This is a genomic window from Amycolatopsis sp. NPDC104819 (assembly GCF_055583145.1).
This window is the reverse complement of the sequence record NZ_JBVJON010000024.1, coordinates 1-57,480: the sequence shown is the minus strand read 5'-3', so window position 1 is coordinate 57,480 and position 57,480 is coordinate 1. Positions and strand designations below refer to the sequence as shown.

The 57,480-nt window shown below is 71.3% G+C and carries 51 protein-coding genes, 2 pseudogenes and 1 riboswitch (1 of these 54 only partly in view); of the genes and pseudogenes, 33 read left to right on the top strand and 20 right to left on the bottom strand.

What is annotated here, in order from left to right; genetic code table 11:
* Both ACZ63E_RS44345 and ACZ63E_RS44340 read right to left on the bottom strand, forming a co-directional pair.
* Positions 1–1,697 carry the 5' end (the start) of a hypothetical protein gene (locus ACZ63E_RS44345; protein ID WP_465342329.1) on the bottom strand. The gene continues 2,125 nt to the left of window position 1, outside the view, so the window shows 1,697 of its 3,822 coding nt (coding positions 1–1,697); the start codon lies at positions 1,695–1,697; the stop codon falls past the left edge of the window.
* A gap of 34 nt (positions 1,698–1,731) precedes the next feature.
* On the bottom strand, positions 1,732–2,811 hold the full coding sequence (locus ACZ63E_RS44340; protein ID WP_465342328.1) for a hypothetical protein: 1,080 nt from the start codon (positions 2,809–2,811) through the stop codon (positions 1,732–1,734).
* A 199-nt stretch (positions 2,812–3,010) separates the two neighbouring features.
* Here ACZ63E_RS44340 and ACZ63E_RS44335 point away from each other — a divergent pair, with 199 nt between their 5' ends.
* The 4 genes from ACZ63E_RS44335 to ACZ63E_RS44320 are packed head-to-tail and all read left to right on the top strand — an operon-like array spanning position 3,011 to position 7,900.
* Positions 3,011–3,616: a hypothetical protein gene (locus tag ACZ63E_RS44335; protein WP_465342327.1), complete on the top strand. Its 606-nt coding sequence runs from the start codon at positions 3,011–3,013 to the stop codon at positions 3,614–3,616.
* On the top strand, positions 3,613–5,115 hold the full coding sequence (locus ACZ63E_RS44330) for a hypothetical protein (RefSeq protein ID WP_465342326.1): 1,503 nt from the start codon (positions 3,613–3,615) through the stop codon (positions 5,113–5,115). Before ACZ63E_RS44335 ends, ACZ63E_RS44330 begins: the two co-directional genes overlap by 4 nt.
* A complete protein-coding gene (locus ACZ63E_RS44325; RefSeq protein ID WP_465342325.1) occupies positions 5,112–6,032 on the top strand; it encodes a polyprenyl synthetase family protein in 921 nt (306 codons plus the stop codon). Before ACZ63E_RS44330 ends, ACZ63E_RS44325 begins: the two co-directional genes overlap by 4 nt.
* The gene (locus ACZ63E_RS44320; RefSeq protein WP_465342324.1) at positions 6,029–7,900 is read left to right on the top strand and encodes a hypothetical protein; all 1,872 of its coding nucleotides are present in this window, start codon (positions 6,029–6,031) and stop codon (positions 7,898–7,900) included. The genes ACZ63E_RS44325 and ACZ63E_RS44320 overlap by 4 nt, the downstream gene beginning before the upstream one ends.
* A gap of 142 nt (positions 7,901–8,042) precedes the next feature.
* Here the strand turns inward: ACZ63E_RS44320 and ACZ63E_RS44315 are convergent, their stop codons facing one another.
* A complete protein-coding gene (locus tag ACZ63E_RS44315) occupies positions 8,043–9,473 on the bottom strand; it encodes a DUF6801 domain-containing protein (protein ID WP_465342323.1) in 1,431 nt (476 codons plus the stop codon).
* A gap of 89 nt (positions 9,474–9,562) precedes the next feature.
* Entirely contained in the window at positions 9,563–10,183 is a 621-nt protein-coding gene (locus ACZ63E_RS44310) for a DUF6801 domain-containing protein (protein ID WP_465342322.1), read from the bottom strand.
* Between the two features lie 413 nt (positions 10,184–10,596).
* On the opposite strand from ACZ63E_RS44310, the gene ACZ63E_RS44305 reads away from it, so the two are divergent.
* A complete protein-coding gene (locus tag ACZ63E_RS44305) occupies positions 10,597–11,493 on the top strand; it encodes an RCC1 domain-containing protein (RefSeq protein WP_465342360.1) in 897 nt (298 codons plus the stop codon).
* Positions 11,494–11,548: 55 nt separating this feature from the next.
* Here ACZ63E_RS44305 and ACZ63E_RS44300 read toward each other — a convergent pair whose 3' ends face one another.
* The 11 genes from ACZ63E_RS44300 to ACZ63E_RS44250 are packed head-to-tail and all read right to left on the bottom strand — an operon-like array spanning position 11,549 to position 21,535.
* Positions 11,549–12,217 carry a hypothetical protein gene (locus ACZ63E_RS44300; protein WP_465342321.1) on the bottom strand — a complete coding sequence of 223 codons (669 nt, stop codon included), beginning with the start codon at positions 12,215–12,217 and terminating at the stop codon, positions 11,549–11,551.
* Positions 12,218–12,259: 42 nt separating this feature from the next.
* Positions 12,260–12,829 (bottom strand): hypothetical protein, encoded by a 570-nt coding sequence (locus ACZ63E_RS44295; protein WP_465342320.1) that lies wholly within the window; start codon positions 12,827–12,829, stop codon positions 12,260–12,262.
* Positions 12,826–13,341: a hypothetical protein gene (locus ACZ63E_RS44290; RefSeq protein WP_465342319.1), complete on the bottom strand. Its 516-nt coding sequence runs from the start codon at positions 13,339–13,341 to the stop codon at positions 12,826–12,828. The genes ACZ63E_RS44295 and ACZ63E_RS44290 overlap by 4 nt, the downstream gene beginning before the upstream one ends.
* Entirely contained in the window at positions 13,326–14,531 is a 1,206-nt protein-coding gene (locus tag ACZ63E_RS44285) for an MCE family protein (RefSeq protein ID WP_465342318.1), read from the bottom strand. Before ACZ63E_RS44285 ends, ACZ63E_RS44290 begins: the two co-directional genes overlap by 16 nt.
* A complete protein-coding gene (locus ACZ63E_RS44280) occupies positions 14,531–15,619 on the bottom strand; it encodes an MCE family protein (RefSeq protein ID WP_465342317.1) in 1,089 nt (362 codons plus the stop codon). Before ACZ63E_RS44280 ends, ACZ63E_RS44285 begins: the two co-directional genes overlap by 1 nt.
* On the bottom strand, positions 15,616–16,623 hold the full coding sequence (locus ACZ63E_RS44275; protein ID WP_465342316.1) for an MCE family protein: 1,008 nt from the start codon (positions 16,621–16,623) through the stop codon (positions 15,616–15,618). The genes ACZ63E_RS44280 and ACZ63E_RS44275 overlap by 4 nt, the downstream gene beginning before the upstream one ends.
* Positions 16,620–17,612 (bottom strand): MCE family protein, encoded by a 993-nt coding sequence (locus tag ACZ63E_RS44270; protein ID WP_465342315.1) that lies wholly within the window; start codon positions 17,610–17,612, stop codon positions 16,620–16,622. Before ACZ63E_RS44270 ends, ACZ63E_RS44275 begins: the two co-directional genes overlap by 4 nt.
* The gene (locus tag ACZ63E_RS44265) at positions 17,609–18,616 is read right to left on the bottom strand and encodes an MCE family protein (RefSeq protein WP_465342314.1); all 1,008 of its coding nucleotides are present in this window, start codon (positions 18,614–18,616) and stop codon (positions 17,609–17,611) included. The genes ACZ63E_RS44270 and ACZ63E_RS44265 overlap by 4 nt, the downstream gene beginning before the upstream one ends.
* Positions 18,613–19,890 (bottom strand): MCE family protein, encoded by a 1,278-nt coding sequence (locus ACZ63E_RS44260; RefSeq protein ID WP_465342313.1) that lies wholly within the window; start codon positions 19,888–19,890, stop codon positions 18,613–18,615. The genes ACZ63E_RS44265 and ACZ63E_RS44260 overlap by 4 nt, the downstream gene beginning before the upstream one ends.
* On the bottom strand, positions 19,887–20,738 hold the full coding sequence (locus tag ACZ63E_RS44255) for an MlaE family ABC transporter permease (RefSeq protein WP_465342312.1): 852 nt from the start codon (positions 20,736–20,738) through the stop codon (positions 19,887–19,889). Before ACZ63E_RS44255 ends, ACZ63E_RS44260 begins: the two co-directional genes overlap by 4 nt.
* A gap of 2 nt (positions 20,739–20,740) precedes the next feature.
* Complete coding sequence (locus tag ACZ63E_RS44250; RefSeq protein ID WP_465342311.1) at positions 20,741–21,535, bottom strand: MlaE family ABC transporter permease; 795 nt, start codon at positions 21,533–21,535, stop codon at positions 20,741–20,743.
* Between the two features lie 395 nt (positions 21,536–21,930).
* On the opposite strand from ACZ63E_RS44250, the gene ACZ63E_RS44245 reads away from it, so the two are divergent.
* Both ACZ63E_RS44245 and ACZ63E_RS44240 read left to right on the top strand, forming a co-directional pair.
* Positions 21,931–22,218 (top strand): transposase, encoded by a 288-nt coding sequence (locus ACZ63E_RS44245; protein ID WP_465342310.1) that lies wholly within the window; start codon positions 21,931–21,933, stop codon positions 22,216–22,218.
* Complete coding sequence (locus ACZ63E_RS44240; protein WP_465342309.1) at positions 22,215–23,099, top strand: IS3 family transposase; 885 nt, start codon at positions 22,215–22,217, stop codon at positions 23,097–23,099. The genes ACZ63E_RS44245 and ACZ63E_RS44240 overlap by 4 nt, the downstream gene beginning before the upstream one ends.
* 163 nt (positions 23,100–23,262) lie before the next feature.
* On the opposite strand, the gene ACZ63E_RS44235 is transcribed toward ACZ63E_RS44240, so the two are convergent.
* Positions 23,263–24,258 (bottom strand): LLM class flavin-dependent oxidoreductase, encoded by a 996-nt coding sequence (locus ACZ63E_RS44235; RefSeq protein ID WP_465310461.1) that lies wholly within the window; start codon positions 24,256–24,258, stop codon positions 23,263–23,265.
* Between the two features lie 143 nt (positions 24,259–24,401).
* Here ACZ63E_RS44235 and ACZ63E_RS44230 point away from each other — a divergent pair, with 143 nt between their 5' ends.
* A complete protein-coding gene (locus tag ACZ63E_RS44230; protein ID WP_465342308.1) occupies positions 24,402–28,193 on the top strand; it encodes an nSTAND1 domain-containing NTPase in 3,792 nt (1,263 codons plus the stop codon).
* A 557-nt stretch (positions 28,194–28,750) separates the two neighbouring features.
* Here the strand turns inward: ACZ63E_RS44230 and ACZ63E_RS44225 are convergent.
* The gene (locus ACZ63E_RS44225; protein WP_465342307.1) at positions 28,751–30,862 is read right to left on the bottom strand and encodes a HelD family protein; all 2,112 of its coding nucleotides are present in this window, start codon (positions 30,860–30,862) and stop codon (positions 28,751–28,753) included.
* 124 nt (positions 30,863–30,986) lie between these two features.
* Here ACZ63E_RS44225 and rsmD point away from each other — a divergent pair, with 124 nt between their 5' ends.
* The 12 genes and pseudogenes from rsmD to ACZ63E_RS44165 all read left to right on the top strand — a co-directional run bounded on the left by rsmD (position 30,987) and on the right by ACZ63E_RS44165 (position 40,535).
* On the top strand, positions 30,987–31,547 hold the full coding sequence (rsmD, locus tag ACZ63E_RS44220) for a 16S rRNA (guanine(966)-N(2))-methyltransferase RsmD (RefSeq protein WP_465342306.1): 561 nt from the start codon (positions 30,987–30,989) through the stop codon (positions 31,545–31,547).
* Between the two features lie 53 nt (positions 31,548–31,600).
* The gene (coaD, locus tag ACZ63E_RS44215) at positions 31,601–32,086 is read left to right on the top strand and encodes a pantetheine-phosphate adenylyltransferase (RefSeq protein WP_465310465.1); all 486 of its coding nucleotides are present in this window, start codon (positions 31,601–31,603) and stop codon (positions 32,084–32,086) included.
* 94 nt (positions 32,087–32,180) lie between these two features.
* Positions 32,181–32,876: a ribonuclease domain-containing protein gene (locus ACZ63E_RS44210; RefSeq protein WP_465342305.1), complete on the top strand. Its 696-nt coding sequence runs from the start codon at positions 32,181–32,183 to the stop codon at positions 32,874–32,876.
* A 95-nt stretch (positions 32,877–32,971) separates the two neighbouring features.
* The gene (locus ACZ63E_RS44205) at positions 32,972–33,700 is read left to right on the top strand and encodes a DivIVA domain-containing protein (protein WP_465310467.1); all 729 of its coding nucleotides are present in this window, start codon (positions 32,972–32,974) and stop codon (positions 33,698–33,700) included.
* Between the two features lie 561 nt (positions 33,701–34,261).
* The gene (locus ACZ63E_RS44200; protein WP_465310468.1) at positions 34,262–34,864 is read left to right on the top strand and encodes a YceD family protein; all 603 of its coding nucleotides are present in this window, start codon (positions 34,262–34,264) and stop codon (positions 34,862–34,864) included.
* 71 nt (positions 34,865–34,935) lie between these two features.
* Positions 34,936–35,118: a 50S ribosomal protein L32 gene (gene rpmF / locus ACZ63E_RS44195; protein ID WP_013223689.1), complete on the top strand. Its 183-nt coding sequence runs from the start codon at positions 34,936–34,938 to the stop codon at positions 35,116–35,118.
* 13 nt (positions 35,119–35,131) lie between these two features.
* Positions 35,132–35,899: a ribonuclease III gene (rnc, locus tag ACZ63E_RS44190; RefSeq protein WP_465342304.1), complete on the top strand. Its 768-nt coding sequence runs from the start codon at positions 35,132–35,134 to the stop codon at positions 35,897–35,899.
* Between the two features lie 89 nt (positions 35,900–35,988).
* Positions 35,989–37,246: pseudogene (locus ACZ63E_RS44185) on the top strand (polysaccharide lyase 6 family protein).
* Positions 37,247–37,291: 45 nt separating this feature from the next.
* Positions 37,292–38,161, top strand: a complete 870-nt coding sequence (gene mutM, locus ACZ63E_RS44180; RefSeq protein ID WP_465310470.1) for a bifunctional DNA-formamidopyrimidine glycosylase/DNA-(apurinic or apyrimidinic site) lyase — start codon at positions 37,292–37,294, stop codon at positions 38,159–38,161.
* Positions 38,162–38,219: 58 nt separating this feature from the next.
* Positions 38,220–38,645, top strand: a complete 426-nt coding sequence (locus tag ACZ63E_RS44175) for a helix-turn-helix domain-containing protein (RefSeq protein ID WP_465342303.1) — start codon at positions 38,220–38,222, stop codon at positions 38,643–38,645.
* Between the two features lie 178 nt (positions 38,646–38,823).
* Entirely contained in the window at positions 38,824–39,354 is a 531-nt protein-coding gene (locus tag ACZ63E_RS44170; protein WP_465342358.1) for a hypothetical protein, read from the top strand.
* On the top strand, positions 39,351–40,535 hold the full coding sequence (locus ACZ63E_RS44165; RefSeq protein ID WP_465342302.1) for an MAB_1171c family putative transporter: 1,185 nt from the start codon (positions 39,351–39,353) through the stop codon (positions 40,533–40,535). The genes ACZ63E_RS44170 and ACZ63E_RS44165 overlap by 4 nt, the downstream gene beginning before the upstream one ends.
* A gap of 233 nt (positions 40,536–40,768) precedes the next feature.
* Here the strand turns inward: ACZ63E_RS44165 and ACZ63E_RS44160 are convergent, their stop codons facing one another.
* On the bottom strand, positions 40,769–41,674 hold the full coding sequence (locus tag ACZ63E_RS44160; RefSeq protein ID WP_465342301.1) for an SMP-30/gluconolactonase/LRE family protein: 906 nt from the start codon (positions 41,672–41,674) through the stop codon (positions 40,769–40,771).
* Positions 41,675–41,787: 113 nt separating this feature from the next.
* Here ACZ63E_RS44160 and ACZ63E_RS44155 point away from each other — a divergent pair, with 113 nt between their 5' ends.
* The 3 genes from ACZ63E_RS44155 to ACZ63E_RS44145 all read left to right on the top strand — a co-directional run bounded on the left by ACZ63E_RS44155 (position 41,788) and on the right by ACZ63E_RS44145 (position 44,468).
* Complete coding sequence (locus tag ACZ63E_RS44155; RefSeq protein WP_465310474.1) at positions 41,788–42,111, top strand: PadR family transcriptional regulator; 324 nt, start codon at positions 41,788–41,790, stop codon at positions 42,109–42,111.
* A complete protein-coding gene (locus ACZ63E_RS44150) occupies positions 42,108–43,343 on the top strand; it encodes a DUF1700 domain-containing protein (RefSeq protein WP_465342300.1) in 1,236 nt (411 codons plus the stop codon). The genes ACZ63E_RS44155 and ACZ63E_RS44150 overlap by 4 nt, the downstream gene beginning before the upstream one ends.
* 219 nt (positions 43,344–43,562) lie before the next feature.
* Entirely contained in the window at positions 43,563–44,468 is a 906-nt protein-coding gene (locus tag ACZ63E_RS44145; protein ID WP_465342356.1) for an alpha/beta fold hydrolase, read from the top strand.
* Between the two features lie 263 nt (positions 44,469–44,731).
* Here the strand turns inward: ACZ63E_RS44145 and ACZ63E_RS44140 are convergent, their stop codons facing one another.
* Entirely contained in the window at positions 44,732–45,253 is a 522-nt protein-coding gene (locus ACZ63E_RS44140; protein ID WP_465342299.1) for a YflT domain-containing protein, read from the bottom strand.
* A 212-nt stretch (positions 45,254–45,465) separates the two neighbouring features.
* Between ACZ63E_RS44140 and ACZ63E_RS44135 the strand changes: the two genes are divergently transcribed.
* From ACZ63E_RS44135 to ACZ63E_RS44120, 4 genes are read left to right on the top strand one after another with little or no spacing between them, the layout of a single operon-like run.
* Entirely contained in the window at positions 45,466–46,830 is a 1,365-nt protein-coding gene (locus ACZ63E_RS44135) for a glutamine synthetase family protein (RefSeq protein ID WP_465342298.1), read from the top strand.
* Complete coding sequence (locus ACZ63E_RS44130) at positions 46,811–47,521, top strand: gamma-glutamyl-gamma-aminobutyrate hydrolase family protein (protein WP_465342297.1); 711 nt, start codon at positions 46,811–46,813, stop codon at positions 47,519–47,521. Before ACZ63E_RS44135 ends, ACZ63E_RS44130 begins: the two co-directional genes overlap by 20 nt.
* Positions 47,518–48,882 (top strand): aldehyde dehydrogenase family protein, encoded by a 1,365-nt coding sequence (locus ACZ63E_RS44125; RefSeq protein WP_465342296.1) that lies wholly within the window; start codon positions 47,518–47,520, stop codon positions 48,880–48,882. Before ACZ63E_RS44130 ends, ACZ63E_RS44125 begins: the two co-directional genes overlap by 4 nt.
* Positions 48,882–49,649 (top strand): 3-oxoacyl-ACP reductase, encoded by a 768-nt coding sequence (locus tag ACZ63E_RS44120; RefSeq protein WP_465310480.1) that lies wholly within the window; start codon positions 48,882–48,884, stop codon positions 49,647–49,649. Before ACZ63E_RS44125 ends, ACZ63E_RS44120 begins: the two co-directional genes overlap by 1 nt.
* Here ACZ63E_RS44120 and ACZ63E_RS44115 read toward each other — a convergent pair.
* Positions 49,646–49,843 carry a hypothetical protein gene (locus tag ACZ63E_RS44115; protein ID WP_285454732.1) on the bottom strand — a complete coding sequence of 66 codons (198 nt, stop codon included), beginning with the start codon at positions 49,841–49,843 and terminating at the stop codon, positions 49,646–49,648. The two genes, ACZ63E_RS44120 and ACZ63E_RS44115, sit on opposite strands and share 4 nt — an antisense overlap.
* Positions 49,844–49,915: 72 nt before the next feature.
* On the opposite strand from ACZ63E_RS44115, the gene ACZ63E_RS44110 reads away from it, so the two are divergent.
* The 6 genes and pseudogenes from ACZ63E_RS44110 to ACZ63E_RS44085 form a co-directional block, all read left to right on the top strand.
* Positions 49,916–51,208, top strand: a complete 1,293-nt coding sequence (locus ACZ63E_RS44110; RefSeq protein WP_465342295.1) for a helix-turn-helix domain-containing protein — start codon at positions 49,916–49,918, stop codon at positions 51,206–51,208.
* Positions 51,209–51,286: 78 nt separating this feature from the next.
* Positions 51,287–51,380, top strand: a riboswitch (glycine riboswitch).
* Positions 51,381–51,515: 135 nt separating this feature from the next.
* Complete coding sequence (gene gcvP, locus ACZ63E_RS44105) at positions 51,516–54,347, top strand: aminomethyl-transferring glycine dehydrogenase (protein WP_465342355.1); 2,832 nt, start codon at positions 51,516–51,518, stop codon at positions 54,345–54,347.
* Between the two features lie 7 nt (positions 54,348–54,354).
* The gene (gcvT, locus tag ACZ63E_RS44100) at positions 54,355–55,446 is read left to right on the top strand and encodes a glycine cleavage system aminomethyltransferase GcvT (RefSeq protein ID WP_465342294.1); all 1,092 of its coding nucleotides are present in this window, start codon (positions 54,355–54,357) and stop codon (positions 55,444–55,446) included.
* A 15-nt stretch (positions 55,447–55,461) separates the two neighbouring features.
* Complete coding sequence (gcvH, locus tag ACZ63E_RS44095) at positions 55,462–55,839, top strand: glycine cleavage system protein GcvH (protein ID WP_465310483.1); 378 nt, start codon at positions 55,462–55,464, stop codon at positions 55,837–55,839.
* On the top strand, positions 55,839–57,113 hold the full coding sequence (glyA, locus tag ACZ63E_RS44090) for a serine hydroxymethyltransferase (protein WP_465342293.1): 1,275 nt from the start codon (positions 55,839–55,841) through the stop codon (positions 57,111–57,113). The genes gcvH and glyA overlap by 1 nt, the downstream gene beginning before the upstream one ends.
* Positions 57,110–57,480 (top strand): annotated as a pseudogene (locus ACZ63E_RS44085) (lipoyl synthase); the annotation flags it as partial. The gene glyA and the pseudogene ACZ63E_RS44085, both read left to right, overlap by 4 nt.

The window sequence follows — 57,480 nt, the reverse complement described above, 5'->3', positions numbered from 1 at the left end:
GCGGCGTTCCCGGCCCGCTCGGCGGCCCACGCCCGGTCGCGCGCGGTCGTGGCCTTGCCCTCCTCCAGCCGGGCGGTCGACTCACACCCGGCGGCGATGTCCTCCTGCGCGCGAGCCCGCGCCAGGGCGGCGGCCGCTTCCCGCTTCTTCGCTTCGGCCTCGCCGCGGGCCCGGCTCGCGTCGGCCGCGGCTCGGTCGGCCTCCGCGCGGTAGCGAGCCGCCTCGTCACGCTGGCGTTCGGCCTCCAGCCGCGCCGTGCTCGCGTTCCCCGCCTGCCGCTGAGCTTCGCGGAGAGCGTCATAACTGCGTTGCATGCCTTCCCAGGCCGCGTCGCGGGCGGCCTCGGCGTCCAGCCGGGCCCGCTGCGCCCGGTCGGACGCGTCCTTCGCCGCCTGGGCCTGGTCCGCGGCCGCCGCGGCCAGCGATGCGGCCTGGCGGGCGTGCTCGTCGGCGTGCAGACGCCACTGCCGCGCCTCCTCCGCCCGGGCCGCCGCCTCGTTCTGGTGCCCGATCGCCGCGTCGGTGGCCATTGTCGCGTCGAGCGCGTGCTGGGCCGTCTGGATCGCCGACACCGCCGCCTGTGCCGCGGCTGCCATGCCCCGGGCCAGCTTCGCCCAGTCGGCGCCGTAGGGCAGGCCCACCTCGACCAGGATGTTCGCTTCGGCCGTCGATGCCGCCGAGGCGTTCTGGGCTTCCGTCGCCGCCTGGCCGGCGAGATCCAGCTGCCGCTGGGCCTCCTGACGGACCAGGCTGAACGTCTCGGGGGAGTGGTGGCCGCCCGCGGTGTTCGCCGCCAGGATCTGCGCCGCCTGGCGGGCCGCCGTGCCCGCCGAGACCATCGCGTTCGCCGCGCGCTGCAGGGCGCGGACGCCCCGGCCGTTGGCGACCAGGAGGTTCTGCCGGGCGTGGGACGCGCGAGCCGCGCGCTGGGCCAGGTCGCTCGCCGCCTCGGCGGCCTTGTTCCGCTCTTCGAGGTCCTTCAGGTACTGCTCGCGCGCGGCGGCGTCGCGCTGCGCGGCCGCGACGTAGCCGCCGTTGAAGAACGCCACGATCGCCGCGTCCCCGGCCGCGAGCGCCTGCTGCGCGGCGAGCTTGACCTCCGGCCCGGCGGAGCCGGCCAGCGCCGTCACCCGCGCCCGCAGCTCGTCGGCGCGCGCCTGCGTGTTGCGCCGGGCGCGCTCGTCCCGCTCGGTCGCGATGCCCCGGCCGTAGTCCAGGAACGCGGCCCGGTCGGCGTCCGAACCGGCCAGCACCCGCTCGACCTCGGCGTTGAAGATCGGGCCGCCGGTGCCGCGCAGGTCCAGGACGGCCTCGCGGTTCAGCCGGGCGGTGTTGTCGCGACGCGCCTGGGCCCGTTGCTGCGCCTCGACCTCGCCGTTGTCGAGGAAATCCCAGATCGCGTCCTCGGTGCCGGCGTCCAGTGCCGCCTGCGCCGCCTCCCGGACCTCGGGTTCTTCGGACAGCTGGGCGATGTCGGCGACGAGCTTCCACAGCCGCGGGTCGATCGGCTCGCCCATCCCGCTTTCGCCGTCCCAGCCCGGGTACTCGGTGTGCGGGATCGGCCTCGGGGTGCCGGCCGGCGGGTCTTCGACCGCCACGGCCGTGGGCGCGGGCGTGATCGCACCGGCGTCGGTCGTGGCGAAGACGGTGAACGCCAGCACCAGGGCGAGCAGCTTCGTGACGATTCCGTGCGGCATTTACCTCGTCCTGTCGAAAGAGAAGGGAAAGCGCTTACCGAGCCGCCGTGAATTGCGGACTCCGCATCCGGGTTTCCCCGTCGACGGCTTGGGCGAGCAGGTCGGTCCAGAAGCCGGCCTGCCCGGCCGCCCAGTCCTGTTCGGCCGCCCAGGCGGCCCGGGTGGGGTCGGCCGCGTCGCGCACGGCCTGCCAGTTCGGCCCGGTCGCGGTCTGCGCGGCGGCGGCGATCGCGGCCCAGTTCGCGGCCTGGTCCCGGGCGACCTGCCCGGCGTCCGCCCACGCGGTGCGGGGCGGCCCGGTCTGCTCGCCGACCCGCTGCCACGCCCGCGCGGCGGCGTCCCGCAGCTGGGCCTCGACCTCGTCCGCGGCGTCGAGAGCGGCACGTTCGGCTTCCTGCGCGTCGACGACCAGCCGCCGGACGGTGGCCAGCCAGCGGGCCTCCTGCTCGGCGTCACGCAGGCGGTGCGCCTCCAGGTCGAGCTCCGCGCCGGTGGCCCAGCCGTAGGCGAAGAACTCGACGACGTCGGCGTCGGTGGCGTCCGGCCGGGTCGCCCACGCGGCGGCGGCGCGCACCTGGGCGCCGGGGTCGTGCCCGGCGAGCGTGCGGACGTACTGCCGATCGGCTTCGGCGAGCGCCTCCTGCTGGCTCCCGTCCGCCTCGCGCGCGGCCCGGTCACGCTGCTCGGCGGCCGCGAAACCACTGCGCACGAACAACTCCCGGTCCGAGTCGGCGCCGAGCAAGGCGCGTTGCGCGGCGGCGTTCACCTCGGGCGCGTAGGCCGCGGTGTAGGTCAGGAGCACGCGCCGGCAGAAGTCCGAGTTGACCGACGCGGTCTCGGCGGCGCGCTGTTCGGCGGCGGCGAGCCCGAAGTCGAGGAACTCGTAGACGACGTCGTCGTTCTCGTCGGCCCAGGCCACCCAGGCATCGGCCCGCACGGCGGCGCGAGGGTCCTTTCCGGCCAGCCGGCGGACGAGTTTCCGCGCGGTGGCCGCGGGATCGGCGGCGACCACTGACAAGTCCGATGCGGCCGCCGACGTGGCCGGAACTTCGATGGCTCCGGTGATCGCCGCGGCGGCGAGCGCACCGCACAACAGGACGCGAAGCCGCGCCATCATGGCCTCCCCCCATGGCGACCGGGCGGGCAAAACGCCCGATCCGGCTCAACGTAACATTGCGGTGGAGCGATGATCAATCGGCCGTTCGGCCCCACCGGATTTTTTGTCGTGATCCGATGAAAGGGGAGTTTTTCCTTGTCTGCTCTCCAATTCTTTGGTTAGCCTCCGAAAAGGACGATTCCGAGGGGGAGTCACGGTGGAACCTGCCTTCACAAGACGGTCTGCGCTGCGCGGGGCGACGGTGCTCGCCGCGAACGCGGCTGTGCCGATCGGCATCGCGGCCGCCGACGAGTTCCCGGAGCTGACCTGGCGGGCCACCGGGCCCGGGGCGAGCCCGCCGCCGTTCCGGATGCGGATCATCTCCGGGATCCCGGCCGTCGTCGGCTACGGGACTCCGGTGACCCTCGGCCCGGTGATCGTGCAGGCGATCAGCGATCGTGTCTTCCCGCTGATGGTCCGCAACGGCGGATACAGCTCGGTGTCCGCGACGGTCACCGGCGCGGTGGTGATAACCGACGCCCGCGGCCTCTCCGGGCGCGTGCCGGTGACGATCTACTTCCCGCGCGTCACGATGCCGACCGTCGCGATCGAAACGGTTCTGACCGGAACCGCGACCCTGACCGGGTCACCGCAGCTGCCCGCGGTCCGCAATGCCGGGATGATGACGCTCAAGGTCGAGCCCGGCGCCAAGGGTGCCGTAACCGTGTTCAAGGACAGCGGCGCCAGCAACTCCTTCACCAGCACGATCACCCTTGCCGGCCCCTATCCCGTTCCTCCGGTCGCAACGATAGAGGTGCGTTGACCGTGCTCATGGACGCGAAGACAGCGGCCGCGCTCGACGAAGCGAAGACTCGGCTGGCCGACGAACACCTCACCGACCCGAACGTCGTGGGCGTTGCGAAGGGCTTCCGCACCCGCGGTGGTGAGCTCACCGAAGAGCCGGTTGTCATCGCGCTGGTCCGCAAGAAGCGCCGCGCCGCCCTGATTTCCCGGCGCCGGCTCTTACCCGGCACCGTCGGCGGGCACGGCGTCGATGTCGTGGAGACGGGCGAGTTCCGGTTCTCCGGCGCCACCAAAGCGGCCGCGGCCACGCCGATCGCCGAGCGCTTCCGACCGCCGCTGCAGGGCGGCAGCCTCGGCTCGCTCGCCGACGGCACCCTGGGCACCCTCGGCTGCTTGGTCCGCGACCGCACCGACGGCTCGATCTGCGTGCTCTCGGCCAACCACGTCCTGGCGAACTTCGGCACGACCGCGCCGGGCGCCGCGGTCGTGCAGCCCGCGCCGCTCGACGGCGGTGCCACCGAAGCGAACACCGTCGCCCGGTTCAAGCGGGCCATTCCGCTCGTCAAGGGCATCCCGAACACCGCCGACGCCGCCATCGCCCAGCTGGAGCCGGGCATCGACGTCAGCTCCACGGTGGCCCGCAACCTGATGGCGCCGATCTCCCCGACCCACCGGGCGATCGGGCTGGCGTTCCTCGCCAGCGTCCACGGCGGCACCTTCATGGCCAAGATCGGCCCTGTGCTGGACCAGCTGGACGTCGAGCTGCTCAAGCCGGACTCGGTCGCTCCCGCGGTGGAGGGCGGCCGGATCGAGAAAGTCGGCCGTAGTTCGGGTTACACCTCGAGCGTCGTGCTGGACACGACCGCGACCGTGGTCGTCGACGGCTATGTCTTCACCGACCTCATCTACGCCCAGCGGTTTTCGCTGGTCGGCGACTCCGGTGCCGTGGTCTGCGAAGGCGGCAACGGCAAGACGTACACGCCGATGCCGGCCATCGCCTGCCGGATGCTCGGCGCGGCGGGGGCGTTGTACGACCTGCCCTTGTCGGACGACAACGCCTACCTCGACCAGGCCCGGGACGAGTTCTTCGGCGAGAGCGCCGTCGGGAACCTGGTCGTCCAGCTCGTCTACCAGAACCTGGACGTCGCCGTGAACCGGCTCGAGGTGGCGACCGTCGGCCCGGAGGAGAAGGCCGAGGCCAGGCGGTACTACGACAAGTACCGCGCGCTCGTCATCGGCCTGCTCGGTGATCCCGGATCCACCGTGCAGCTGAGCCAGGAAAACGTGGACGACGTGCGCTCGGTCTTCGCGGGGTTGTCTCCCGAGTTGGTCACCCTGCCCGAGAAGCAGGCGCTATGGGTGATCTTCGACGACGTCATCGTGCCGTCGGTGGGCAGCACTCGCACCGAGCTGCTCGACTACATGAACGACCTGGCGGTGTACCAGCGGGTGGTGGCGGCGTTGCGGGAGATCCCCGGGCTCGACGTCGACGAGACCTTCGGGTTCTCCTCCCGGTGACCACGACCGCGGACCCCGTCCGGTACCACCTCGCCCGGCTCGTCGGCGGGCTCTCCGCACCGTTGCGCGACACCGTCGGCGGGCTCGTCGACCGGCCCGGCAAGCTGCTGCGGTCCCGGCTGCTCACCGCGTGCGCCGGGTACGGCCGGCCCGATCGCGAGCGCGTCGCGCGGCTCGGCGCGGTGGTCGAGCTGGTGCACCTGGCCTCGCTCGTGCACGACGACGTGATCGACCGGGCGGCCGTCCGGCGGGGCGGGCCCGCCGCGCACCGGATCGCCGGGCCGGAGCTGGCCGTGCTCGCCGGGCTGGCCTGCCTTTCGGCGGCCGGGACCGAAGCCGCCGACCTCGGTGAAGGTGTCGCCACGGCGGTGAGCCGCACGGTCGCCGACCTCGCGCACGGCGAGCTGCTCGACGTCGAGCGCGGTTTCGACACGGGGCTGTCCCTGCCGGACTACGTCGACTTGGTGCGGCGCAAGACCGGCGTGCTGTTCCGGCTGTGCTGCCTGCTCGGCGCGGTGGAGTCCGGAATGGACAGTGCGGTCGTCGCGGCGCTCGCCGAGTTCGGCGTGGAGTGGGGGATCGCCTTCCAGGTCCTCGACGACTGCCTCGACCTGGAAGCCGCCGACAGCGACAAACCGGCGGGGACCGACCACCTGCTCGGCCTGTTCGGCGCGCCGAGCCTGGCGGCCCTGCGCGGGGACACGTCGGGGGAGCTGCACCGGCTCCTCCTGACGCCGTCGTTCTCGGGCGGCGACCTGACGCGGGTGCGGGAACTGGTCACCGCGCACGGCGGGTTCCGGGCCGCGCGCACGCTCGCGGGTGTCCACTTCGGACACGCACACGCCGCGCTGGCCCGCACCCCGGACGGTCCCGCGCGCCGCGCCCTGGCGGGAATGCTCGAAGCGAGCCGTTCTTGAGCCACGCCGTTGTGCTCGGCGCCGGGCCGGCCGGTGCCGTGGCCGCGGCCGTGCTCGCGCGCGGCGGGATGCCCGTCGTGCTGGCCGGGCGCGACGACGACCCTCCGTCCTACGACGTCCTGCTCAGCGGCCCGGCGCGGGAGATCCTGCGCTCGATCGGGGTCCCGGTGGACGGCTGGCCGGTGTTCGGCGTGACGATCGCCTTCGACGAGACCACTTCCCACGCCGTGCCCGACGCCGGGTACGCCGTGGTGGACAGCGGGGTGCTCCGGGACACCTTGCGGGAGCACGCGGTGCGCTGCGGCGCGGAGTACCGGACGTCGGCGCTGGCCGCCCCGCACGTGGTGCTGGCCGGTGGTGCGGGGGACGGCGCCGGGGTGAGCTGTGCGCGACGGTTCACCGGGCCGGTCACGGGAGACCGGGTGGTGCTCAGGATGCTCGCCCCGCCCGCGGACGACCCCCGAGGACGCCCCCGCTGCGCCTGGCTCGCCCCGGCGCCGGGCGGCTGCACGGTCGGCGCGTCGGCCCTCGGCGCGGTGCCGGCCGGTGACCTGATGGACGAGGCGGTCGCGGCCCTGGCCGAGCTGGATCCCCACGTGCGCGAGTGCGTTCCGGCCGGGCCGGTGGTTTCCGGTCCGCTGTCCTGCGGGTTCAGTCCCGGTTCCGCGGCGGGCCCCAGCGGGCTGCGGACCGGGGACGCGGCGGGCCTGGTGAACCCGTTCACCGGCGAGGGGCTGAGCGGCGCCGTCCAATCAGGACGGCTCGCCGCCCGTGCGATCCTGTCCGCACGCGACGATCCGGCCGCGGCGCGCCGGGAGTACGAGCGGCAGTTGGAAGCGACGTTCGTCGGGTATTTCGAGACCGCGCGGCACGCCGCCCGCCGATACCACCTCGCCTGGCGCGTCCTCGCCGCCGGTGCGGGCAGCGACCACCCGTTCTACGCGAAGGGGCGGCGGGCGGTGGTGCTGCCCGAGGGCGTTTCGGTGCTCGCCGGAGCCGAACCGCTGGACCTGCCGCGCGCGACCCGGGTCCGGCTGCTGCCGTTCCTCACCGCCTGCGACGAGGTCTGCCTGTCGATCGTCCGCGGCGACTGGCCGTTCCTGGCCCGCATGTTCACCGCCGATCGGGAGGAGAAGCTACCGCTGAGGCCCGCGATCGGGTTCTTCGCGGCGCTGGTGGCCGGCGGCGGGCCCTCGCGCGGCGACGCGTCCGTCGCGGCAGCCATCGAGCTCGCCACGCTCGGCGCGCTGGCTTTCCTCGGGCCCTCGGCGCCACCGCGCGAAATGCGGGGCGTGGACTGGGAGTCCGCGACGACGGTGCTCGCCGGGGACTACCTCCTGGGGCAGGCGTCGAGGCTGATCGCGGAAGCCGCGCCCGAGCTCGCCTGGTCCTTTTCGGACTGGCTGGGCGAGCTGGCTTCCTTGCGCGCGATCGTCGTCACGACCGGTGCCGGAGCCGAGGCGGTCTTCGCCTCGCTGTTCGAGTTCCCGCTGCGCATCGGCGCGGCCCTCGGCGGCGCCGACGCGGAGGCGTTCCGAGCCTGCGGTGAAGCGCTGGGCAGGTTGTTCCTGCGTGGGGAAGACGTCCTGGCCCTGCGCGGCGAGCGGACCCGTCTGGACGTCACCCTCGCCGACCTGCTCGACGGCCGGATCTCGGGCCTGCCGGAGCTGCTGTCCACACCGGACCTGACGGCCGGCGCGCTTCCGCCGCACGCCGTTCGAGTCGCCGTCAAAGCGGCGCGCGAAACCCACGCGGAGTTCGAGCGGGCCTGCGATCGGCTCCCGGACCCGGCCGCCCGGACATTGCTGGACGCCGTCGGCGCCTGGGTGGCCGCTCCGGTGGCCACCACCCAAGAGGCAGTCCCATGACCCATTCGCGTCACCGAAGTCACGGCCGAAGTGGGTGAGACGCGCCGGCCTCAGCAGGGGGCGGAGTCTCGACGGCAGCCCGGCCGGGCGAATCCGGCGGTGCCGGAGCCCTGACTCCGGAGACGGGGAAACATGAGCCGCCTCACCGGCTCGCGCGGAAGGCCTCCGCGGGGATCGGCGCGACCGGCGGGCAGTTGCGGTGGTCCGCTTCCATGCACAGCTGGATGATCGTCAGCCGCGCCGAGGCCTGGTTGCCCGGTCCGGAGTTCTGGCCCGTGAACAGCGAGCTGAGCTTCTCCGCCGCCCCGCAGTTCGTGAACTCGGGCAGGGTGAAGCCGCGGTACTTCGGGTCGGGGTTTTCCGGGTCGGTGCCGATCAGGCCGCCGTTGAACGGGTCGTACTCGCCGATCATGTCGATCGGCATCGGCGTTTTCGAGACGCAGTCCGGGCCGGCGTCGAGCGGCACACCGTTCACCTTGACGTCGCTCAGCCGGGAGACCACGTCGAGGTGGTTGCGCAGGATCCCGTCGAACAGGGTGCCGAACGAGTGGATCATGGTGCCGCTGCGGTGGTCCGCCGGCAGGAACTCGACGGTCGCGCTGATCGGCAGGAACCCGTAGCCCAGGTACGACACCGTGACCGGGGCGAATGCCACCTCGCCGGTGATCTCGCTCCGGATGGGGTCCCCGTTGGCGGTCGTGATGCGGAACCAGACGCCGTTCACCAGCGCGGCCGGTTTGCTGTGGATCTTCGCGCCGGTCTTGGCGATCGACGCGGTGTTGTCGATCTGGTTCGGCTGCAACGGCAGGATCAGCGTGACGTTGTCGTCCGGCGGCGGCTCCTCGTCCAGCAGCGAGTGCTTCTGCGAGCCGTTCGGCCGCGGTGCCGGGGTGGACTTCTTGTCCGGCGCGGGTTTCCCGGCCGGCGGCGCGGTGGCCGCCAGCACGGCGATCGAGCCGAGGGCGAGGTCCTGGCCGCCGTCGGCGGTGCAGGCCACCTGCTCGGCGGGCCGGTCCGGCGGCGCGCCCGTCGGGCCCAGCGCGAGCTTCGGCGCGGTCAGCCGGATCCGCATGATCCCGGCGGTGGACGGCGAAAACGCGGGCAGCTTCCCGGTCGCGACCAGCGGCAGGTCGCCGTCGGCGGGCAACCCGGTGGCGGCGATGGTCATCGGGACCGCCAGCGCGTCCTTGACCTTCCCCTGCTCCAGCAGCAGCTGGAAGGTCAGCCCGCCTTCGAGTGTGCTCGCGGTGCCGAGCAGCTGCTGCGCGGCGGCGCGCGGCAGCGAAAACGCCACGGCCAGCTCGGTGATCGCCGCGGGCTTGCCGACGGTCATCGAAGCGGGCAGGGACGCCGTGGTCTTCACCGCGAGCTTCAGCGGCCCCACGGGATCGGCGAAGGGGCAGGACGCCGTGACCGTCTTCGTGACGTCGCGGCCACCCCTCCCGGCGTCCGGATCGGGCGCCCCGGGTGCGGCGGACCCCGTCCCGGTGAGCGCGCCGGTGGTGACCGACACCGCGCACACCAGCGCGAGCGCGCCGTGGGTCGCCGTCCGCCGGGTCAGCCGTGGGGCCATGCCGTGCTCCTGTCTCCTGCCGCGGGAAAACGAGCCGTAGGGATGGCCGGGGCCCCGGCCATCCCTACGGTAGTGCTACACGCAGCCGATCACGTGATGACGAAGTTCGGCGAGAACGCCAGGTTCTGCGCCGGGCTGGTCACCTTCGGGGTGCAGGTCATCGCGTAGTTCGACCAGGTGTTGTTGGACGCCTTGTGGAACTGCAGGGCCGCCGTGATCGGCGTGCCCAGCGACAGCGTGTCGCTGCCCGCCGTCGCCGGAGCGGTGTAGGTGGGGATCGACGAGGAAGCCACCTGGCTGATGTTCACCGTGATCGGTCCACCGGTCGGGTAGATGACCTGCGGGATGTTCAGGCCGCTCGCCGGTCCGGAGACCGAGCCGCGCGCGGCGGTGACCGGGACGGTCGCCGTGCCGCGGATGCCGTCGTAGCCCACGGCGGTCAGCAGCGAGTGGACCGCGGCGGAGATCGTCGCGGTGCCGCCGACGCCGGTCGGCACGGCGGTGCCACCGTGGACGATCGAGTCCGGGCCGGTGAGGAACGCGGTGATGCCCACGTCCTGCTGCGGGATGCCGGGGAACGTGCACCGGTAGGTGGCGCCCGCGTTGTAGGTGGTGGCGGCCGACGCCACGCCGGTCAGCACCATGCCGAACGCGCTGACGGCGGCCACGGTCGTCGCTGCCTTGAGGGACAGGTTCCTGAGTCGGGTCATGACTGTCAATCTCCTTCGATCATCCAGTTGACGTCTCGGGCGGGCGCTGCCCACGCGCCCCGCGGACCGAACGGGTACCGCGAATTCCCCCGGGTGTTTTCCCTGGTACAGCCCTAACCCTCGCGAGAGGCTGTGATAAATGAGGTTACTCGCCAGTCGGTTGCGCAACAAGGATGTCACGTGGTCGGTTTCCGCCGGCCTTTGCCGAGGTGGGTTCTTGTCAACACCGGAGTAGCGATGTGATGACCTTGGTGCGATGGTGACAAATACTTCGCGGGGTCCCGATCGGCGGTTGTCCGGGTTAGTATCGATACCACGCGCGTACCGCGAGCGCGGGAATCGATTCAGCGAAAGAGGATGCCGTGGCCCTCCGTTTCCGCACCACTCCCCGCCGGGCCACCGTGCTGCTCGCCGTGACGCTGGCGGCGGTGCCGGTGGTGTCGGCGGCGTCCGCTTCCGCGCAGGCGCCCGGTGTCGGCGGCGTCGTGGAATGGGGGTTCTCGAACTACATCCTGGGACCGCCCCCGGAGGCGGCCGAGGGGATGAGCGTCGTCTCCATGGGCGGCATGGACGCGATGGGTCTCAAGGCCGGTCAGGTCCTGGTGTGGGGCGACAACAACTTCGGCCAGACGGAGGTGCCCGAGGCGGCGCTGTCCGGGGTCAGCGCGATCGCCGCGGGCTGGGGCCACGAGCTCGCGCTCAAGAACGGCGGCGTCCTGGCCTGGGGAAACGACTGGTACGGCCAGACGGACGTGCCGGCCGAGGCGAAGTCCGGCGTGGTCGCCGTCTCGACCAGCGCGATGCACAGCCTCGCGCTCAAGGCCGGCGGCCGCGTGATCAGCTGGGGCCTGCGCACGGACGTCCCGGCCGCGGCGGCGTCGGGGGTCACCGCGATCTCCGCCGGGGGTGACCACAGCCTGGCGATCAAGGGCGGCGCGGTGCTCGCGTGGGGCGCCGACGACCACGGCCAGACCGACGTCCCGGCCGACGCGACGTCGGGGGTCACCGCCGTTTCCGCCGGTCACCAGCACAGTCTCGCCCTGAAGGACGGCCGGGTCATCGCCTGGGGCCGCAATGACAACCACCAGGCCGAAGTGCCCGACGCGGCACTCTCGGACGTCGTCGCGATCGAGGCGGGGTGGACCTTCAACTTCGCGCTCAAGAGCAACGGGGACTACGTCGCGTGGGGGTCGAACGACGTGACCGAAAGCGACCCGGTCGGCTGGGGTCTCTGCGGGCCGTTCCTCTCCGTCTCCGCCGGTGACCGCTTCACCGTGGCGCTCAAGGAAGATCCCTCCGCACCCTGCTGACCAGGCACGGAAAGAGGGGCGCACCGGCCGGTGCGCCCCTCTTTCCGCATCCGGTTCAGCCGTCGGTCTTGGCGGCCAGGTCCAGCGAGATCGTGTTGCCCGGCCCGGACACCAGCGCGCCCAGTGCCAGGTCGGCGATGAAGCAGTTCTTGAACTCCGGGATGGTGTAGGTGCCGGTGACGGTGATCTTCGGGCCGAAGATGTCGACGTCCTTGGCCGTCAGGTCGAGGTCGAGCGGCTTGCTCGCCTTGCAGCTGCCCGGCACCGTCGGGATCGGGATGACCGGGACGACCACGCCGGCCCAGATGTCGTAGATCTCCATGTTCGCCTGGGCGTGCGTGGTCAGCGTGCCGTCGGCGATCGTGCCCGTGGCCGGGCCGGTCGGGGTGATCTTGACCTTCGCCTTGATCCGGAAGATGCCCGACGCCAGTGAGATGTTCGCCTGCGACGGCGGCAGGCTCAGGTTCGCCCGGAGGCCGACCGAGCCGGTCTGGTCGTCGATGATCAGGGCGCCGTCGAGGTTGCCGGGGCCCAGCGCCAACGCGCTGCCGGTCTTCTTCACGACCGTGCTGCCGGTGACGGTGTAGCCCACCGGGATCTCGACCACGTCGGCCGACGCGGGCACCGCGGTGACGACGCTCAGCGCGACGCCGGCGACCGCCGTGACCGCGGCCGCGCGAGCCCATTTGCGGCCGTTCTTCCGAGTGCGCGACAAAACAGGCATGCCAACTCTCCTTCGAATTGTGCAGCGGTGGGGAAAACGGGGTCAGCGGGGCGTCAGCCCGGTAATCTTCCAGGCATTACCCTCACGTTCCGCGGTCACCGAAAGCTGCGCGGCCGCGGAACTGCTGGAATTGTTGTCGGCGCGGGTGGCGGCCTGGTCCAGGAACACGAGAAGGCGGGCGTGCCCGTCTCGGAGCTCCTGCACCGCGGACGACGTCACCCGTGTCGTCAGCACCAGTTTCTGGGCCGGTGCTTTTTCTTTCACCTGGGCGAACAGCCGGTCGTAGGTGGTGAGCGCTTCGCCGCGCAGGACCTCGCGCGCGGCCTGGCCGGTGACCTCGGTCTTGTCGTAGGAGTAGGAGAAGATCCGGTTGAGCGCCAGCGTCACCGCCGAGGTGACGTCGGCCGTGCCCCCGACGTCGGTGAGCGCGTGGTTGGCCGCGGCCGGGTTGTCCGCCGCCGAGCGCGCCGCCAGCGTGAACGCGACACCCGCGGCGGCCAGCAGGACCGAGACAGTGATCAGCAGCGGCAGCAGCAGACGGCGCCGCGGCGCGGTCTCCACGACCTCCTCGGCCGTGACGTCGTCAGTTGCGGGCAGCGCGTCGGTGCTCATCTCGCCCCCACCGGCAGCTCGTCGAGGGCGCTGAGCTTCCAGCCGCCGTCGGTCCGGGTCAGCCCCGCGGCGAACCGGTTGCGCTTGGTCGCCGGCGCGACCCCCTCCTTCAGTGCGGTGATCTCCACCGACGCCAGCAGCTTCGCGGTGCCCGCGTGCTCGTCCAGCTCGCTCAGCGCGGCGTCCAGGACCTTGCCGGTCGACACCGTCGCGTCCTGGGTGAGGGTCTTCTTCGTGGCGTCGTCGGTGTGGGCCAGCCGGTCGTGCAGCGGCCCGGTCGACGCGTCGAGCCACTGCGCCAGCCCCTGGTCGAGCTGGTGGTAGTCCAGGGTGCACAGCCGCGCGACCAGCTCACGGCCACTGGCCAGCGCCTCGTCGCGGGCGGTCCCGTAGGTCAGCGTGTCGCTGTGCGCGGCGCGGTACCAGCCGATCCCCGCCCAGGCGGCGAACGCGGCGGTGACGACCACCGCGGCCACGGCGGCCCGCAGCGGCCACTTCACTTTCCCAGCCACAGCATCTCCTCGAGGGTCGGGGACACCGGCTGGCCGGCGGAAAAGGTCAGCGGGGATCCCGAGCCGGGCACCGCCGCGGGCGGCACCGGCGGGTGCGCCGCGTTCTGCGAGCCGCGCACCGACGTCTCGTCACCCTTGGCGAGCGTGCACGACGCGCCGGTGTTGAACGGCAGCGGCGTGGTGTCCGTGCTCGGCCGGTACTGCGTGCTCTCGTACCCGGCCCGGCAGGGGACCGGGTCGTAGAAGGTCAGCGCCATGCCGAGGTTGCCTTCGTGCCCGCCGAAGACCGTCGACGCCGCCGCGACCGCCTTCGGCGTCGAGACGAGCAGCTGTTCCAGCTGGCCGGTGCGGGCCTGGAACACCTGCGACGTGGTGAGCAGGTTGGCCAGCAGGATCGGCAGCCCCGGGTCGGTCTCCTTCAGCAGGGTGCCGAGCTCGGTCGCGGCTGGCGGCGCGGTGGCGATCAGCCGCCGCAGGTCACCGTCCGAATCGGACAGCTGCGCGGCGAACAGCTTGGCGTTGTTCGTGAACGCGCGCCATTCGGCCGCCGAATCCAGCTGCGTCCGCAGCACGGTCGTGCCGTCTTCGATCAGCTTCGTGGTCTGCGGCAGGTTGGCCGCCGCGTCCTTCGTGAACGACGTCGCGGTGTCCAGCAGCACCTGCAGGTCCGGGCCGGTGCCGCGCAGCGCGTTGTCGAGCTCGTCGACGACCGTGCGGAGGTCGCCGGTCGGCACCGACGCGGTCAGCGAGTCGAGGTCGCCGAGCAGGTGCTGCACCGGCATCGGCAGCGTGGTCTTCTCCCGCGGGATGACCGCGCCGGCGGCCAGGTAGGGCCCGTCGGCGGTCCGCGGCTGCAGGTCGACGTACTGCTCGCCGACGGCGGACCGGTTGGCCACCACGGCCTGGGCGTTCGCCGGGATCGGCGGGGCCGAGCCGTCGATGACGAGGTCGGCCTCCATCCCGGACGGCGTCAGCCGCAGCTCGCCGATCCGCCCGACGGCGACGCCGCGGTAGGTCACCTCGCCGTTGGTGAAGATGCCGCCGCCTTCGGCGAGCTCCAGCTTGACGGTGTAGCCGCTGCCGCCGAAGAGCCGGTCGATCCCGGCGTAGTTCGCGCCGACGAAGGCGACCGTCACCAGCGAGATCACCACGAACGCGATGACCTGGACGCGGACCCGGGTGGTCAGCATCAGCGCCCTCCCGACGTCGTGACACCGCTGGCCGGCAGCGGCAGAGTCGGCAGGCCGGGCGGGACGCCTTCGCCGGGCGGCGGCAGCGGGACCCCGGGCGCCGGGATCACCGACGCGTAGACGTTGAGGTAGTCGCCCTTGATCGCCGGGATGACCGCGTCGGTGTACGGGAACGACGGCAGGATCTCCAGCGACTTCGGCAGCGACGCCCCGGCGTCGGCGAGCCGGTGCAGGATCGGCGCCAGCGCGGTCAGGTCCGCCACCAGGTCGGCCCGGCTCTTGTGGATGACGTCGGTGGCGACGCCGGAGAGATCGTCGAGCGACTGGAGCATCACCACGAGCTGGGTGCGCTGGTCGGTCAGGGTGCGCAGGCCCGGCGTGAGGTCGGTCAGCGCGCCGGACACCTGCCGGTCGCGGTCGGCGAGCGTGGTCGCCAGCTGGTTGACCCCTTCGAGCGCCGAGGTGATGTCCTGGCGGTGCGCGTCCAGGTCGGTGGCGAGCGTGTTGACCCCGGAGAGGAACGACCGGATCTGCGTCTCGTTGCCGGTCATCACCTTGGACAGCTCGCGGTTGATCGTCTGCAGCTGCCCGATGCCGCCGCCGTTGAGCAGCAGGGAAAGCGCGCCGAAGACCTCTTCGAACTCGGGGTTGCGGTTGGTGCGCGACACCGGGATCACGGCGTTGTCGGCCAGCCGCGCGGTCTGCGGTGAAGGTGAGGCCGCGCCGTCCGGGGCGGCGAGCTCAACGAACTTCTCCCCGAGCAGGCTGGACTGCCGCAGCCGCCCGACGGCGTCGGCGGGCAGCACGACGTCGCCGTTGACCTCGACGACGGCCTCCGCGGTCCAGCCGTCCGCGCCGAGGCGGATGGTCTGGACCCGCCCGACCGGGACGTCGCCGACCTTCACCGCGGCCTGCGGCACCAGGTCGAGGACGTCGGCGAACTGCACGGTCACGTGGTACGGGTGGTCACCGACGTCCGCGCCGCCGGGCAGCGGGAGGTCGTAGACACCTTTGAACTCGCCCGAGCAGGCGGTCAGCACCAGGCAGCAGCCGGCGGCCAGGGCGGCGATGCGTCGCAGTGGTCTCATTTCCCGCCCGCCTCGTTCGTGTAGACGGACCCGGTCACTGGCAGCGGCAGGTAGTCGAGCAGGTCGGTGCGGCTCTGCAGCGCGCCGGTGGCGGGGTCGACCGTCTGGAGCACGTTCGTCGCGGCCAGCGGGGCGGTCTCCAGGGTCTCGGCCAGCGACGCGCGCTGGTCGACGAGGGTCTGCGTGGTCACCGCCAGCTTGTCCACATTGGACTTGATCAGCGCGCGGTTGTCCTTGATGAAGCCCTGGATGTCCCCGAGCGCGCTGCCGAGCGAGCGCAGCGCGGACGCCAGCTCGTCGCGGTTGGCCGACAGCGTGCCGGACACCGCCGCGAGCTGCTGGTTGACCTGCGCGACCTGGTTGTCGTTGGCGGCGAGCATGCTGGTGAACTGCTGCAGCTCCCGGACCGTCGTGAACAGGTCGCCGGAGTTGCCGGCCAGCGTCCGGGCCAGCTCGGCGAGCTGTTTGACCGAGTCGTTGAACGCGGTCCCGTTGCCCTGCAGGTTGCGGGCGCCGGTCTTCAGCAGGTCCGACAGCGCGCCGTTCTTGTTCGCCCCGTCCGGCCCGAGCGCCTTGGTGAGCGAGTCGAGGCTGGCGTAGAGCTCGTCCAGCTCGACCGGGGTCGCACTGCGGTCGACGCCGATGGTGGCGTTGTCGACGAGCCGCGGCCCGCCGCGCGCGGGCTTCGAAAACTGGACGTACCGGTCGGCGACCACACTCGGCGCGATCACGACGACGTCGGTGTCGGCGGCGATCGGCGCCGAGCCGTCGTAGGTCAGCGTCACCTCGACCTGCTCGCCGCGCGGGGTCACCGATTCGACCTGGCCGATCCGGACGCCGAGCAGCCGGACGTCGGAGCCGCTGTAGACGCCGACCGCGCGCGAGAAGAGCACGGTCGCGCGGTCGAGCCCGGTGCCGGAGAAGATCCACCACAGCGCGGCCACGACGACCAGCGCCGTGACGACCGCCGCGGCGAGGAACCGGGAGGTGCGGGTCGCGTTCACTTCGGGGCTCCCGACTGCTTCGGCGGCACGCAGGGGTCGCGGTTTTCCGGCAGCAGGCCGCAGAGGTAGGAGTCGAGCCAGCGGCCGTTGCCGAGGGTGTTGTTCGCCAGCCGGAAGTACGGCCCGGCGGCGGCGAGGCTCTTGGCGAGGTTGTCGTTCTGCCGCGTCAGCAGGTCGGTCACGGTGTTCAGCTGGCTCAGCGCCGGCTTCAGCGCGCCGGTGTTGTCCGCGACCAGCCCGGACAGCTGCGTAGCCAGCGCCTGCGCGCCGGTCAGCAGGTCGTGGATGGCCTGGCGGCGCCGGTCGAGCTCGCCCAGCAGCAGGTTGCCGTCGGAGAGCAACTGCTCGAAGTCCTCGTTGGAGTCCGCCAGTGTGGTGGTGATCTTCTTGGCGTTGGCCAGCAGCTCGGCGAGCTGGTCGTCGCGGGAGGACACCGTCTTCGACAACGCCGAGAGCCCGTCCAGCGCGGTGCGGACGTGGGCCGGGGCGTTGCGGAACGTGTCGCTGATCGCGGTGAAGCTGTCGGCCAGCTGCGTGGTGTCGATCTGGCCGGCGGTGTTCGCGAGGCCGTTGAACGCCTCGGTGACGTCGTAGGGCGTGACCGTCCGGTTCCGCGGGATCGCCTGGTCCGGGTCCTGCACGCCGTCGCCGGTCGGCTTGAGCGAAAGGAACTTGCGGCCCAGCAGCGTCTTGATCCGGATCTCCGCCGACGTCCGGTCGCCGACCCAGGCGTTCTTCACGCGGAAGGTGACGAGCACGTGGTCGTCGGCCAGCTCGACGTCGCGGACCTCGCCGACCTTGATGCCGGCGACCCGGACCTCGTCGTCGGTCTGCAGCCCGGCCGCCTCCGAGAACTCGGCGCGGTAGGTGGTGCCGCCGCCGACGATCGGCAGGTTGTCGTAGTTGAACGTCACGGTCAGCAGCGCGGCCAGCACCAGGCTCCCGGCGGCGCCGAGGACGATCGGGTTGCGTTCCTTGAAGGACTTCACGCGCCGCACCTCTCCGCCGTGACGGGCGTCCCGCGCGGGGGCGTGGTCTGCAGGGTGGCGCTGCACAGGTAGAAGTTCATCCACGAGCCGTAGGAGGCGATCCGCCCGAGGCCGTTGAGCTTTTCCGGCAGGGTGCTCAGGGTCTGCTCGAGGCCCGGCAGGGTCTTTGCGTCCGCGAGGTTCTGCGAGACGCGGTCGAGGCCGGTGATGCTGTCCTTCAACGGCGTCCGCACGTCGCCGAGCAGGCCGGCGGTCGCCGTCGACAGGTCGGCGAGGCCGCCGATCGCGTCGCCGATCACGGTCCGGTCCGAGGCCAGGCCCGAGACCAGCTCCCGCAGGGTCGAGATCAACGTCGTCAGCGCGGTTCCCTTGCTGTTCACCGTGCCGAGCACGTGGTTGAGGTTGGTGATCACCTCGCCGATGAGCTGGTCGCGGCTCGCCAGCGTCGAGGTCAGCGAGCCGGTGTGCGCGAGCAGCTCCTCGACCGTGCCGCCTTCCCCTTGCAGCACCTGGACGATCTCGCCGGAGAGCTGGTTGACGTCGGTCGGCGAGAGGGCCTGGAACAGCGGCTTGAAGCCGTTGAAGAGGTCGGTCAGGTCGAGCGCCGGGGTGGTGCGGTTCAGCGGGATCTCGCCGCCGACCGGGAGGACGCCCTTGCCGCCGGCGCCGCGTTCGAGGGCGACGTAGCGCTGGCCGACCATGTTGCGGTACTTGATGACCGCGCCGACGTCGGCGGGCAGCTGCCGGCCCTCGTCGAGGGAGAACCGGACGTGCGCGAGGCTGTGGTCGGCGATCTCGAGCTCCTCGACCTGCCCGACGCGGACCCCGGAGATCCGGACGTCGTCCCCGACGTTCAACGACGTCGCGTCGGTGAACATCGCGCCGTAGAGGTCGGTCCGGCCGACGCCGGTGTTGCCGATGGAGATCGCGAGCAGCACGGTCGCGGCGGTGGTGACCAGGATGAAGATCAGGCTCTTGACCAGCGGGGCGGCGAACTTCCTCACTTGAGCGTCACCTCCGTGCCGCGGTAGAGCGCGCCGACGAGCACACTGCTCCAGTCCGCGACCTGGCCGGCGGGCACACCCAGCTGCGGCGCGAGCACCGTGGCGAGCAGCTCCCGCTCCTGGGGCGAGTTCGCGACGCCGAGGTCGTCCCGCGTGCCGGTGACCAGCGGGTGCTGGGGCGCGCCGGGCGCGACGGCGGCGGTGCCGGTCGTCGGGGCGACGCCGCTCGGGTAGCAGCGCGGGCCGCCGCCGGCCGACGGGATCATCGGGTCGTCCTTGCCGGGCACGTACTTGCCGCGCGCCTGGGTGACGGTGATCTGGGCGTGCATGCCGGGCTGGTTCGTGCCCTTGCCCAGCGCCTCGTCGACCGGCTCGCGCAGCGCGTCCATCGCCTTGAGGGTGCAGGGGAAGCTGGGGGAGTACTCCGCCGCTACTTCGAGCGCCGCGCGGCTGTCGGCCGACAGGGCGATGATGTTGTTCTTGTTGCGGCTCAAGAACTTCTCCACCTCACCCGCGGAGCTCGTCACCTGCTGGTACACCGTGGCGAGGTCGGCCGCCTTGTCGTGCACCGTGTTCAGCGTGACCGCCGAGTCGGTGAGCGCGTCCAGCAGGTCGGGCGCGATGTCGCCGTACAGCCGGGAAACCGAGGCGAGGTCGCGGACGTCCTGGGTGAAGTTCGGCAACTGCGGGGTGAAGTCCTTCAGGTAGGTGGCGGCGGTGGAAAGGGTGTCGCCGATCTGCTCGCCGCGGCCCTGCAACGCCGTCGACACCGCAGTCAGCGTCGTCGCGAGCTTCTGCGGCTGGACGGCCTTGAGCAGCGGAAGCAGGTTGTCGAAGACCCGTTCCAGCTCGATCGCGTTCGCCGACCGGTCCTGGTTGATGACGTCGCCCGCGACGAGGTGGGTGTCCTTCACACCGTCCGGAATGGACAGCTGGACGTACCGCTCGCCGAAGAGCGTCTTGGGCACGAGCAGCGCGGAGACGTTGCGCGGCAGCATGTCCACCTTGTCCGGCTCCAGCGCGAGGGCTATCTCGGCGCCCTCCGGCGTCGCGCGGACGTCGCGGATCTCCCCGACGAGCACCCCGCGGGCCTTGACCTGGCCGCCCGCCGAGAGCTGGTTGCCGATCCGGCTCGCCTTGAGCGTCACCGGGACCGTGCTGACGAAGTCCTTGTCGTAGACCTTGATCGACAGCGTCACGAGCACGCCCAGCACCACCAGGAACAGCACCCCGGCGGTGCGGACCCCGGCCTTGCGGCGGGTTTCCCGTCTCATCCCGCCACCTGCACGGTGGTCGTCGCGCCCCAGATGGCCAGGCTCAGGAAGAAGTCGATGATGCTGATCGCGACGATCGCGGTGCGCACCGCGCGGCCCACGGCGACCCCGACGCCGGCCGGGCCGCCGCTCGCGCGGAAGCCGTAGTAGCAGTGGGCCAGGACCACGACGACGCTGAACACGAGCACCTTCCCGAACGACCACAGGACGTCGCCGGGGGGCAGGAACAGCAGGAAGTAGTGGTCGTAGGTGCCCGCGGACTGGCCGAAGAACCAGACGGTGATCTGGCGTGAGGCGAGGTAGCTCGAGAGCAGGCCGATCGCGTAGAGCGGGATGACGGCGAGGAACCCGGCGATCACCCGGGTCGTCACCAGGTACGGGACGCTCGGGATGCCCATGACCTCCAGGGCGTCGATCTCCTCGGAGATGCGCATCGCGCCGAGCTGGGCGGTGAAGCCGCAGCCGACGGTGGCGGACAGGGCCAAGCCACTCACGAGCGGAGCGATCTCGCGGGTGTTGAAGTAGGCGGAGACGAACCCGGCGAACGCCGACGTGCCGACCTGGTTGAGCGCGGAGTACCCCTGCAGCCCGACGACCGTGCCGGTGGCGACGGTCATCCCGATCATCACGCCGATCGTGCCGCCGATGACGGCGAGCGCCCCGCTGCCGAAACTCACTTCGGCCAGCAGCCGGACGACCTCGCGCAGGTAGCGGTGCAGCGCGCGCGGCGTCCACGCGATCGCGCGGAGGAAGAACAGGATCTGGTCGCCGAGCGTGTCGAGGAAACCGAACCGGCGGTCGACGGCTTCACGGACCCGCGTGGTCCTGGGGACTTCCGTGGTGGTCACGTTCAGCTCCCCTTGGGCGGCACAAGCTGCAGGTACACCGTGGTGAGCACCAGGTTCAGCACGAACAGGAGCAGGAACGTGATGACCACGGACTGGTTGACGGCGTCCCCGACACCCTTCGGCCCGCCCTTGGGGTTCAGCCCGCGGTAGGCGGCGACGACCCCGGCGACGAACCCGAAGATCAGCGCCTTGATCTCGCTGATCCACAGGTCGGGCAGCTGGGCGAGGGCGGAGAAGCTCGCCAGGTAGGCGCCGGGCGTGCCGTGCTGCATGATCACGTTGAAGAAGTAACCGCCGAGCACGCCGACGACGCTGACCATGCCGTTGAGGAAGATCGCGACGCCCATGGCGGCGAGCACCCGCGGCACGATCAGCCGCTGGACCGGCGAGACGCCGAGCACCTCCATCGCGTCGATCTCTTCGCGGATGGTGCGCGCGCCGAGGTCGGCGCACATGGCGCTGCCGCCGGCGCCGGCGATGAGCAGCGCGGTGACGATCGGGCTGGCCTGCTGGATGATCGCGAGCACGCTCGCCGCGCCGGTGAAGGACTGCGCGCCGATCTGCGTGGTCAGCGACCCGATGTGCAGCGCGATCACCGCGCCGAACGGGATGGACACCAGGGCCGTCGGCAGGATCGAGACGCTCGCGATGAACCAGAACTGCTGGATCAGCTCACGCAGCTGGAACGGGCGCCGGAACGTCAGCCGGACGACGTCCAGCCCGAGCCCGTAGAGCCGTCCGGTCTGCCGCAGCGCGGCGGCCCCGGGGAACGACGCCGTCGTCGTCCGTTCGGCCATTCGTGTGCCTCCCCAGCGGTTTCGACGGCACGCCGAATACACCCGAGTCGAGCAAAGGGAAATGGTCCGAACGGGGTAACAATTGTCGGCCATTCACGGTCTCGGGGTCACCGTGCCGTTTCCTACTGGTCGGTACGCTAACCACGGCCATGCTGGGAGACAAGAACTTGAGCACGATCACGCGGTCACGAGCAGGTAACCGCGCATTTCTTGTCCGGGACTGACAACCGGGCCCGATCTTGTTGTCAACGGAGGAAAAGAAATTCCCGCCCCGGATGCCGGACCTGTCCATTCCCGCGCACCGGCGTGCGTGCCGGAAGGGGTCGACACGTGGAGTTGCCCCCTGGGAGCGGACACCTTGAATCCAGACACAGGTCTGGAGGGAGGATGTCCCGGTGTCTCGCAGGTCGAAGTATCCGGAGCAGTTCCGTCGCGACGCCATCGAACTGGTCCGCACCAGTGACCGGCCGTTGCGGCAGATCGCCCGAGAACTAGGCGTCAACCACGAGACCCTGCGGTCCTGGGTCAACACCGCCAAGCAAGCCGCCGAGGCCGGACCACCCGAGGACCCCGCGGTCACCGACGAAGTCCAACGGCTGCGGAAACAGGTCGCTGAACTGCAGAAAGAGAAGGAGATCCTGCGGAAAGCAGCCGCCTATTTTGCGCGCGAGATGGATCGATGACCTACCGCTACCGATTCATCTCCGAACACCGCACCACCTTCGGTGTCCAGCGGCTATGCCGAGTCCTCGGGCTGCGCCGGCAAGGCTTCCACGAATGGGCCGCCTCCGAAGCCACCCGGACCGCACTAGCGGAGGCCGAGGCCGAGCTGGTCAGGCTGATCACCGAGATTCACGCCGAACATCGTGGCGCCTACGGGGTCCCGCGGATCACCGCCGAGCTGCACCGCCGCGGTCACATCGTGAACCACAAACGGGTCGAACGGCTGATGCGCGAACACGGGCTGGCCGGGATCACCCGCCGCAAACGCCGCACGCTGACCCGGCCCGCGGCCGGGCCGGTCACACCGGTGGCTGATCTGATCCGCCGCGACTTCACCGCCGAGAAACCGGGGACCCGGTTGGTCGGGGACATCACCTGCCTGCCCACCTTCGAAGGCTGGCTGTATCTGGCCACGGTCATCGACCTGCACACCCGCGAAATCGTCGGGCACGCCATGGCCGGGCACATGCGCACCGACCTGGCCTGCGACGCGGTCGACCTCGCCGCCGCCCGCGGCCTCATCGACGATAATGCGGTGTTTCATTCCGACCGCGGGGTCCAGTACACCTCGGGCCAGTTCCGGGCCGCACTGGCCGAGCGGAAGATCCGGGCGTCAGTCGGGCGGGTCGGGTCCTGCTACGACAACGCCGTCGCCGAGGCGTTCTTCGCCACGCTGAAAACCGAGATCGGTGCCACGATCTGGCGGACCCGCGCCCAGGCCCGCCAGGACGTGTTCGGCTACTTGCGCTACTACAACCACCACCGGCTGCATTCCACTGTCGGCCACAACACCCCGACCGAAACCCGGATCAACCACTACGCTCAGGTCTCAGCTGCCTGAAACCCCGTGTCCGCCCCACCGGGGCAACTCCACACGCGTGTCCGGAGGGTCGACACGCGTGATCAGGAGGTCGACACGCCGCAGCAGGGTAAGCCGCGCCGTGTCGACCCTTCAATCGCGCGTGTCGACCCTCTGATCACGCGTGTCGGCGTTCTGGTCACGGTCAGGACTTGAGGCCGGCGATCAGCTCGTAGGAGCGGACGCGGTCCGCGTGGCCGTGGACCATCGTGGTGATCATCAGCTCGTTCGCGCCGGTGTCGGCGAGGAGCTGCTCCAGTCCCTTGTGGACCGTCTCGGGGGAGCCGATGATGCTCGAGCCGAAGCGGTCGGCGAGGAACGCGCGGTCCATCTCGGTGTACGGGTACTCCGCGGCCTCCTCCGGCGTCGGCAGCGCGATCGGGCGGCCGCGGCGGAGGCTGAGGAACGTCAGTCCGGACGGCCCGGCCAGGAACTTCGCACGCTCGTCGGTCTCCGCGGCGACCACGGACACCCCGAGCATCACGTGCGGCTCGGCCAGCACCTCGGACGGCTGGAAGTTCTCCCGGTAGAGCTGCACGGCCGGGATGGTGTTCTCGGCGGCGAAGTGGTGCGCGAAGGAGAACGGCAGCCCGAGCCGCCCGGCGAGCTGGGCGCTGAAGCCGCTCGAGCCGAGCAGCCAGACCGGCGGCTGGTTGCCCTCGGCCACCACGGCGTTGACCCCGCGGGCCTCCGAATGGGTGAAGTAGCCGATCAGCTCCTGCAGGTGCTGGGGGAAGTTCTCCGCGGACAGCCCGCCCGGCCCGCGCAGGGCCAGCGCCGTCCGCTGGTCGGTGCCGGGCGCGCGGCCGATGCCGAGGTCGATGCGGCCCGGGTGGAACGCCTCGAGCGTCCCGAACTGCTCGGCGACCACCAGCGGCGCGTGGTTGGGCAGCATGACGCCGCCCGAGCCGACGCGGATCCGCTCGGTCGCGCCGGCGACGTGACCGATCAGCACGGCCGTCGCCGAGCTGGCGATGCCGGGCATGTTGTGGTGCTCGGCCAGCCAGTAGCGGTGGTAGCCCAGCCGCTCGGCGTGGCGGGCGAGGTCGAGGGTGTGGCGCAGGGTCTCGCCGACGGTGTTCCCCTCGGACACGGGGGACAGGTCGAGCACGGACAGCGGCACGTCAGGCAGTGAGCTCACAACCGGGTCCAACGCCCCGGTGCCGCGGATGCTTCCCGGACGCCGGTGATGATCTTCACGCCCGTCCGGGTCGATCGGCCACGCGGGGTGCGGGCGACCCGATACGGTGGGCGCGGAAAATCCGGCGGAAACAGGAGGACGAGGTGCCGCGTCCGGAGCGCCCCTTGGATCCCGGGGACGATCTGCTGATCGAATTCGCCGCCGATCTCCGGCGTTTGCGCGAGAGCGCCGGGAATCCGACCTACCGCGAGCTCGGCCGGCGCGCGCACTACTCGGCCGGGACGCTTTCGGAAGCCGCCGGCGGGCGCAAACTCCCCAGCCTGGCGGTCACTTTGGCCTACGTGCGGGCCTGTGGCGGGGTGCCCGGTGAATGGGAGGAACGCTGGCACGTCGTCGCCGAAGATCCGGGCCAGGGTGGTGCCGATTCACCGGCCGAGCCCGAAGCCGGGGAAATTCCGCCTTACGTCGGGCTGGCCGCATTCACCTCAGCTGACGCCGGGCGATTCTTCGGCCGGGAACGGCTTGTCGAAAAGCTCGTCGCCCGCCTTTCGGGACAACGTTTTCTCGCCGTCCTCGGCGCGTCCGGCTCGGGGAAGTCGTCCCTGCTGCGGGCCGGCCTGCTGCCCGCCGTGAAGGGCCCGGTGGTCCTGCTCACCCCGGGCGCCCGGCCGCTGCAGGAGTGCGCGGTGAAGTTCGCCGCCGTCCTCGGCGTCGCTCCCGGAGCGCTGCTCGACGACTTCGCCGCGCACCCGCGCAACCTCGGCCTCGCCGCCCGTCAGCTGGCCGAGGCCGACGACATGGACGTCGTGCTGGTCGTGGACCAGTTCGAAGAGGTCTTCACGCTCTGCCAGGACGACCAGGAGCGCGCCCGTTTCCTGGCCGCGCTGGTCACCGCGACCACCGAGCCCGGCAGCCGCGCGCAGGTCGTCCTCGGCATCCGCACCGACTTCTACACCCACTGCGCGCGCCACGCCGAGCTCGCCGAGGCCATGCAGGACGCGCAGGTCCTGGTCGGCCCGATGACCACCGAGGAGCTCCGCCAGGCGATCTCACGCCCGGCCGTCGACGCCGGTTACCGCGTCGAGAACGCGCTGGTCTCCCGGCTCGTCGCCGACGCGACCGGCCAGCCCGGGGTGCTCCCGCTGCTCTCGCACGCGCTGCTGGAGACGTGGCGGCGGCGCCGCGGCACCACGCTCACCCTGGCCGGCTACGAGTCCAGCGGCGGGATCGAGCGGGCCATCGCGCAGACGTCCGAAGGCACCTTCGCGAAGCTCTCGGCGCGGCAGCAGCGGCTCGCGCGGCAGATCTTCCTCCGGATGACCGCGCTCGGCGAAGGCACCGAAGACACGAAGCGCCGGATCAGCCGCGCCGAGGTCGACACCGACGACGAGGACACCGCCGTCGTGCTCGGCGAGCTGGCCGCCGCGCGGCTGGTCACCCTCGATGACACCGGCATCGAGATCGCGCACGAGGCCCTCATCCGCGGCTGGCCGCGCCTGCGGGAGTGGCTGACCCAGGACCGCGAGGGCCTGCGGGTGCACCGGCAGCTCACCGAGGCGACCGACGCCTGGGAGTCGGTCGAGGAGGACCCGGGCTGGCTCTACCGCGGCACCCGGCTGGCCATCGCGCGGGAGTGGGCCGCGCGCCAGGAGACCGCGCTGTCCCGGCGGGAACGGCGGTTCCTCGACGCGAGCCTCGCCGTCGAGCACGCCGAGCAGGACCGCGACCGGCGCCGGACGCGGCGGCTGCGCCAGCTCGTCGCGCTGCTGGCGGTGCTGCTGCTCGTCGCCGTGGCCGCGTCCGTCTACGCCGTGCGCGCCGAGACCACGGCCACCGACCAGCGCAACAGCGCGCTCGCCCAGAAGGTCGCCGGCCAGGCGCTGGCCATGCGAGCCACCAACCCCGCGCTGGCCGCGCAGCTCGCGCTCGCCGCGTACCGCCTCGACCCGAGCGCCGACGCCCGCAGCAGCGTCCTCGGCGTGGCCGCGACGCCCTACGCGACCCGGCTCACCGGGCACACCGGCCGGGTCAACACCGTCGCCCTCCGCCCGGACGGCCGGGTCCTCGCCACGGCCAGCTGGGACGGCACCGCGCGGCTGTGGGACGTCCACGACCCGCACCACCCGGCGCCGCTGGGCGTCCTGTCCGGGCACACCGGCAACGTCAACTCCGTCGCCTTCGCGGCCGACGGCCGCAGCGTTGCGACCGCGGGCTTCGACGGGACCGTCCGCGTCTGGGACGTCACCGACCCGGCGCGGCCCGGCCCCGGCGCCGTCGTCGAGCAGCACGAAGGCAAGGCGTACGCGGTCGCGTTCAGCCCGGTGGGCCCGCTGCTCGCGACCGGCGACGTCGAGGGCACACTGCGGCTCTACGACACCACCGGCCCGGGGCGCCCGCGGCCGGCGGGGGAGCTGACCGGGCACACGTCGTACGTCAACAACCTCGCCTTCAGCGCCGACGGCAAGCTGCTCGCCTCGGCGTCGGCCGACAAGACCGCGCGGATCTGGGACGTCGCGTCGCGGCGCCAGCTCGGGGTCGCGACCGGGCACACCGACGTCGTGCACTCGGTCGCCTTCAGTCCCGACGGGCACGTCCTCGCCACCGCGAGCCAGGACCAGACCGCGCGGCTCTGGGACGTCACCGACCCCGGGCACCCGGCGCAGCTGTCGTCGCTCGGCGCGCACAAGGCGATCGTCCGCTCGGTCGCGTTCACCGCCGACGGCCGCACCCTCGCCACCACCGGCTTCGACCGCACGGCCCGGCGGTGGGACGTCGCCGACCCGCGGCACCCGCGTGAGCTGCCGGCCCTGCCCGGGCACACCGGCGCCGTCGTCTCCGCCGTGTTCAGCCGGGACGGCCGCACGCTCGCCACGGCCAGCGACGACCAGACCGCCCGGCTCTGGGACCTGCCCGGGCCCGCCTACCCCGCGCACACGGCGCAGACGTGCCGAGCCGCCTTCGGCGCCGGCGGGAAGCTGCTGGCCACCGGCGGCTACGACGAGGTCGTGCGGCTGCACGACCTCACCGACCCGGCCGCGCCGCGCGGGGTCGCGACGATCGGCGGGTTCGGCGACGCGGTCTGCGGGGTCGCGCTCAGCCCGGACGGGCGCACGCTGGCCACCGGCAGCTGGGACCACACGATGACGCTGCGGGACGTCACCGACCCGGCCCGCCCGGGGCCGCCGGTGGTGTTCAACCGGCTGCACGACGACGTCGACGCGGTCGCGTTCAGCCCGGACGGGCGGCTGCTCGCCACCGCGGGGGACGGCCACACCGCCCGTCTCTGGGACCTCGCCGACCGCCTGCGCCCGGTGGAGATCGCGCGGCTGCAGGGCCACGAGGACGACGTCCACACGCTGGCCTTCAGCCCCGACGGCCGCACGCTGGCCACGGCCGGCTGGGACCACACCGCGCGGCTGTGGGACGTCTCGGCGCCGCGCGCGCCGAAGCCGCTGGCGACGCTCGAAGGGCACACGGACACGATCTTTTCGGTCGCCTTCAGCCCCGACGGCAAGCACGTCGCGACCGCGAGCGCGGACCGCACGGTGCGGCTGTGGGACGTGGCCGACCCGGCCCACGCGCGGCTCTCGGCGGTGCTGGCCGGGCACGCCGACAACGTCATGTCGGTGTCCTTCAGCGGGGACGGCGCCACGCTGGCGTCCGGCAGCTACGACCGCACGGTCCGGCTGTGGGACGTCGCGAGCGCGGCGCCGTACGCGGTGCTGCCCGAGGAGCGCGACCGCGTCTACGTCGTCCAGTTCGCCCCGGACGGCCACACGCTGGCCGAAACCGTCGCGGACGGGACGGTCCGGTTGTGGGAGACCGACCCCGGCCGGGCGGCGACGAGGATCTGCGCGGTGACGGCGCCCCGCATCACCGAGCCCGAGTGGACGGCGAGCCTCCCCGGCCTCGACTACGCGCCACCCTGCCCCTGAGCAGTTGTTCGGCGTTGTTGTTCGGTGCCCGGGCGCGGACACCGAACAACCCGGATCGGCTAGACATGCCTCGGACGGACCGCACGTCCGAAGACGTTCATTTCACCGGGGGTCTGAAGGGCTCCTTCAAGGGCACGGGAACCCCGCCTCCCGCCCCTCGAAGGAGCCCTTCAGCGTGTCCCGGCTCCGGCGAGCCTCGTCTGGACGTCGAGCGGCGTGGCCGCACCGATGCCCACCTCGCCCTGGCCGCGCGGACTGAACGCCGTGGCAGCAGCCCTGAGTCGTGAGTGACTCATTCATGGCGTCCTACTTCAGGGGCCCGGCAAAGTCGGGGCGAACGTGCCCGGCGGGCCGCTGCGATGCCGTGAATGACTCATTCACCTCGCCAGAGGTCATGAATGAGTCATTCATGACCCTTCCTGGCCGCTACCGCAACGTCTGGTGTGGTGTACCTGGCCGTCCGCGCTGCGAGCTGACCGGCGAATCCGACTTTGCCGGAACCCTGGCGTCGGACGTAGTGAATGACTCACTCATGACGTTCGAAGCGGATCTCCGGGTCAGCTCGGCAGCCAGTCCGGGTTCGACGCCAGCACCGTCAGCTGCTGCGTCGCCCGGGTCAGCGCCACGTACAGCACGCGCCGCCCGGTCGTCGACTCCGTGATCAGGTCGTTCGGCTCCACGAGCACCACCGCGTCGTACTCCAGGCCCTTCGAGTCCAGGCTGCCGACGACCTTCAGCCGCTCGTCACCCTGGTCCGCGAGCCAGCCCGCGACCTCCGGGACCCGGTCCATCGCCGTGATGACGCCGACCGTGCCCTCGACCGCGCCCAGCAGCTCCTTCACCGCCGCCTGGGTCGCCGAGGCCAGGCCCGCCGCCTCGACCGGGCGGACGTCCGGCTCGACACCCGTCTTGCGGACCGCCACCGGCAGCTCGCCCGACTCCGCGTGCCCGGACACCACCTTCGCCGCCAGGTCGAAGATCTCCGCCGAGTTCCGGTAGTTCGTCCGCAGCGTGAACCGCCGCCGGGCCGTCTTCACGCCGAACGCCTGGTCGCGCGCCTGGGCCGCCTCGGCCGGGTCCGGCCACGAGCTCTGCACCGGGTCGCCGACGACCGTCCAGCTCGCGTACTTGCCGCGCCGGCCGACCATCCGCCACTGCATCGGCGAAAGGTCCTGGGACTCGTCGACGACGACGTGCGAGTACTCGTCGTAGTGCTCGGGCCGGGTCGGGGCGCCGCCGGAGCGCTGCGGCTCGACCTCGATCATCTGACGGCGCTTGCGCTTCGGCGGCGGCCCGATCAGCACGCGCAGCTCGTCCAGCAGCGCGACGTCCGCGATCGACCAGCCGCGCGAGCGGTCCGCGAAGTCCGCGGCCAGCATCGAGATCTCGTGCCGGTTCAGCACGCCCTTCGCCACCGACGCCAGCCGCTTCTCCTCGCCCAGCCACTTCAGGATCTGCGCGGGGTACAGCACCGGCCACCACACGACCAGGAACCGGTGGAAGTCGATCCGCTCACCCAGGTCGGTGATCAGCTCCGCCCGTTCGAACGGCTTGCCGTCGGCCTTCGCGTACTCCTCGGCCTTCGCCGCGAGCGCGTCCAGCAGCAGCTCGGCCGCCCGGATCCGCGACCGGTTCGGCGGCGCGCCCTGCGTGTGGGCCTTGCGGCGGACCTTCTCCAGCTCCCGCGCGTTCAGCTTCAGGACCTCGCCGCGGTAGACGATCCGCATCTCCTCGGGCGCCTCCGGCGGGGTGTCCCGCAGCGCCCGCAGCAGGATCTTTCGCATCCGCAGCGAACCCTTGACCGCGGCGAGCGGCGCGGGGTCCTGCCGGGTCGCCTCGAGGCCGTCGAGGACCTCGCCGAGCGCGCGCAGCTCGACGTTCGTTTCACCCATCGAGGGGAGGACGCGCGAGATGTAGCTCGTGAACACCCCGGACGGCCCGATCACCAGCACTCCGGCCCCGCCCAGCTGACGGCGGTAGCGGTAGAGCAGGTAGGCGGCGCGGTGCAGCGCGACGGCCGTCTTGCCGGTGCCCGGCCCGCCGGTGATCTCGGTGACCCCGCGCCACGGCGCCCGGATGACCTCGTCCTGCTCCTTCTGGATGGTCGCGACGATGTCGCGCATCTTCTCGCCGCGCGAACGCCCCAGCGCGGCCATCAGCGCGCCTTCGCCGACGATCTGCATGTCCTCGGGCACGGCGTCGGCGATCAGGACGTCGTCGTCGACGTCGAGGACGTTCTGGCCGGAGCAGCGGATCACGCGCCGCCGCACGACGTCCATCGGCTCTTCGGCCGTGGCCTGGTAGAACGCGGCCGCGGCCGGCGCGCGCCAGTCCGTGACGAGGTTGTCGAACTCCGCGTCGCGGATGCCGAGGCGGCCGACGTAGGTGCGTTCGCCCTCACGGTCGTCGAGGCGGCCGAAGACGAGGCCCTCGTACTCGGCGTCGAGCGTCTGGAGCGTCTGGTTGGCGTGGTAGACCATCATGTCGCGCTCGAACAGCATCGACGCCTGCTCGAAGATCGCCTCGCGCTGCGCGCCCTGGCCGATCTCGTAGCCCTTGGTGCGCATCGCCTCGGCTTGGGCCCGCAGTTCGTCCAGACGGGTGTACACGCGATCGACGTGGGCTTGTTCGATGGCGATCTCGGCCCGTCTGACCCGAGGTTCCGACACGCATGGCTCCTTGACAGCTTCTGGATCGCCTCCGAGGGCGAAGAACGACTCTACGCGTTGGGTGCGGCGGGTTCACCAATGTCCCGGCCATCAGTGCGCCGTGTCATCCCCGCACAATCAGGGGGTGACCAGGATCGTGGCCGGGACGGCGGGCGGGCGGCGGCTGAAGGTGCCGCCGAAGGGCACCCGGCCGACGTCGGAACGTGTGCGGGAAGCCCTGTTCAACGCCCTGGAGACGGCCGGCGAGGTGGACGGCGCCCACGTCCTCGACCTCTACGCGGGCTCCGGCGCGCTCGGTCTCGAAGCCCTCTCGCGCGGCGCGGCGGACGCCCTGTTCGTGGAGTCCGACCGGCGCGCGGTGGACGTCCTGCGCGGCAACGTCGCGGCACTGGGCCTGGGCGGCACGGTCCGCCCCGGTCCGGTCGAGACGGTCGTCGCGGCGCCCGCGCCCCGGCCGTTCGACCTGGTGCTGGCCGACCCGCCGTACGCCGTCGACTCGGCCGCCCTGGGACGCGTGCTCGCCGCGCTGGCCGCGGGCGGCTGGCTGGGGGAGTCCGCGCTGGTCGTCGTCGAGCGCGCGGCCCGCGACGGCGAGCCGGACTGGCCGGGCGGCTTCGAGCCCTCGCGCGCGAAGAAGTACGGCGACACGGCGGTGTACTGGGCGGAGTACGCGGCTGTGGTGTGAACCACCCCGCGGGGGACGGGCGGGCGGCGGCCGGGCACGGTAGCGTCCGCGCCATGCGGCGTGCGGTCTGTCCCGGTTCCTACGATCCGGCCACCAACGGGCACCTCGACATCATCGAGCGGGCGGCCCAGCTGTTCGACGAGGTCGTCGTCGCGGTGGGGGTGAACAAGAGCAAGAAGGGCCTCTTCGAGGTCCCCGAACGGCTCGACATCCTCCGCGAGATCACCGCGAAGCTGGGCAACGTGCGGGTCGACTCGTGGGAAGGCCTGCTGGTCGACTACTGCCGCGACAACGGCATCGCGGCGATCGCGAAGGGCCTGCGCTCGGTCAGCGACTTCGACTACGAGCTGCAGATGGCCCAGATGAACCGCGAGCTCACCGGCGTCGAGACGCTGCTGATGGCGAACAACCCGGCGTACGGCTTCGTGTCCAGCTCGCTGGTCAAGGAGGTCGCGGCGCTCGGCGGCGACATCGAGCACCTGGTGCCGGCCGTGGTGTACGAGCGCCTCTCGGAGAAGTTCCCGAAGCTCGGCGCCTGACCGGTCCCCTACGTTCGTCGGGACTTGCGGCCGTTACCGCCCGAGTTCACGTTCTCGTCTTCTGACGATCATTCGATCGAGCTACGGTCCGAAAATGACCAACAATCGATCACGCCTGGTCGCGATCCTGTTCGCGCTCCTGGCCACGTTCTCCATGGGGGTCACCGCCGCCGAAGCGGTGACGAACACGACGGCCGCCCAGAACGCGTGCGGGAACCTCTCGGGCTTCTCGCACACGACGCTGTCGGCCCTGCCCGCCGAGGCGACGACGACGTACAACCTGATCCAGAAGGGGGGCCCGTTCCCGTACCCGCAGAACGACGGTGTCGTCTTCGACAACCGGGAAGGCATCCTCCCGTCGTGTGCGTCGGGCTACTACCACGAGTACACGGTGCCGACGCCCGGCTCGAGCAACCGCGGCACGCGCCGCATCGTGACCGGCAGCGGCGGCGAGTACTTCTACACCGGTGACCACTACGCGACGTTCAAGGTCATCGACATCTCCGGCGGCGGCCAGACGCACGCGTGCGGAGACCTGTCCGGCCTGACGAAGATCGGCTACTCCCAGCTTTCCGCGGCGGCCCGCACGGTGGTCGACAACGTCCGCGGCGGAGCGACCAGCAGCACGACCTACGAGAACCGCGAAGGCGTGCTCCCGGCCTGCGCGTCCGGCTACTACAAGCTGTTCAACGTCGGCACGAACGACCGCGTGATCTCCGGCAAGGCGGGCGAGCTGGCCTACACGCCCGACCACTACGCCACCTTCAAGCGGATCGACCTGAGTTCCTGACGTTCGCGAGGGGACACGCCCGGCGCCGTGCGCTTTCACCGGTTCGGCGCCGGGTACGGGCAGACTGATCTCAGCGACAGGGGATTGGAGTTGCCGTGTACCGGGTTTTCGAGGCGCTCGACGAGCTCGTCACCATCGTCGAGGAGGCGCGCGGCGTCCCGATGACGTCCAACTGCATCGTGCCCCGCGGCGACGTGCTCGAGCTCCTCGACGACGTGCGGGACGCGCTGCCGGCGGAGGTCGACGACGCGCAGGACGTGCTCGACAAGCGCGACGACCTGATCCACGCCGCCCGCAAGGAGGCGAGCGAGACGGTCGCCGGCGCGAACGCCGAAGCCGAGCGCGCGCTCGCCGACGCCACGGACGAGGCCGAGCGCATCATGGCCGACGCCCGCGCCCGCGCGGAGCAGATGCTCGCCGACGCCCACGACCAGGCCGACCGCACGGTCGCGGCGGGCCAGGCCGAGTACCAGAACCTCACCGACCGCTCCCGCGCCGAGTCCGAGCGCATGATCCAGGCCGGCCGCGACGCGTACGACCGCGCCATCGAGGACGGCCGCGCCGAGCAGGGCCGCCTGGTCGCGCAGACCGAGGTGGTCCAGGCCGCGCACGCGGAGTCGGCCCGCATCGTCGACGAAGCCCACGCCGAGGCCGACCGCCAGCGCGTGGACTGCGACGCGTACGTCGACGGCAAGCTGGCGGAGTTCTCGGAGCTCCTGGCGACAACGCTGAGGACGGTCGACTCGGGCCGCAACCACCTGCGCTCCCCGGCCAACCTCCCGAACAGCGGCGGCCGTCCCACCCTGTACGACTACCAGGTGTGACACGCCTCTCAGCAGCTGGTTGACTCGCGGGCGACCGGTTGTCCACAGCTCCTGCGAGTTGGGGACAACTCGGGTTCCCGGCCGCGACTTTCCGGGCTTTGTCGGACACCGCCGATACGCTGGACAAGGGACGCCCCCCAGGGAGGGTGGGGGCCCGGCAAAAGTCGGGGCGAACGTGGTCGGCGGGCCGCTGCGATGTCGTGAATGACTCATTCACCTCGTCAGAGGTCATGAATGAGTCATTCATGACCTTCCCGGGCCGCTACCGCGACCTCCGGTGTGGTGTATCTGGCCGTCCGCGCTGCGAGCTGACCGGCGAATCCGACTTCGCCGGAACCCTGCCAGGGGGTGGGGCCCGGTCCTGGGCGGCCTGGGGTCCGTTCGACTCGCGCACGTGCCGGCCGCGGTCCGCTCGACTCCCGCAGGCGCCTTGAGATGAGCGACTCATTCTGAGCGTCCGGCGCCACGAACGAGTCACCCACTACGCCCGATCCCGAGCCCGCCCGACCTGCGCGGGTGCCAGCTCGAAAGAGGTGGCGCCCCCTGCGTACCCTGGACGGGATGTCCGAGAACAAGACCCCCCAGCTTGACGACCGCAGCCCCTGGGTGATCGACACCCGTGAGCTCGGCCGTCACGCCGGCCTCAGCCGCGCTATCACGCGCAGCGTGCCGGTGGAGACGCCGCTCGGCGTCCCCGACGTCATCACCATCGACGCCGGCTCCGAACTCGAGCTCGACCTGCTGCTCGAGTCCGTCGTCGAAGGCGTCCTGGTCAGCGGCACCGCGAAAGCCACGGCGAAGGGCACCTGCGCCCGCTGTCTCGACCCGCTGACCGAAGAGGTCGAGGTCGAGGTCCAGGAGCTGTTCGCCTACCCGGGGTCGGCCACCGAGGAGACCACCGACGAGGACGAGATCCCCCGGCTGGTCGACGACAAGATCGACCTCGAGCCCATCGTCCGCGACGCCGTCGTGCTGGCCCTCCCGCTGGCGCCGCTGTGCACCGAGGACTGCGCCGGGCTCTGCACGGAGTGCGGCGTCAAGTGGGCCGATCTCGAGCCCGGACACGGGCATGAGAAGATAGACCCTCGGTGGGCCGCACTGGTCGAGCGTTTCGACGAGAATGCGGGCGAAAAGCCTGCGCCGGGTCCCGCTGAGCAAGCCTGACGAGCGCCCCAGCTCGGTCCGGAGGAAGTTCGCTCGCGACCGCGAGCAGACCGTCATAAGGAGATCTACTCGTGGCCGTCCCGAAGCGGAAGATGTCGCGATCCAACACGCGCTCCCGCCGCAGCCAGTGGAAGGCGGCTCCGGTGCAGCTGGTGCCCTGCTCCAACCGCGCCTGCAAGCAGCCGAAGCTCCAGCACATCGCGTGCCCGTCGTGCGGCCAGCACAACGGCCGCCAGGTCGTCGAGCCCGCCTGATCGGGTAGCCGACATGGGGGGCAAGACGCCCGGGGGACCACCGGCCGATCCGGCGCCGTTGCTCGAAGCGCTCGGGGTCACACTCGACCCCGAGCTGCTCGAGCTGTCGCTGACCCACCGTTCGTACGCGTACGAAAACGGGGGCCTGCCGCCGAACGAGCGGCTGGAGTTCCTCGGTGACGCCGTGCTGGGCCTGGTCGTCACCGACCACCTCTACACCACGCACCCCGACCTGCCCGAAGGTCAGCTCGCGAAGCTCCGCGCCAGCGTCGTCAACATGCACGCGCTGGCGCGGGTCGCCCGCGGGCTCGGCGAGGGCGGGCTCGGGGCGCACCTGCTGCTCGGCAAGGGCGAAGAGCTCACCGGCGGCCGGGACAAGGCGAGCATCCTCGCCGACGGCCTGGAAGCCGTGATCGGCGCCGCCTACCTGGCGCACGGCATCGAGATCGCGCGCAAGCTCGTGCACCACCTCTTCGACGGCCTGCTCGCCGAAGCGCCGTTGCGCGGGGCGGGGCTCGACTGGAAGACGAGCCTGCAGGAGCTGACCGCGTCGGCCGGCCTCGGCGTGCCCGAGTACAAGGTCGAGGACACCGGTCCGGACCACCGCAAGGAGTTCACGGCCACCGTCCTCATCGCCGGCCGCCCGCTGGGCAACGGCACCGGGTCGACGAAGAAGGAAGCCGAGCAGAAGGCCGCCGAGACGGCCTGGCGTTCGCTGTCGGCCGAGCTCGAAGCCGAAAAGGCCGAGCAAGCCGAGAAGAAGGACGACCCGGAGTCCTGACCACCGGGAACCTCCGTTGACGATTCCGCCCGCCTCTCAGTAGCGTGATGATCATCCGCCGCGCTGGTACTCACTGAGAGGTTGGGCGGATGCGTCTTTTTCTCCTTCCCCTGCTCGCGGCGGCGCTTGTAGTCTTGCCCGGACCCTCGGCGGCCGCGGCGCAGATCCGGGTGACTTCCCTGTCCGCGTTGCAGTCCGCGCTGGACAAAGCCCAGCCCGGCGACACGATCGCCCTGGCCGACGGCTCCTACGCGGCCGGTTCGACCCTGGCGATCAAACGCTCCGGCACCACTGCGCGGCTTCAAGTTCCGCAACGGCGCTTCGCGGAGCGTCCCCGCCGGCGCGTCGCACAACCGCTTGTCCCGCAACGACTTCCAGCTCACGAGCGACGGCAACTGGGTCACCGTCAGCGGTGACGACACCGAGGTCGACCGCAACGTCTTCCAGAACCGCACCAGCCAGGGTGTGTTCCTGCAGATCCTCGGGCCCGCGAAGGCGATGGCCCAGCGCGTCCACGTGCACCACAACTACTTCTTCAACCACCAGTTCTCCGGGGCGAACGGCGGCGAGTCGGTCCGGCTCGGCCTGAGCGACCACCAGTCCTACTCGGCGCACGCGCTGCTGGAGTACAACCTCTTCGAGAAGGCCGACGGCGACAGCGAGGCGATCTCGGTCAAGTCGTCGGACAACGTGGTGCGCTACAACACGATCCGCGACAGCAAGGGCTACTTCGTGCTGCGCCACGGCAACCGCAGCGTCGTCGAGGGCAACCTGCTGTTCGGGTCGGGCATCCGCTTCCACGGCAACGACCACAAGATCGTCGGCAACTACGTCGCGAACTCCGGCGACCGCGCGATCGTGTTCGGCTCCGGTGACGAGGCCGACAGCGGGCCCACGAGTAAGCTGCACGACCGGCCCGACCGCGTCACGGTCGCCTACAACACCGTGCTGGGCTCGAAGAGCGTGATCGACGGCGACGGCGGTGCCTTCAAGCCGAAGGACTGCGTGGTCGCGGACAACATCGTGAAGGGCACCTCCGGCCCGCTCGTCACGCTGCCGAGCGGGTCGACGGTCAAGTACGAAGGCAACATCACCTTCGGCGGCACGGCCGGGATCCCGTCGCGGTCGGTCGACCCGAAGCTGGTCAAGGACCCGAACGGGCTGTACCGGCTGGCCTCGGGCAGCCCGGCGATCGACACCGGCGCCGGCTCGTACCCGTTCGCCGCGACGGACTTCGACCTGCAGGCGCGCACGGGCGTGTACGACGTCGGCGCCGACGAGTACTTCGCCTCCGGCGCGACCCGGGTGCCGCTGGTGAAGGCCGACGTCGGACCGGCCGCGTCGTGACTGTGCCTTTTCAAAACTGTCGTACCCGGCGGGCACAATGGTCGTATGCCCGAACTTCCCGAGGTCGAAGTCGTCCGAGTGGGCCTGCAGGCGCACGTCGCGGGCCGGACCATCCACGCGGCGGAGGTCCTGCACCCGCGGGCCATCCGCCGGCACGCGCTCGGCGCGGAGGACTTCACAAAGCGGCTGGCCGGCACCCGCGTCGAGGCGGCGCGGCGCCGCGGCAAGTACCTGTGGCTGGAGCTGTCCGACAAGGAGGCGCTGCTGGCCCACCTCGGGATGAGCGGGCAGATGCTCGTCCAGCCCGAGGGCGCGCCGGACGAGAAGCACCTGCGGGTGCGGCTGCGCTTCGACGACGACGGCCCGGAGCTGCGCTTCGTCGACCAGCGGACGTTCGGCGGCCTGGCCCTGGACGACCTGCACGACATCGGCGGCGAGGTGCTGCTGCCGGACACGATCGCGCACATCGCGCGTGACCCGATGGACCCGGCGTTCGACCTCGACGCGGCGGTGCGCGCGCTGCGGTCGCGGCGCACCGAGGTCAAGCGGGCCCTGCTCGACCAGACGCTCGTCTCGGGCATCGGCAACATCTACGCGGACGAAGCGCTGTGGCGCGCTCGCCTCCACTGGGCCCGTCCGACGGAGAAGCTGACGCTCGCGAAGGGCCGTGAGCTGCTGTCGGCTGCGTCGGACGTGATGAACGCGGCGCTGGGCGCGGGTGGCACGTCGTTCGACGCGCTGTACGTGAACGTCAACGGGCAGTCGGGGTACTTCGACCGGTCGCTGGACGCGTACGGCCAGGAGGGGCTGCCGTGCGGCCGGTGCGGCACGGCGATCCGGCGGGAGCCGTTCATGAACCGGTCGTCGTTCTCGTGTCCGCGCTGCCAGCCGCGGCCGCGGGCTAGCTCGCGTTGATTAATGGTGTTCGCCTTTCAGCTAAGATGAATGTGCCTGGCAGCTGAGGGAGTGCATCGTGGTCAAGGAGCCCGGAAAGTCGACGCTGGCCGACAAGATCGACCAGCTGTTCCACGTGGTCCGCAGGCCCGATCGGGAGCCGTACAGCAACGAAGAGGCCGCGAAGGCCTGCCGCGAGGCAACGGGGGAGAGCTTCTCGACGACCTACCTGTGGCAGCTGCGCACCGGCCGCCGGGACAACCCGACGAAGCGGCACCTGGAGGCGCTCGCCCAGTTCTTCGGCGTGCCTCCGGCATACTTCTTCGACGACGAGCAGAGCAGGAAGATCGCCGAAGAGCTGGCCCTGCTGGGCGCGCTGCGTGACGCGGGGGTCCGGGACCTGGCCTTGCGCGCGGTGACCCTGTCGGCCGACGGGCTCGACACGATCAGCGACATGATCGACGCGATCGCCCGCCGCGAAGCCGGCCGCGGGGGAGCGAAGTAGGAGGCCGGGACCGCGCGGAGGGGTTCGGGATCGGCTGGGGAGTGATCTGCCGGCCGGAGTCTTCTAGGCTGACCCGAGGCGGGGAACGTGATCGGCCGGTCGGAGGCGGTTGAGGGTGGCGAAGGCTGAGGTGGCAGGGCTCTGGCAGCGGCTTTCCGCGCGCCGGCCGAGCCGCGCCCTGTGGCGGCGCGCCCGTGAGGTCGCCGACGCCGTCAGCCTGCCGGAGCCGTTCGACGCCGAGCGGTTCGTCGCTAGCCTGGCCGCCGGCCGCGGCCGCCCGATCGAGCTCATGCCGGTCAGCGCCCCCGAAGGCGCGCCGTGCGGGCTGCTCATGAGCACCGAACGCGCCGACTACATCCTGTACCCGACGAACACGACCGCCCTGCACCGGCGCCACATCCTGCTGCACGAGGTCGGGCACCTGCTGTGCGGGCACACCGGGGCCGACGCCGGCGCGGACGGCGTCGCGATCGACGCCGCGGCCGGCCGGCAGCTGATGCCGAACCTTTCGCCGGAACTGGTCCGGCGGGTGCTCGGCCGCACCACGTACACGGAGGTCCAGGAGCGGGAGGCCGAGCTCGTCGCGAGCCTGCTGGCCCAGCGCGTCGTGCGGCCCGAAGAGCCGCGCGAGCCGGCGCCGGACGTCCCGGACGGCCTGCGGAACTTCGACTCGCTGTTCGGCGGCCGGTCCCGCCGCCGCGCGCCGTGACCGAGACCCTCGCGTACCTCCTGTGCGTGGTGGGGTTCGCGGGGTTCGGGTACAAGCTGATCGAGGCCCGCCACAGCCAGCCGGTGCGCACGATGTGGTTCCTCGCCGGGTTCGGCATCTGCATCGCCACCGGCATCCTGGTGCTGACCCCGGCGATGGAGGCGTTCGTCGGCCCGGGCCCGGTCGCCGAGTGGGTCCTGACCCTGGCCGGCGACGAGCTGAAGCTGGGGGCGATCGGCTTCGCGGTGGCGTTCACGCAGTCGGTGTGGCGAGGCGAAGGCGCGCGCCTCACCCCGCACGGGCTGTTCACCGGAGCGGCGATGGTGCTGCTGGCGGTGTGCTTCGCGCTGTCCGAGCCGCAGCGCGTCGGTGACGAGACGGTGTTTTCGCCGGGCACGCTGCCGTTCGCGCTGGGGGACAAGGCCGTGTTCCTGATCTACAGCCTGGTCAGCCTCGGGCTGCTGATCACGGTGTTCACCCGCAGTGCGTGGCACGCCGAGCCGGGCCCGCTACGCGCCGGCCTGTGGCTGCTGGTGATCGGCGTGGGCGCGGCGATCGCGTGGACGTTCTGGGACATCGACGACGTCCGCCGCCTCGCCCAGTCGGCGCGGATCGGCGCCCGAGAGGACCTGCCATCGTCGGTCCTGGCGGCGACGACGATCTGTTTCGTGACGGCCGGCGCGACGCTCAGCGCGTGGTCACCGGCGGTGTCGTCGGTGGTCGGGCGGGTCCGCGCGTACCGCGCGTACCGGCGCATCGAGCCGTTGTGGAAGGCGCTGCGCACGGCGGTCCCGGGCATCGCACTGGACCCGGGCCGCGAGCTGACGGCGGGCGCGGAGTTCGCGCTGTACCGCAGGGTGATCGAAATCCGCGACGGCCATTTGGCGCTGCGAGCCCACTTCGACCCGGCCCTCCCGGCGCGGGTGGAGGCGGAGGCCCGCCGAGCGGGAGTCCGAGAACCGGACTTGGCTCCGACGGTGGAAGCGGTGACCTTGGCCGCGGCGATCGAGGCGGGTAGGGAGGGCCGCCGTTTCGAGCAGGCGGAGGGAGCGCCGTTGGCACCACTGGAGGCCGAGGCGGACGCGGACGTCGCCGCAGAGGCGGCTTGGTTGGTGAGGGTGAGCCGGGCGTGGCAGCGAGACGCGGTCTTGAGCCGGGTCCGGCAGGGCGCGCTGCGCTGAGAGCGGTTGGGGCGACCGGAAGCTGCTCTGGGCGGCTTCCGATCGCGGGCTAGTGGGGGCTTCGCTGCGCTGACCGAGCCGCGAGCGGGCGGAGCCGGCAATTTCGCGTCGCCAGCCCGCCAGCCCGCCAGCCCGCCTGCCCGCCTGCCCGCCTGCCCGCCAGCCGCCAGCCGCCAGCCGTCCGCCCGCCGGCCCGCCACCCGCCAGCCGTCAGTCCGCCCGCCAGCCCGCCCTCACCGCGGGTAGCGCGCCCCGTTCACCGTCACCCTCAGCGTGTACACCGAGCTCGAAGCCGTGATGAACAGCTCGTTCCCGCGCGCCCCGCCGAAGGTGAAGTTCGAACAGATCTCCGGCACCCTCAGCTTGCCGATCCGGGTTCCGTCCGGGGCGAAGCAGTGCAACCCGTCGTGCGCGGCCGCCCACACCTGGCCCTCGCTGTCGACCCGGACGCCGTCGAAACCGCCGCTGTCGGATGTTGCGAACACCTCGCCGCCCGTCAGCTTTCCGTTGTCCCGCACCTCGAACACCCTGATGTGACTCGGGTCCTGGCGCGTGTCGGCGATGTACAGCAACGACTCGTCGGCCGAGAAGGCGAGGCCGTTCGGGCGGGAGAAGTCGTCCGCGACGATGCGGACCTCGCCGTCGGACGGGGACACCCGGTACACGTGGCAGCCGCCGATCTCGCTCTCGGCTCGGTACCCCTCGTAGTCGCTGTCGATGCCGTAACTCGGGTCGGTGAACCAGATTGACCCGTCCGAGTGCTCGACCACGTCGTTCGGGCTGTTCAGCCGCTTCCCCTCGAAGTGCGACGCCAGCACCGTGATCGTGCCGTCGTGCTCGGTGCGGGTCACCCGGCGCGGGCCCTGCTCGCAGCTGACCAGCCGTCCGGCGCGGTCGACAGTGTGTCCGTTCGCGTACTCGGACGGCTGACGGAAGACCCCGACCCGCCCGGTTGTCTCGTCCCAGCGCAACGTGCGGTTGTTCGGGATGTCGCTGAACACCAGGTACCGCCCGGCCGGGAAGTACGCCGGCCCCTCCGTCCAGCGGCAGCCGGTGTGCAGGCGCTGCATCCACTCGTCGCCGTTGACCCGCGCGAAGCGGTCGTCGAGCACCTGGAAGTCCGTCTTCACCAGATCCATCGGTCAACCCTAACGAGGTTCCGTGCTCAACAGGGACGACCCGTTCGGGCCCTCGCCGTGCACACTACTGTGCAATGCGTGGTACCTTTCCAAGCGTAAGACTGGAGGGTGCAGTGGAGATCAGTCAGCTGCTCAAAGGGGTGCTCGATCTGGCCGTGCTGGCGGTGCTCCGCGAGGACGACGGCTACGGGTACGACGTCCTGCGAAGACTCCGGGCCGCCGGCCTGGACGAGGTGGGGGACGCGTCGGTGTACGGGACGCTGCGCAGGCTCTACAAGGCCGGCCTGCTCACCTCGTACGTGGTGCCCAGCGAAGAAGGGCCCCACCGCAAGTACTACAGCCTGAACGAGCCGGGCCGGCTCCGCCTCGCGGAGTCGGGGAAGACCTGGCAGAGCTTCGCATCGACGATGAACGTGCTTTTGGGAGAGGCAGCATGAGCGAGAAGCCGACCGCCGTGCGGGTGTATCTGGCGCGGGTCCGCACCGCGCTCGCCGACCTGCCCGCGAGCGAAATCGAAGAGATCCTCGAAGACGTCCGCCCGCACCTGGCGGAGCTGGAGGCCGAGCTGGGGGAGGGCGCCCGCGTCGAGGCGCTGATCGAACGGCTCGGCTCGCCGGAGAGCTACGCCGCCGAGCTGCGCGCCTCCGGGGGTTACCCGGCGCCGGCCGAGGGGGCGGCGACGCAAGTGCTCACCACCACCAAGAGCCCGAGCCTGGCGAAACCGCGGATCGCGTTGTGGGGCCTGGTGATCTGCGCGCTGGGGCTGGCGATGCTGTCGTTCGGCGCCGCTGTTTCCATCGACCCGGACGTGCTCCTGGGCCTGCTGCTGTTCCTCCCGGTGTTCCTGGTCAGCCTGTTCCTGCTGCTGCGCGGCGGGATCGAGCCGGTGCTGGCGCTGCCGGAGATGGTGTGGCTGCGCGGCGCGCTCGCCAGGGGCCGCGAACAGGAAGACGCCGGGAAGGTGCTGCGGTACTTGAGCTCGCTCAAGCCGGCGTGGTGGATCCTGTGCGCCGTCACGCTGATCGCGTTCGGGGTGCTGCTCATGCTCCGGCAGCGGAGCGCGGTGCTGATGCTGCCGTTCCTGCTCGTCGCGGGAGCGGGGATCGTGTGGGCCGGCCCACGGGTGCGCGGCGACCGGCGGCTGCTGTGGCTGGCCGTGCCGATCTCGGCGTTCGTCGTCGGCGGCGCGCTGGGCGGGTTCGGCGCCGCGGTCGACCTCATCTCGAACCGGAACGCCTACCAGAACTCGCCGTCGTCGTACTACCAGACGTCCGACCAGTACGGGAACGACCAGCTGAGCTACGGCAGCCACGAGATCGAGAACGTCTACGCGTTCGACGCCGAGGGCAAGCCGCTGACGGAGGTCTACCTCTACGACGAGCAGGGCCGTCCGATCACGCTGACCCGCTACGGCTGCGAGCGGTCGAGCGGCACCAAGGAGAAGATCGGCGAGGACAACCGGTTCCCGCGGCCGCGGGTCGAGCAGGGCGTCACCGACAACCAGGGCAACTACAACGGTTACAACGGGTATCGCTCGGCCTGCCGCGAAGACCCGAACGTGCCGTTCAGCGCCGCGATCCCGAAGGTGACGGCGCCGACGCCCACGACCACCCCGCCGACTTCGACGACAACGCCGTCGACGACGCCGACGACCACGCCGACGCGATGAAAGCCTTCAGGAGCGGAGGTCGGGGCCGCTCCTGACGCGACGAAGGCCGCCTCCGGACCCGATCCGGGGGCGGTCTTCGACCTTTCGCGGTGTTGACCCGATCCGAACGTGGGCGAAACGCGGGCGTGCTGAGCTGGATCCGTGCCACTCACCGAGGTCGGGGCGGACAGCTTCGCCCCGCGCACCCGCGTCGTCCACGGGTACGAGCGCGCCTACCGGATGGCCGGGCGCGGGCCCGCCCTGCTGTTCCTGCACGGCATCGGCGACGACTCGGCGACGTGGCTGGAGCTGCTGGCCTCGCTCTCGGCCGACCACACGGTGATCGCGCCCGACCTGCTCGGCCACGGCGCTTCGGCCAAGCCGCGCGCGGACTACTCCGTCGCGGCCTACGCGTGCGGCATGCGCGACCTGCTGACCACGCTCGACGTCGACCGCGTGACGGTGATCGGGCATTCGCTCGGCGGTGGTGTCGCGATGCAGTTCGCGTACCAGTTCCCGGAACGTTGCGAACGGCTGGTGCTGGTCGGGTCGGGCGGCGTCGGGGCGAGCGTGCACCCGCTGTTGCGGCTGGCCGCCGCGCCGGGTGCGGGGCTGGTGCTGCCGCTGCTGGGCACGCGCCCGGCGCTGACGGCGCTGCGCGGGCTCGCCGAGCTGCTGCGGGTGTCCGAGGGGCTCGGGCTGGGGCCGGACCTCGACTACGTGGTGACGCGCTACGTCCGGCTGCTCGAGCCGGGCACGCGCTCGGCGTTCCTGCGGACGCTGCGGTCGGTCGTCGACTGGCGCGGGCAGGTGGTCAACATGCTGGACCGTTGTTACCTGACCGAGGGGATCCCGACGCTGCTCGTGTGGGGGACCGACGACCGGGTGGTGCCGAGCGGCCACGCGCGGCGCGCGCACCGGGCGATGCCGGGCAGCAGGCTGGTGCTGTTCGAGGGCGCGGGCCACTTCCCGCACCGGTCCGACCCGAGGCGGTTCCTGGAGATCCTGCGAGAGTTCCTGGCGGAGGCGTCCCCGGCTGAGTACGACCGCGGGCGGTGGGGCGAGCTGTTGCGTGCGGGCCGCCGGGCGGGTTCGCCGGACCCGGCGGAGATTCCGGACGCGCCGACGGTGTCGTCGGGGACTTGAGTTGCGCCTGCCGATGGTGTGGCCGGGGACGTGAGCAGCCCCCGTTTTCCACGCTACCGGGAGGCACCGACAGTTCCGGCGCGCTCCGGGCGGGTTGTCCACAGCCCGGCAAGCGCCCCAATGTGGCCTTGGTTGCGTTCACCGCACCGAAGGGCCCCTTGGGTGCGTTGAGCGCACCGAAGGCCACATTGGGGCACTCCTGACCTGGCTCGGACGCGACGATGGCCACCTCCCGCGGGAGGTGGCCATCGTCGATCAATGCGTCAGTGGCCGAAGGCGCTCCGCGCCGCGAGGTCCGCGAGCAGCTCACGACCCTTCTCGGCGTTGCGTGGCTGCGACAGCACGTCGTACCGCCGGGCCACCAGCTGGCTCTGCGAGATGAACCCGCGCTTGTTGCGGTTCGCCGCGTAACCCAGGGCCCCGAACAGCAGGTTGAACCCGAGGCCGGCGACCAGGCCGATCGCGATCGGCACGAGCCCCGCGCCGGGGTTCAGCAGGCTGAGCACCAGGCCGAGGAACACACCGAACATCGCGCCGGACGTTGCCGCGCTGCCCAGCACCTTGCCCCAGGACATCTTGCCCGCGATCCGCTCCACGAGCATCGGCTCGACGCCCACGATCGTGACGTCCGTGACCGGGAAGTCCGTGCCCGCGAGGTGGTCGACCGCGCGCTGTGCCTGCTCGTAGGACTCGTACGAACCGATCGGCCAGCCGGTGGGCAGGGTCGGCAGCTGGGGCCGGGCCTGCTGTTGTCCGATCGTGGTCTGCGTGAATGCTGTGGTCATCGATCTCACCTCTCCTGCCCCGTTCAACGTGGGAGTACCCCGGATTCCTCCCGTCGAGCGGGAATTCACAGACTCTTCTCAGCCGGGCAAACCGCGCATACCGGCTGCCCAGCCAATGGCTCAAGAAAATACCTTTGTTCCGGTTGACCGTCGCGGCGTCACCGGGTAGGAAGAAGCCGCAAAGGATTCGCATCAAACCTTTGGGGCGGCTGATGGCACGCAGGCGAGGCATGCTCACGCTGGACGAGCTCCGGGCGCGCGTGGACGCGGGCACGATCGACACCGTGCTCGTCGCGCTCACGGACATGCAGGGCAGGCTCCAGGGCAAGCGCTGCTCGGCCGAATACTTCCTGGACGAGGTCGTCGGCCACGCGACCGAGGCCTGCAACTACCTCCTGGCCGTCGACGTCGACATGAACACCGTCGACGGCTACGCGCTGTCCTCCTGGGAGAGCGGCTACGGCGACTTCGTGCTGCGTCCCGACTTCGAGACGCTGCGGGAGATCCCCTGGCAGGAGGGCACCGCGCTGGTGCTGGCCGACGTCGAGCGGGTGCAGGGCGGGTCCGTCGACGTCTCGCCGCGGCAGATCCTGCGCCGGCAGCTCGACCGCCTCGCCGAGCGCGGGCTCGGCGCCTACGTCGGGACCGAGCTCGAGTTCATCGTCTTCGAGGACACCTACGAAGCCGCCTGGGACAAGCGCTACGCCGGTCTCAAGCCAGCCAACCAGTACAACGTCGACTACTCGATGCTCGGCACCGCGCGCCTCGAGCCGCTGCTGCGCCGCATCCGCAACGAGATGGCCGGAGCCGGCCTCTACCCGGAGTCCGCCAAGGGCGAGTGCAACCCCGGCCAGCAGGAGATCGCCTTCCGCTACACCGACGCGCTCACCACCTGCGACAACCACAGCGTCTACAAGAACGGCGCCAAGGAGATCGCCGCGCAGGAGGGCAAGAGCCTCACGTTCATGGCGAAGTACAACGAGCGCGAGGGCAACTCCTGCCACATCCACATCAGCCTGCGCTCGACCGAGGGCCGCGCGGTGCTCGCCGGTGACAACGAACACGGCTTCTCGAAGCTGATGGAGCACTTCCTCGCCGGCCAGCTCGCCGCGCTGCACGAGCTGACCTACTTCCTCGCGCCGAACATCAACTCTTACAAGCGGTTCGTGCCCGGCAGCTTCGCGCCGACCGCGATCGCCTGGGGCACCGACAACCGCACCTGCGCGCTGCGGGTCGTGGGCCACGGCGAGTCGCTGCGCGTCGAGAACCGCGTGCCGGGCGGGGATGTCAACCCGTACCTCGCCGTCGCCGCGCTGATCGCCGCCGGTCTCCACGGCATCGAGAACGAGCTGGAGCTGGAAGAGCCCTTCACTGGCAACGCCTACCACTCCGACCGCGGCACGGTCCCGACCACGCTGCCCGCGGCCGCCGCGGCCCTCGCGGGCAGCGAGATCGCCCGGAGCGCGTTTGGCGACGACGTCGTCGAGCACTACCTGAACGCGGCGAAGATCGAGGTGGACGCCTACAACGCCGCCGTCACCGACTGGGAGCTCATCCGTGGTTTCGAGCGCCTCTAAGCCCGTCATCGGGCTCACCAGCTACCTCGAACCCGCGAAGTTCCTGGTCTGGGAGACCGAAGCCGTGCTGCTGCACCGGGTCTACGTCGACTGCGTCGTCGCGGCCGGCGGCGCCCCGGTGGTGCTGCCCCCGGTGTCCGACGCCTACGACGAACTCGTGTCCACTGTGGACGGCCTGGTGCTCACCGGCGGCGCGGACGTCGAGCCGGAGCGCTACGGCCAGGAGCAGCACCCCGCCACCTACACCCGGCCGAACCGCGACGCCTTCGAGTTCGGCCTGTTCGAAGCGGCCCGGCGCCAGGGCAAACCGGTGCTCGGCGTCTGCCGCGGCCTGCAGGTGATGAGCGTCGCCCTCGGCGGCACCCTGACCCAGCACCTGCCCGAGGCCCGGGACACCACCGAGCACCAGCCCGCGCCCGCGACGTTCGGCCGGGGCACCGTCACGCTGGCCGAGGGCAGCCGGGCCGCCGCGATCCTCGGGTCCGAGACGAAGACGCTGTGTTACCACCACCAGGCCGTCGACCGCCTCGGCGCCGGCCTGGAACCCGTCGGCTGGGCCGCCGACGGCACGGTCGAAGCCGCCGAGGTCCCGGGTGAGTTCACCTTGGGCGTCCAGTGGCACCCCGAGCAGGACACCGACGACGTCCGGCTGTTCCAGGCCCTCGTCGAAGCGAGCAAGGAGAGGAAATGACGACGTTCGACGTCCTGAACCCCGCCACCGAGGAGGTGGTGCGGACCGTCCCGCTGACCGGCGCCGAGGAGACCGACGCGGCGATCGCCCGCGCCCAGGCGGCGTTCCCGGCGTGGCGCGACGTCACTCCCGGCGACCGCGCGCGGCTGCTGCGCCGCTTCGCCGACGCCGTCGAGGCCGACATCGAGAACCTCGCGCGGCTCGAGGTCGAGAACTCCGGGCACACCATCGGCAACGCCCGCTGGGAGGCGGGCAACGTCCGCGACGTGCTCAACTACTACTCCGCCGCGCCGGAGCGCCTGCTCGGGCAGCAGATCCCGGTGCCGGGCGGGGTCAACGTCACCTTCCACGAGCCGCTGGGCGTCGTCGGCGTGATCGTGCCGTGGAACTTCCCGATGCCGATCGCCGGCTGGGGCTTCGCGCCCGCGCTCGCCGCCGGCAACACCGTGGTCCTCAAGCCGGCCGAGCTGACGCCGTTGACCGCCATCCGGCTCGGTGAGCTGGCGCGCGAGGCGGGCATCCCCGAGGACGTCTTCCAGGTGCTGCCCGGCAAGGGATCCGTGGTGGGCCAACGGTTCGTGGACCACCCGGGTGTGCGCAAGGTCGTCTTCACCGGCTCCACCGAGGTCGGCAAGCAGATCATGGCCGGCTGCGCGGCGCAGGTGAAGCGCGTGACGCTGGAGCTGGGCGGCAAGAACGCGAACATCGTCTTCGCCGACGCCGACCTGGAGAAGGCCGCGGCCACCGCGCCCTACGGCGTCTTCGACAACGCGGGCCAGGACTGCTGCGCGCGGTCGCTGATCCTGGTGCAGGCGAGCGCGTACGACCGCTTCATGGAGCTGCTGGAGCCCGCGGTGCACGGCGTCGTCGTCGGCGACCCCGGCGACGAGAAGACCGAGATGGGCCCGCTGATCTCGGCCGCGCACCGGGAGAAGGTCGCCTCCTATGTGCCGGACGACGCGCCGGTCGCGTTCCGCGGCACCGCGCCGGAAGGCCGTGGCTTCTGGTTCCCGCCGACCGTCCTCACCCCGCCGGACCTGCGGCACCCGGCCGCGGCGGACGAGGTCTTCGGCCCGGTCGTCGCGGTCGTGCCGTTCACCGAAGAGGCCGATGCGCTGCGGATGGCCAATGCGACCGAGTACGGCCTGTCCGGGTCGATCTGGACCCGCGACGCCGGCCGCGCGTTCCGGGTGGCGCGCGGCGTGGAAGCCGGCAACCTGTCCGTCAACTCGCACTCTTCGGTGCGCTACTGGACGCCGTTCGGCGGGTTCAAGCAGTCCGGCCTCGGCCGCGAGCTGGGCCCCGACGCCGCGGCGGCGTTCACCGAAACCAAGAACGTCTTTCTGAGCACGGAGGAGTAATGGTCCAGCGTTTCGAAGGCCGCGTCGCGGTGATCACCGGCGGCGCGAGCGGCATCGGGCTCGCCTCGGCCCGCCGTCTGGCGAGCGAAGGCGCGAAGGTCGTCATCGCGGACCTGACGCCGGTCGAGGGCAAGGCGGCCGCGGACGAGATCGGCGGCGCGTTCGTGCAGACCGACGTCACCGACGCCGAGCAGGTGGAGAGCCTCTTCCACACCACGGTCGAGCAGTTCGGCTCGGTCGACGTCGCGTTCAACAACGCCGGCATCTCCCCGCCCGAGGACGACTCCATCCTGACCACCGGCATCGACGCGTGGGAACGGGTCCAGCGGGTCAACCTGACGTCGGTGTACCACTGCTGCAAGGCCGTCCTGCCGCACATGCAGCGCCAGGGTCGCGGGTCCATCATCAACACGGCGTCGTTCGTCGCGGTGATGGGCGCGGCGACGTCGCAGATCTCCTACACCGCGTCCAAGGGCGGCGTGCTCGCCATGAGCCGTGAGCTCGGCATCCAGTTCGCGCGCGAGAACATCCGCGTTAACGCGCTGTGCCCGGGGCCGGTCAACACGCCGCTGCTCAAGGAGCTGTTCGCGAAGGACCCGGAACGCGCGGCGCGGCGCCTGGTCCACGTGCCGGTCGGCCGGTTCGCCGAGCCGGAGGAGATCGCGGCGGCGGTGGCGTTCCTGGCCAGCGATGACGCCAGCTTCATCACGGCGTCGCAGTTCCTGGTCGACGGCGGCATCTCCGGCGCGTACGTCACTCCGCTCTAACGCTTGGTCGGTTTCTTGACGCCGTAGACCTCCCGGAGGTAGCTCCAGGCGGCGTTGAGCTTCTTGCGCTCTTCGGAGACGAGCCGTTCGCGGCGCCGCAGCACGCGAACGGCGATCTCCGAGGCGAGGAACGCGCCGGCGGCGAAGGTCAGGACGCCGACGATCAGGGTCAGGGCGATGACGGTGGTGGTCATGGTCACCAGCGTCGAGCCGGCGTGGGCGATTTGTCCCTGCGCAAAACTAGCGGGTTTCGTTAGCTTTGTGAGGTGACGCACTGGCGCGCCGACGAGTGGGCGGAAGCGGTCCGGGCCGGCATCCGCGCGAGGGGGCTTTCCTTCGACGAGGCCGCGCGACGCATCGGCGTCCCGACGTCGACGCTGCGCAGCTGGGTCGAGCACCGGCACGCGCCGAAGGTGACCGTCTTCGACCACTGGGCCCAGCTCGCCGAGGTCACCGGGCTCAGCGAGGCGGACCTCCTGCGCGTCGCCGGCGTGCTGCCCGACTCCCTGGCCAGCCCGGTGCACGTCGCTCACGCCGCGAAGGCGCTGCGGGAAGGCATCGACCAGGCCGGGCAGTTCCTCCGGCAGGCCACCGCGCTCGTCTACTCCTCGCCCGGCACCCAGGTCGCCAACCTCATCGCCGCGTCGCCGGTCGACTGGGAGATGCGGATCCGGTCCGCCACCCGCGGGGACGAGGTCCGCGTCACCTACCACCACTACGTCGGGATCGTGCCGCCGCGGGACTTCCCGTTTTCCGAGGAAGAGGCGCGGCGGATCCTCGAACACGACGTCCTCGGCGAGCTGTGGCGGCCGCTCGGGCTGTACTGGCGGGTCGCCGAGGTGCACGACTGGCACGAGCCGCCGCGGCTGGTCATCCAGGTGCCCGAGCAGGAGGCGACGCGCCCGCCCGCGCCGTCGCCGGTCGTGGCCGCGCCGCCGGTTGTCGTGCTGTCGCCGATCTGGGGGTACGGCGAGCTGCTCGCGTCGCTGGTCGCCGACGGGCTCGGGTTCGGCAACGTCGACTTCCGCTACTTCGGCCTGCCCGACACGATGGCCGACCGCGTCCGGATCACCGCCCGTGAGCTGGCCGAACCCGCGCCGCGGCTGGTGCACTCGGTGCCGCCGATCATGCTGCTGCACGGCCTGGCCGTCCCCGACCTGACCGGACGGCTCCCGGTCGTCGTCCGCTACGGCCCCCGGATGCGCGCGCGGGCCGCCCGGATCTACCGTTCGGCGCTCCTCGAAGCGGGCTTTGACGATCCCCTCGACGGCGCCCGCGCGATCGAGGAGGCGGTGTCGGTGCCCCCGGGCCACGCTTACTTCGAAGTGACGCTGGCCGACGAGGACGTCTTCGACGGCGCCCGCCCGAGCCTCGACCGGCTCAACGACACGGTGGCTTGGCTCGCGGAGCAGATCGTGGAGCAGGTGCTCCTCGGCGCCGGGCACCCGCCGGTGCCACTCGGCGGGCCGTTGAAGCGGCTGGTGCTGCCTTCGGGCCGGGTGCGCCGGCCGCCTGTGCTGGCGGGGAGCGCCGTGCGTCGAGTCGCGCTCGAAGACTGATGTGGCGTTGCCCGTGTGAAGTAGACTGATCTCGCAGGCGGCAGGTACGGTAACCGCCACAACTGCAGATCGGGCCGTCGAGCCGAGGCGGGAGAGCCCTCACGAACGTGGTGGGGCACCGAAGGAGCAAACTCCCCGGAATCTCTCAGGTAACCGCTACCGCTTCGCGCGAGGCCACTCTGGAAAGCAGGCGCACCCGCGCCTCACCCAAGGTGAAAGCCGCTTCACACGCGGTGAAACTCTCAGGTGCCATGACAGAGGGGGAGTTCCCAGCGCACCCGTGTGCGCCCGGCCTGAGGAGCTCCCGATCACTTCTACGCAGTTCGACGCCCGCCACATCGGCCCGTCCGAGGCCGAGCGCGCGAAGATGCTGGCCGAGTGCGGTTACGGCAGCCTGGACGCCCTCGTCGGCGCCGCCGTCCCGAGCGCCATCCGCGCGACCCGTGAGCTCACCCTCCCGCCGGCCGCGTCCGAAGAGGACGCCACCGCCGAGCTGCGCGCCCTCGCCGCGCGCAACCGGCCGATGACGCAGATGATCGGCCTCGGCTACTCCGACACTGTCACCCCCGGCGTGATCCGCCGCAACGTCCTCGAGAACCCCGCCTGGTACACCGCGTACACGCCCTACCAGCCGGAAATCTCCCAGGGCCGGCTCGAAGCGCTCCTCAACTTCCAGACGATGGTCGCCGACCTGACCGGCCTGGCCACCGCGAACGCGTCCCTGCTGGACGAGTCGACCGCCGTCGCCGAGGCCGTCACGCTGATGCGTCGCGCGTCCAAGTCGAAGTCCAACAAGGTCGTGCTCGACGCCGAGTGCCTGCCGCAGACCATCGCCGTCGTGCGGACCCGCGTCGAGGCGCTCGGCATCGAGGTCGAGGTCCGCGACCTGCTCACCGGCCTCCCGGACGAGTTCTTCGGCGTCGTCGCCCAGTACCCCGGCGCGTCCGGTGTGCTGCGCGGCCGCGGCTTCTACCACGCGATTTCCGAGTCGGCGAAGGCCGCGGGCGCGCTGTTCACCGTCGCCGCCGACCTCCTCGCCCTCACTCTGATCACCGCGCCGGGCGAGTTCGGCGCCGACGTCGCCGCCGGGTCGACGCAGCGCTTCGGCGTCCCGCTCGGCTACGGCGGCCCGCACGCCGGGTACATGTCCGTCCGCTCCGGCCTCGAGCGTTCGCTGCCCGGGCGCCTGGTCGGCGTCTCGGTCGACGCCGACGGCAACTCCGCCTACCGCCTCGCGTTGCAGACCCGTGAGCAGCACATCCGCCGCGAGAAGGCGACGTCCAACATCTGCACCGCGCAGGTCCTCCCGGCCGTGCTGGCCGCGATGTACGCGGTCTACCACGGCCCGGACGGCCTCAAGCGGATCGCCCAGCGCGTCCACGGCCTCGCCGCGGGCTTCGCGGACGCTCTCCGCAAGATCGGCGTCGAGGTGGTGCACGAGTCCTTCTTCGACACGGTTGTCGCACGGGTCCCCGGCCAGGCCGCCGAGGTCCACGCCGCCGCCCGCGAAGCCGGGATCAACCTCGGCCACGTGGACGCCGACCACGTGCGGGTCGCCTTCGACGAGGTCAGCACCTCCGCGATCGCCGCGAAGGTCCTGAAGGCGTTCGGGGTCGAGGAAGACGTCCAGGACGGCGTCGCGCTCCCCAACGGTCTCGCCCGCGAGAGCGGCTTCATGGGCCACGAGGTCTTCGGCAGCCACCGCTCTGAGACGGCGATGCTGCGCTACCTGCGTCGCCTGTCCGACCAGGACTACGCGCTCGACCGCGGCATGATCCCGCTCGGCTCCTGCACGATGAAGCTCAACGCCACCACCGAGATGGAGCCGATCAGCTGGCGCGAGTTCGCCGGCATCCACCCGTTCGCCCCGGCCGAGGACGCTTCCGGGTACCACACGCTGGTGGGGCAGCTGGCGGACTGGCTGGCCGAGGTCACCGGCTACGACCAGGTGTCGCTGCAGCCGAACGCGGGCAGCCAGGGCGAGCTCGCCGGGCTCCTCGCGATCCGCGCGTACCACCGCGCGAACGGCGACGAGGCTCGTGACGTCTGCCTGATCCCGTCGTCCGCGCACGGCACCAACGCCGCGTCCGCGGTGCTCGCCGGGATGCGCGTGGTCGTCGTGAAGTGCACTGACGAGGGCAACGTCGACCTGGCCGACCTGCGGTCCAAGGTGGACAGCCACCGCGACACGCTCGCCGCGATCATGGTCACCTACCCGTCCACGCACGGCGTGTACGAGCACTCGATCGACGAGCTGGCCAAGATCGTCCACGACGGCGGCGGCCAGGTGTACGTCGACGGCGCGAACCTCAACGCCCTGCTGGGCCTGGCCAAGCCGGGCGAGTTCGGCGGCGACGTCTCGCACCTGAACCTGCACAAGACCTTCTGCATCCCGCACGGCGGCGGCGGCCCCGGCGTCGGCCCGGTCGCGGTGCGCGCGCACCTCGCGCCGTACCTGCCGAACCACCCGCTGCTCGACGCCGCGGGCCCGGAAACCGGCGTCGGCCCGATCAGCGGCGCGCCGTACGGCTCGGCGTCGATCCTGCCGATCTCCTGGGCCTACGTCCGGATGATGGGCGCGCCCGGCCTGACCGCCGCGACGAAGGTCGCCGTGCTGGCCGCGAACTACGTCGCCTCGCGCCTCGCTCCGCACTACCCGGTGCTCTACACCGGCCAGGACGGCCTGGTCGCGCACGAGTGCATCCTCGACCTGCGCCAGCTCACCAAGGAGACCGGCGTGACGGTCGACGACGTCGCGAAGCGGCTCATCGACTACGGCTTCCACGCGCCGACCATGTCGTTCCCGGTCGCGGGCACGCTGATGGTCGAGCCGACCGAGTCCGAGGACCTGGGCGAGATCGACCGGTTCTGCGACGCGATGATCGCCATCCGCGCCGAGATCGACGAGGTCGCGGCGGGCAAGTGGAGCGCGGAGGAGTCGCCGCTGCGGGGCGCCCCGCACACCGCGGAGACGCTGGTCGGGGAGTGGGACAAGCCCTACAGCCGCGAGCTGGCCGTGTTCCCGGCCGGGGCGTCGCGCAAGAACAAGTACTGGCCGCCTGTGCGGCGCATCGACGGCGCCCGCGGGGACCGTAACCTCGTCTGCTCCTGCCCGCCCCTCAACGCTTACGAAGGCTGATCCCGACGTGTCGAAGGAAACCTCCCTCCACGGAGTCCACAAGGGACTCGGTGCGCTGTTCACCGACTTCGCCGGCTGGTCCATGCCGGTCCGCTACGCCAGCGAGCTGGCCGAGCACAAGGCCGTCCGCGAGGCGGCCGGGCTGTTTGACCTCTCGCACATGGCCGAAATCCACGTCACCGGCAAGCAGGCGGCCGACGTCCTGGACTTCGCGCTGGTCGGCAACCTCACCGGGGTCAAGCCCGGCCGGGCGCGCTACACGATGATCTGCGACGCGTCCGGCGGCGTGCTGGACGACCTCGTCGTCTACCGCCTGGCCGACGAGCACTACCTGGTCGTCGCGAACGCGGGCAACGCGAAGGTCGTCGCCGACGCGCTGGCCGAGCGGGTCGCGGGCTTCGACGCGGTGGTCGACGACCGGTCCGAGACGACCGCGCTGATCGCCGTCCAGGGCCCGAACGCCGTCGCGATCCTCGGCTCCGTGACCGACGCCGACCTGGACGCGTTGAAGTACTACGCGAGCGTCCCGGCGGTCGTGAAGGGCCACGACGTCCTGCTCGCCCGCACCGGCTACACCGGCGAAGACGGCTTCGAGCTGTTCGTGAACGCCGACGAGGCGCCGGCGGTCTGGCGGATCCTGACCGAGGCGGGCGAGGGCCACGGCCTGGTCCCGGCCGGGCTGGCCTGCCGCGACACGCTGCGGCTGGAAGCCGGAATGCCGTTGTACGGCAACGAACTCACCCTCGACCAAAGCCCGTTCGAGGCCGGGCTCGGGCGGGTCGTCAAGTTCGAGAAGCCGGGTGACTTCGTCGGCCGCGCGGCGCTGGAAGAGCGGTCCAAGGCCGACGTCCCGCGCGTGCGGGTCGGTCTTCGCGGAGCGGGACGTCGTGCGCCGCGGCACGGTTACCAGCTGCTGTCGAACGGCGTCGAGATCGGCGAGGTCACGAGTGGGGCGCTGTCGCCCACGCTGGGTTACCCGATCGCCATGGCGTACGTCGATCGGGCGTACGCCGAGCCCGGCACCGAGCTCTCCGTCGACATCCGGGGCAGGATCGAGCCCGTCGAAGTCGTCGCCCTGCCCTTCTACTCCCGCGCGTAAAGGACTTACTGAACCGTGAGCATTCCCGAGAACCTGCAGTACACCAAGGAACACGAGTGGCTGTCCGTCTCCGACGGCGTCGCGACGGTCGGCATCACCGCCTTCGCCGCCGAGTCGCTCGGTGACATCGTGTTCGTCCAGCTGCCCGACGCCGGCGCGACCGTGACGGCGGGCGAGGTGTTCGGCGAGGTCGAGTCGACCAAGTCCGTCAGCGAGCTGTACGCGCCCGTGTCCGGCGAGGTCGTCGAGGTGAACGGCGCCACTTCGGACACCCCCGAGGTCATCAACTCGGACCCGTACACGGAAGGCTGGCTGCTGAAGGTGCGGCTCACGGGCGACGTCCCCGAGCTGCTCGACGCCGCCGCGTACGCCAAGCTCACCCAGGAGAACTGATGACGACCTTCGACGCCCACCTCGCCGACGTCGACCCCGAGGTCGCCGCGGCCGTCGCCGACGAGCTGACCCGCCAGCAGTCCACGCTGGAGATGATCGCGTCCGAGAACTTCGCCCCGGTGGGCGTGCTCGAAGCGCAGGGTTCGGTGCTGACCAACAAGTACGCCGAGGGCTACCCCGGCCGCCGGTACTACGGTGGCTGCGAGCACGTCGACGTCGTCGAGCAGCTCGCCATCGACCGCGCGAAGGCGCTCTTCGGCGCCGAGCACGCCAACGTCCAGCCGCACTCGGGCGCGCAGGCCAACGCGGCCGCGATGTTCGCGGTGCTCAAGCCGGGCGACACGATCCTGGGCCTCGACCTGGCGCACGGCGGCCACCTGACGCACGGGATGAAGATCAACTTCTCGGGCAAGCTCTACACCGTGGTCGCCTACCATGTCGACAAAGAGACCGGCATCGTCGACCTGGCCGAGATCGAGCGTCTCGCCGTCGAGCACAAGCCGAAGCTGATCATCGCCGGCTGGTCCGCCTACCCGCGTCAGCTCGACTTCGCCGAGTTCCGCCGCATCGCCGACCTCGTCGACGCCCGCTTGATGGTGGACATGGCGCACTTCGCCGGGCTGGTCGCGAGCGGGCTGCACCCGTCGCCGGTGCCGCACGCCGACATCGTCACCACGACCACGCACAAGACCCTCGGCGGCCCGCGCGGCGGGCTCATCCTCTGCCGCGAGGAGCTCGCGAAGAAGATCAACTCGGCGGTGTTCCCCGGTCAGCAGGGCGGGCCGCTGGAGCACGTCATCGCGGCCAAGGCCGTCGCGCTGAAGATCGCCGCGAGCGAGGAGTTCAAGGAGCGTCAGCAGCGGACCCTCGAAGGCTCGCGGATCCTGGCTTCGCGCTTGTCCCAGTCGGATTGCGCTGACGCCGGTGTCCGTGTCCTGACCGGCGGCACCGACGTCCACCTGGTGCTGGTCGACCTCGTCCAGTCCACTCTGGACGGTCAGCAGGCCGAGGACCGGCTGCACGAGGTCGGCATCACGGTGAACCGCAACGCCGTCCCGTTCGACCCGCGCCCGCCGATGATCACCTCGGGCCTGCGCATCGGCACCCCGGCGCTGGCCACCCGCGGCTTCCAGGCCGAGGACTTCACCGAGGTCGCCGACGTCATCGCCGAGGCGTTGAAGCCCGACTTCGACGACGCTCTCCGCTCGAAGCTGCGTGACCGCGTCGAGGCGCTCGCCGCGAAGCACCCGTTGTACGCGGGCCTTTCGCGATGAGCGCGCTGCCCGAGGGCCGGAAGCTGCTGCGGCTGGAAGTCCGCAACAGCGAGACGCCGATCGAGAAGAAGCCGCCGTGGATCAAGACGCGGGTGCGGATGGGGCCGGAGTTCACCGAACTTAAGGGTCTGGTGCGCCGCGAAGGTCTCCACACTGTGTGTGAAGAAGCGGGTTGTCCCAACATCTACGAGTGCTGGGAAGACCGTGAAGCCACCTTCCTGATCGGCGGTGACCAGTGCACCCGCCGTTGTGACTTCTGTCAGATCGACACCGGCAAGCCTGCTGCTTTGGACCGCACTGAGCCGCGCAAGGTCGCGGAGTCCGTGCAGGCCATGGGTCTCCGGTACTCGACGGTGACTGGTGTTGC

Coding starts and splice junctions, on each gene's coding strand:
- ACZ63E_RS44315 (WP_465342323.1), bottom strand. CDS start 9,473: ATGGCCCCACGGCTGACCCGGCGGACGGCGACCCACGGCGCGCTCGCG.
- ACZ63E_RS44145 (WP_465342356.1), top strand. CDS start 43,563: ATGGCCGGGCGCGGGCCCGCCCTGCTGTTCCTGCACGGCATCGGCGAC.
- ACZ63E_RS44280 (WP_465342317.1), bottom strand. CDS start 15,619: ATGAGACCACTGCGACGCATCGCCGCCCTGGCCGCCGGCTGCTGCCTG.
- ACZ63E_RS44135 (WP_465342298.1), top strand. CDS start 45,466: ATGGCACGCAGGCGAGGCATGCTCACGCTGGACGAGCTCCGGGCGCGC.
- ACZ63E_RS44115 (WP_285454732.1), bottom strand. CDS start 49,843: ATGACCACCACCGTCATCGCCCTGACCCTGATCGTCGGCGTCCTGACC.
- rnc (WP_465342304.1), top strand. CDS start 35,132: ATGGGGGGCAAGACGCCCGGGGGACCACCGGCCGATCCGGCGCCGTTG.
- ACZ63E_RS44300 (WP_465342321.1), bottom strand. CDS start 12,217: ATGCCTGTTTTGTCGCGCACTCGGAAGAACGGCCGCAAATGGGCTCGC.
- ACZ63E_RS44210 (WP_465342305.1), top strand. CDS start 32,181: ATGACCAACAATCGATCACGCCTGGTCGCGATCCTGTTCGCGCTCCTG.
- ACZ63E_RS44260 (WP_465342313.1), bottom strand. CDS start 19,890: ATGAGACGGGAAACCCGCCGCAAGGCCGGGGTCCGCACCGCCGGGGTG.
- mutM (WP_465310470.1), top strand. CDS start 37,292: ATGCCCGAACTTCCCGAGGTCGAAGTCGTCCGAGTGGGCCTGCAGGCG.
- glyA (WP_465342293.1), top strand. CDS start 55,839: ATGACGACCTTCGACGCCCACCTCGCCGACGTCGACCCCGAGGTCGCC.
- ACZ63E_RS44285 (WP_465342318.1), bottom strand. CDS start 14,531: ATGCTGACCACCCGGGTCCGCGTCCAGGTCATCGCGTTCGTGGTGATC.
- ACZ63E_RS44200 (WP_465310468.1), top strand. CDS start 34,262: ATGTCCGAGAACAAGACCCCCCAGCTTGACGACCGCAGCCCCTGGGTG.
- ACZ63E_RS44240 (WP_465342309.1), top strand. CDS start 22,215: ATGACCTACCGCTACCGATTCATCTCCGAACACCGCACCACCTTCGGT.
- ACZ63E_RS44140 (WP_465342299.1), bottom strand. CDS start 45,253: ATGACCACAGCATTCACGCAGACCACGATCGGACAACAGCAGGCCCGG.
- coaD (WP_465310465.1), top strand. CDS start 31,601: ATGCGGCGTGCGGTCTGTCCCGGTTCCTACGATCCGGCCACCAACGGG.
- ACZ63E_RS44120 (WP_465310480.1), top strand. CDS start 48,882: ATGGTCCAGCGTTTCGAAGGCCGCGTCGCGGTGATCACCGGCGGCGCG.
- ACZ63E_RS44250 (WP_465342311.1), bottom strand. CDS start 21,535: ATGGCCGAACGGACGACGACGGCGTCGTTCCCCGGGGCCGCCGCGCTG.
- ACZ63E_RS44150 (WP_465342300.1), top strand. CDS start 42,108: ATGAGCGAGAAGCCGACCGCCGTGCGGGTGTATCTGGCGCGGGTCCGC.
- ACZ63E_RS44295 (WP_465342320.1), bottom strand. CDS start 12,829: ATGAGCACCGACGCGCTGCCCGCAACTGACGACGTCACGGCCGAGGAG.
- ACZ63E_RS44125 (WP_465342296.1), top strand. CDS start 47,518: ATGACGACGTTCGACGTCCTGAACCCCGCCACCGAGGAGGTGGTGCGG.
- ACZ63E_RS44310 (WP_465342322.1), bottom strand. CDS start 10,183: ATGACCCGACTCAGGAACCTGTCCCTCAAGGCAGCGACGACCGTGGCC.
- ACZ63E_RS44340 (WP_465342328.1), bottom strand. CDS start 2,811: ATGGCGCGGCTTCGCGTCCTGTTGTGCGGTGCGCTCGCCGCCGCGGCG.
- ACZ63E_RS44160 (WP_465342301.1), bottom strand. CDS start 41,674: ATGGATCTGGTGAAGACGGACTTCCAGGTGCTCGACGACCGCTTCGCG.